We start from the raw sequence: 43883 nt of genomic DNA, 5'->3' as shown, positions 1-43883 counted from the left end.
AGTTCAGGCCGGCTCCCACACGGATCGATAGTGCTACGAGTATTTGTGGAAGCTGGCAAAGCCTTGCTTACTGGGATCGACAGCGCTGCGAGCACTTGTGGGAGCTGGCCTTGCCAGCGATGCAAGGCAAAGCCTTGCCAGTCGGGACCGCTGTGCGCTCCATCGCCGGCAAGGCCGGCTCCCACATGGATCGATAGCGCTACGAGTATTTGTGGAAACTGGCAAAGCCTTGCTCACTGGGATCGACAGCGCTGCGAGTACTTGTGGGAGCTGGCCTTGCCAGCGATGCAAGGTAAAGCCCTGCCAATCGGGACCGCTGCGCGCTCCATCGCCGGCAAGGCCGGCTCCCACATGGATCGATAGCGCTACGAATATTTGTGGAAGCTGGCAACGCTTTGCTCACTGGGATCGACAGCGCTGCGAGCACTTGTGGGAGCTGGCCTTGCCAGCGATGCAAGGCAAAGCCTTGCCAGTCGGGACCGCTGTGCGCTCCATCGCCGGCAAGGCCGGCTCCCACATGGATCGATAGCGCTACGAGTATTTGTGGAAACTGGCAACGCTTTGCTCACTGGGATCGACAGCGCTGCGAGCACTTGTGGGAGCTGGCCTTGCCAGCGATGCAAGGCAAAGCCCTGCCAGTCGGGACCGCTGTGCGCTCCATCGCCGGCAAGGCCGGCTCCCACATGGATCGATAGCGCTACGAATATTTGTGGAAGCTGGCAACGCTTTGCTCACTGGGATCGACAGCGCTGCGAGTACTTGTGGGAGCTGGCCTTGCCAGCGATGCAAGGCAAAGCCTTGCCAATCGGGACCGCTGTGCTGCATCGCCGGCAAGCTCGGTTCCCACAGAGGATCAACCTACTAGATTCTTCGGGCCAAAGCCCCCATGGCCATGAACAACGCAGCAATCGCCCGCGCTTCATGCAGCTCACCCCGCGCCACCAGCTCCGGGATCTGCGCCAGCGGCACCCGCAGGCATTCCAGCGGCTCCGGCTCATCACCCGGCAACGGGCAAGGGCTCAACTGTTCCGCCAGTACCACCCGATAGCGATGGCACAAATGCCCCGGGGCCAAGGTCAATTCCCCCAGTTCAGTCAACCGCGCCGCCTTGAAGCCAACTTCCTCGCACAACTCCCGCTGCGCCGCCTGCACATAGCTCTCATCCACCTCGGCACCGCCTTTGGGCAATCCCAAAATCGTGCTCTCCACGCCCACCGCATACTCACGCACCAGCAACACATGCTCAGGGTCAGGCATCGCCACCAGCATCACCGAGCGGTAACCCGTACCGCGCAAGCGCTCATACACCCGCTGCTGGCCGTTGCTGAACTCCAGGTGCAGGGCTTCAATCTGGAAATGGCTGCTTTCTACCAGCAGTTCGGTCTTGAGGATGGTCGGACAGCTACGCATATGCAGGCCCACGCATGATCGGAATGGGAAGACCTGCACTGTGCGCCGCGCAACTGCGCCCGCCATCGTCCGAGCGGACGAGTCAGCCCAGCGTGGCCACGCTGCGCAGGATCAAACGCACCAGCATGGTCTGGCGGGTCACCCCGGTCTTGGAGAAGGTCGAACGCAAGTGCGCCCGCGAGGTGTTGCGGCTGATACCCAGCTCCTCCGACGCCTCGTCCAGGGTCAGCCCATTGGCCAGCAACATCGCCAGCTGGGTTTCCGCCGGGGTGAAGTCGAACAGCGCCCGCACGATCTCCTGCGGTGCCGACGATTGCTGCTCCGGATCGCTGATAAAGATCACCACGGTAGGGCACTGCTTGCCCTCGCTCCACGCCGACAGCGGCACCGAACGCACGATGATGCCCAGGTCGGCACGTCCGGACGGGCGTTGCACGCGCAGGGCCTCGACCACCGAGGGGTTGCTGCTTTTCTGCGACAGCAGCGACTGCTTCACCAGCCGGCGGAACTCCTGGGTATCGCGCGCCGTACCAACCTGCAAACCATCGTTGATCAGCTTGATGCCGTCCTTTTCCTGAATCAGCCGGTCAGCCACCTGGTTGGTCTGCAGCACCTTGCCGGTTTCGTCGAGGATGATCGTGCCCACGGCCATCTGGTCGACCGCGCCGGCATACAGGTTGCGCTCGGTTTCAATGCGGTTGAGCTGCATGTGCACCTTGATCGAACGCTCCAGGTGCGGAATGAAACGGGCCAGCAGTTGCTTCTCGTCGTCGCCAAAGGCCTTGTCGCTGCGCCCGCGGCTGATGCGGATGCGGCACTGGGCGCCGTCACAGGTGTTGATGTCGGCGCCAAGAATATGGAACACGTCCGCCGGCTCGAGGAAGTTCTTGTAGAACTCCGATTGCAGCAGCTCGTCGTTGGACACGTAGCCCGCCAGGGTCACGACCTCGCGGTTGGGCAGGTCGACGAACGGGTCCATGGCAAAGAAATGCTTGTTGTACGAGGCGGTGGTTTCAGTCGAGCTGCCGGTGGTGTTGACCATCAGGCCATCGACATGGGCACTGGGCGGGCGAAGGATGAAGGTGACGTACTTGCTGCACAGGTGCAGGTTGAGCTGGTTGAGAAAGGTGACCCAAGGGATGTTTTCCAAAGGCCCCTGATAGAGTTGACCGACCAATTCACTGAATGAATCGAGGCTGAGACTCGGCAGCATAGGGATGACCACTTCTTATTATTGTTGGCGGTGGCTGAGCATAAGCGTCGCCTGCAACCACACGCAATGCCCCGCGTACCCGTCCGACAGCACGCCTGTCGGACGGGCTTCAAGCCGTCAGGCGCGTTCGCCGTCCCGTACCACAAAGCGCTTGCTCAGCAGGGTTTCAGCCGGCAGCAGTTCGACGTCGGTGTAGAACTGCTCGTACCAGCGGCGCAACTGGTAGACCGGCCCATCACCGTCGCACAGCAGCGGGTTGTCGACCCGGGTCTTGCTGTGCCAGATCGCCACGTCCTCGTAGAACGCAGCCTGCGCCTGGGCCACATAGGCCTTGGCCATGGCCTGGTTCTGCTCTTCGCTGAGCCCGGCGATCTTCTTCACCAGCACGCCATAGCGCAGGGTGAAGCTGTCGAGGTCGATCGGCACATGGCAGTTGAGCAAGATCGAATGGATCGGCTGGCCGTTCATGGCCCCGGTCATTTCGGTGATCTGGTAGGCCGGGCCGAAGTAGGTGGCCTCGGTGCTCAGTTCGCTGTCGCCGGACAGCCGCTCGCTGCGTGCGCGCATGATCTGGGTGGCCAGGTGGCCTTCGAAGATGTTGATGAACGCGCTGACCGGCGCGCCGTGAACAGTACCGAAGTGCGCCATGTCGGCGATGTTGTCGATCAGTTCGCGGCAGTTGGTCCCGATTTGCAGTTCGGCGACTTCCCAGTTGGCCCATGCGTCGCTGAAGCAGGCGTCAATGCGCGGGATGGCCTGTTCGGCGATGGGTGCGTTGCCCTCGGGGTCGTTCCACACGAACAGCAACTGGTTCTGCTCCATGATCGGCCAGCGCTTGACCTTGGCCCGTGGCGGGATGCGCTTGGCGTAGGGAATATCGTCGCAGATCCCGTCCGCGCCCCAGCTCCAGCCATGGAACGGGCAGCGGATGGAGTTGCCTTCGATGCAGCCGGTGCTCAGGTCGGCGCCCATGTGCGGGCAGTAGCCGTCCAGAATGTTCAGTTCGCCATCCTCGCCCTGGTAGGCCACCAGGCGGGTGCCGAACACGTCCAGGCGGTGGGCCTTGCCGTCACGGTACTGCGCGGCCAGCCCCAGGCAGTGCCAACCACGGGCATAACGGTCTTCCAGCAGTTTTGCTTCGATGCGGTGCAGGGTGCTCATCTTATTGTTCTCCGGCTTCTCACAGGGTGGGCGACGTCGCCTGGCGGCGCTGCGGCTCTGCTGGGATTCTGAAGCCCCTGCGCAGGGGGGCATCGTCTGAACGGACGATGGCCGCGCGCAACGCTGCGGCTCTACTGGTGCAAACAAGCCAGTGGCAGGAGCAGGCAATGAACAACGAGCAGGGGCCGGTAGCGGTCATCACCGGTGCCGCCAGCGGGATAGGCCGCGGGTTGGCCGAACAGGCGGCGCAGCAGGGCATGCGCCTGGTGCTGGCGGACGTCGATGCGCAGGGCTTGCAGGCGCTGTGCGCGCAATTGCAGGGGCAGGGAGCCGCCGTGGTGGCCTGCGTGACCGATGTCGCGGATGCCAGCCAGGTCGAGCGGTTGCGCGATGTCGCGTTGGCACGCTTCGGCGGCGTCGACCTGCTGTTCAACAACGCCGGGGTGATGCAGACCGGCTACAGCTGGGAAATCACCGGCCGGCAATGGCAGCGCATGCTCGATATCAACCTGCTGGGGGTGATCAACGGGGTGCGTATTTTCGTTCCGCTGCTGCTGGAGCAGGGGCGCCCTGGGCATGTGATCAATACCGCGTCGCTGGCCGGTTTTCTCAGCAGCCCGCTGATGGCGCCCTATAACGTCACCAAGCAGGCGGTGGTGGCCCTGTCGGAAACCCTGCACTACGAACTGGCCATGCTCGGCGCGCCAATCGGCGTTTCGCTGATCTGCCCGGGGCCGGTAGCCAGTGAAATCATGGCCTCGAACCAGGCTGGCGACGAGGCCGGCCAGTCGTTTGGCGCGCTGCTCGATAGCAGCATTCGCCAGGGCATGACGCCCCAGGCGCTGGCCCGCGAAGTGTTTGCCGCAATTGCCGAAAAACGCTTCTGGGTGCTGCCGCACAAGGACTTCAAGCCCGCGCTGGAGCAGCGTGTGCGCAGCATCCTCGATGAAACCAACCCGCAGTTCCAGATGTTCGACCTGCCAGGAGATGCCCATGCCGCTCGATAGCCAGATGGCCGCCGTGCTTGCGCCGTTCAACGCACAGCCGGAGCCCGATTACGCCCAGCTCGACGCTGCGCAATACCGCCAATACGCCGACAACATGATGCCGCCGGTGCCCGGCGAAGCCATGGCCGAGGTGCGCGACCTGCGCGTCGGCGGCGCCGAAGGGACGCTGGAAGCGCGCCTGTACCGGCCGCTGGCGCAGGATCACCTACCATTGCTGGTGTTCTTCCATGGCGGCGGGTTTGTCATGGGCACCCTGGATACCCACGACAACCTGTGCCGTACGCTGGCCAAGGAGACCGGCGCGGCGGTGGTCTCGGTGGCTTATCGGCTGGCCCCGGAAGCGCCATTCCCGGCGGCGCCGCTGGACTGCTACGCCGCCACCTGCTGGCTGGTGGACCAGGCCGCGTCGCTGAATCTCGATGGCAGCCGCCTGGCACTGGCGGGGGACAGTGCCGGGGGCAACCTGGCGATTGCCGTGAGCCGGCTGGCGCAGCAGCGCAAGGGGCCGAAGATTCGTCATCAGTGCCTGTTCTACCCGGTCACCGACGCCGGGTGCGACAGCCAGTCCTATCAGGAATTTGCCCAGGGTTATCTGCTGACGGCGGCAGCGATGGGCTGGTTCTGGCGCAGCTACCTGGCATCAGGCGAGCAGATCGACGATCCGCTGGCCTCACCGCTGCGGGCCAGCTCGCTGGCCGGCTTGCCCGCGACCACGTTGCTGAGCGCCGAGTTCGATCCGCTGCGCGATGAAGGCGAAGCGTTTGCCAAGTGCTTGCAGGAAGACGGCGTAGCGGTGCGCGTTGAGCGCTGCGCAGGCATGGTGCATGGCTTTGTCAGCCTGGCGCCGTTTGTCGAGGCGGCGGCAAGCGCGTTACGGGAGGCGGCAGCCGATATTCGCCAGGCACTCGCCTAGTCCATTTGGACGACGCGGATTGTCGCAGGCGTTTCTAGTCTGGTGCTCACACCGTCCCTCCTTCACGTGCAGTGGAATGGCCATGAAAACAACAAGAATAGTTTGCCTTGCCCTGATCGGCTGCGCCTTTGGCGCCGCCTATACCGCCTTGCTGACACGCCCGTTGCCGGTGCAGCAGACCGTCGCCTATTACTGTCAGCCGGGATTTCAGCCGTGTTACTTCCCGGTTGCCAGTGTGAGCCGGCTGATGCCTTAGTGGCGGGCCAGGATCGACCTGGCCTCGACCGTCAGGTCGAAGCTGTTGCCCGGGCTGATGCTGAGCACCCCTTCGAAGGCCAGCCGGCGAATGACTTCGCGTATCTTCTGGCTGGAAAGCTCGCTACCGACCTGGGTGCGAATCTGATCGAGGTAGACCACTTGCTGGCTGCCGGAGGCATTCAGCAGGATGTCGATCACCTTGATGCGGAACATCGTTACGCGCAGGCCGTAGTGATGAAGCAGTTCGCGAATCGACTCGATCCGGCTGCGATCAGTACGGGGGGCGCTGGTCGAGATCGGCGTTGCAAATTTGCGTGCAGTCGACACTGCAGTTCTCCTGTTCAGTAAGGTGCCTGACCGTGAAACGATCTGTGGGCTGGCGTGCCTACTATGCAAGCTGAAATGTCGAGAAAATGTCGTCAAAGATTGTAAAACGATGAATAAAACAGCCGCCGTCATCGACGATGGCGGCGGCTCATGGCAATTGACGTGCCTAACCGTCCTGGCGCTCGACCGCCTTGAGCAGCGAACGCTGCCGTGCGCTGTGCAGCATGTGCAGGGTGATCTTGCGCACTTCGGCCTTGCTCACCTCGATGTGCGCGCGCAGCAACTGGCAGGCTTCTTCGGGGCGGCGCTGCAAAATCGCCGTGAGGATGTGCCCGTGCTCTTCATAGGTAATGGCAACGCGCGGCTGCTGGGTGAAGTCCAGGCGGCGGATGATGCGGATCTTCTCCGTGACATCGCGGTGGACCCTGGCCATTTCCCGATTGCCGGTGGCCGCCACCAGGGCGCAATGGAACTGTTCATCCAGCTCCGATACCGCACGCCCTTCGGGCAGGCGCTGGTGCGCTTCAACCAGCCAGATCGCTGCCAGATCGCCAAGCAATTGCGGCAGTTGCGCCCCTGATGCGCACAGGCGCCGTACGGCCGCCAGCTCCAGCACGATGCGCAGGTCGTACAGCTCTTCGAAACGTTCGAAGTCGAAGGGCATCACCTGCCAACCACTGCGAAAATGCACCTCCAGATGCCCCTCGCGCTCCAGGCGATACAGCGCCTGGCGCACCGGGGTGCGGCTGGCCGCCAGGCGCTTGGCCACATCCCCTTCGCTGAAACGGTCGCCGGGCAGCAGGCGAAAATCGAAGATATCTTCCTTGAGTTGCAGGTAGATACGCTCGGCCAGGTTCTCCGGCCGCTCTTTCGCGGCCTTCATGGGTTGGGTCGACAGTTGCATGGGCACTCCTCAGGCGACAGGGTCGAGCAACATCAGTGCGTCACCCGGCAGTATCGCGTTGCCGGGCTGGCAGCGCACGGCGCGGACCGTACCGCTGACCGGCGCGATCACCGACAGCTCCATCTTCATGGCCTCGACCACCAGCAGCGGTGCGCCGGCTTCCACCGATTGCCCGGGCTCCACGAGGATCTTCCACACGCTGCCGCACATTTCGGCGCTGACCACATGGGCGCCACCGGTTTCTTCTATCTCGAACGGTTGCTGGACGGGGGCGCTTACCTCGTCTTCGTCATGCTGCCAGCGCCCGACTTCGGCCTGGAAGGCCAGTTTCTGGCTGGCCTGGAAGGCGGCGATATCGGCTGCATTGGCCTGCAGGAACTGCTGGTATTCAGCAAAATCGAATACCGACTCTTCGATGCGGATCTCGGCGCGCCCCTCACGGAACGCTTCGCGGAATTCATCCAGCTCCGCCTCGCTGACCGGGTAGAACTTGACCTGGTCAAAGAAGTGCAGCAGCCAGGGCTGGCCATCCTTGAACTGGGCGTTCTTCGAAAAACGGTTCCAGATCGGCAATGTACGGCCCACCAGTTGGTAGCCGCCGGGCGAGTCCATGCCATAGATGCACATGTACATGCCGCCAATGCCCACGGTGCCTTCGGCGGTGAAGGTCCGTGCCGGGCTGTACTTGGAACTGAGCAGGCGGTGACGCGGGTCCAGCGGCACGGCGCAGGGCGCATCCAGGTAGACGTCGCCCAGGCCGAGAATCAGGTAGCTGGCGTCGAACAGGATGTCGCGCACTTCTTCCCGCGTGGCCAGGCCATTGGCACGCTGGATGAAATCGACATTGTTCGGCAGCCACGGCGCCTCGCTGCGCACCGTCTCGCTGTAGCGGGTGACGGCGTTCAAGGTGGCACTGTCTTCAAACGCCATCGGCAGGTGGACGATGCGCGTCGGCACCTTGACCTGATCGACATCCGGCAGCCGTGCTTCCAGCGCCAACAGGTGCTCGATCAACGCCGACTGGTGCAGCACGCGGCTGTTGTAGCGCAGTTGCAGCGAGCGCACGCCGGGGGCGAGTTCTTCCAGGCCATGCAACGGCTCGGCCTTGAGCGCCTCCATCAGCAGGTGCACGCGCAGGCGCAGGGCCAGGTCGAGCACGTTGTCGCCATATTCCAGCAACAGGTAGGCATCGCCGGCCTGGCGGTAGGTGACATGCGGGCGTTGGCCGCTGGCGGGCAGTTCGGCCAGCACCGTTGCGGAAACGGTGGTCGTGGCCTGCAGGCTGGGGGCCGGCAAGGTCACTGCGGAGATTGCCGCCAATGCTTCGATGCTGCCCAGTTGGGCCTGCTCCAGGCTTTGCGCCTGTTTGAAACTGATGGGGTGGAAGCGCAGGGTGTCGCCGGGTTTGACCTGGCCGACTTTCCACAGCTCGGCCTTGGCGATGGTCACCGGGCAGACGAAACCGCCCAGGCTCGGGCCGTCCTTGGTCAGGATCACCGGGAAGTCGCCGGTGAAATTGATCGCGCCGATGGCGTACTCGCAATCGTGCACGTTGGACGGGTGCAGGCCGGCTTCACCGCCATCGGCACGGGCCCAGCTGGGCTTCGGCCCGCTCAGGCGCACGCCGAGCCGGTTGGAGTTGTAGTGCACCTCCCATTCGGCGGCGAAGAACTCGTCGATTGCTTCCTGGGTGAAGAAGTCCGGCGCGCCATGCGGGCCATAGAGCACGCCGATGCGCCAGGTCTGGCCGTACTGCGGAATCAGGCTGTCATCAAGGGCCTGCGGCTGGCTGACCGGCGCTGGCGTGGTGCAGGCGGCGAGGGCCGGTTGGGAGATCGCCAGCATATCGGCCGTGCGCAGCGTGCGCCCGGCATGCCCGCCGAACTGGCCGAGGGCGAAGGTCGAGCGGCTGCCCAGGTACACCGGTACATCCAGGCCATTGCGTACCGCCAGGTAGCTGCGACAGCCGGAAACGGCCCGGCCAAGCTTGAGCACCTGGCCCGTCTTGACGCTGATCGGTGCCCAATACGGCAGGCTTTCGCCGTCCAGTTCGGCCGGGCAGTCGGCGCCGGTCAGGGCAATCAGGCAGTCGCTGTGAAAGCGCAGGGTCGGGCCCTGCAAGGTGACCTCCAAGCCTGCGGCGCTTTCATGGTTGCCGACGATGCGGTTGGCCAGGCGGAAGGCCAGGTCATCCATCGGCCCGGAAGGCGGCACGCCGATGTCCCAGTAGCCGAGGCGGCCAGGGAAATCCTGCACGCTGGAGTAGGTGCCGGGCTCCAGCACCTCGATGACCTGTGGCTGGTAGTCGAACGTGTCGAGCAGTCGGGTCCACACCTGGGCGCTGTGAAAGCGCGGCTCAGCCACGACCTGGCGCAGGTAGTCGAGGTTGGTCGCAATGCCATGCAGACGGGTTGCGGCCAGGGCTGCCTGCATTTTGCCGATGGCTTGCTCGCGGTCGTCGGCGTGCACGATCAGCTTGGCGATCATCGGGTCGTAGAACGCCGACACTTCGCTGCCGGTGCTGACCCAACTGTCGACCCGCACGCCCTCGGGGAAGTGCACATCGGTCAACAGCCCCGGGCTTGGTTGGAAGTTTTTCAACGGGTCTTCGGCATACAGGCGCACCTCGATGGCCGCGCCGTGCGGCTTGCGTTGCAGGGCCGGCCAGTCCAGCGGATCGCCGGCGGCCACTTGCAGCATGCATTCGATCAGGTCCAGGCCGGTGACCATTTCGGTCACCGGGTGCTCCACCTGCAAACGGGTATTCACTTCGAGGAAGTAGAAGTCATCGCGCGCGGCATCGTAGATGAACTCGACCGTGCCGGCGCTGCGGTAGGCGACCGATTCGCCCAGTTGCACCGCCGCTGCATGCAGGCGTTCACGGGTGGCTTGCGGCAGGTTGGGGGCCGGGGTTTCCTCCAGCACTTTCTGGTTGCGCCGCTGCAACGAGCAGTCGCGCTCACCCAGCGCCACCACGCGGCCTTTGCCGTCACCGAAGATCTGCACTTCGACGTGGCGCGCCTGGTTGACGAAGCATTCGAGGAACACCCCGGCATCGCTGAAGAACTGCTCGCCCATGCGCTTGACGCTGTCATACGCCGCAGCCAGTGCCGCCGCGTCGGTGCAGCAGGTCAGGCCGATGCCGCCACCGCCGGCGGTGGTTTTCAGCATCACCGGGTAGCCGATCCGCTGCGCCGCCTGCAACGCCTCCTCGACGTTGGCCAGCAGCCCGGTGCCGGGGGCCATCGGCACCTGTGCGGCGCCGGCCAGTTCGCGGGCACGGTGCTTGAGGCCAAATTCGCGAATCTGTTCTGCGGTCGGCCCGATGAAGGCGATGCCCTGCGCCTGGCAGGCGTCGGCGAACTCGGCGCTTTCCGAGAGGAAGCCGTAGCCGGGGTAGATGGCCTGGGCACCGGTTTGCCGGGCTGCGTCGAGGATCTTGTCGATGCGCAGGTAGCTGTCGGCGGCTTTTTCGCCGCCCAGGGCGATGGCCACATCGGCGTCGCGAACATGCGCGGCATTGCGGTCAGCCTCGGAATACACCGCGACACTGCGCACGCCGAGTTTCTTCAGGGTGCGAATGGCGCGTACGGCGATCTCGCCACGGTTGGCAATCAGGACGGTATGGAACATGGGGCTCTCCTTAGGCGGGGGTGCGGCTGGCGATGAAGGCGCGCCAGCCGCCGAAGGCGGTGATGTCCACGGCGCTGTCCAGCGCCCAGGGTTCGCAGATGAAGCCCTTGACCCAGCGGCCGTCCTCCAGTTGCAGGTTGCCGATGCCCAGGGGAGGGGGAATCTCCGCGACGAATTCGCCAAAGCGCGCCAGCGGCATGTCCCACAGCTCGACGATGATCGACGCGCCCTCGGCAGCCTTGACCAGCCCTGGCTTGGGCGGCACGGAGCCGGCGAGGGCGTGCAGGCGGTAGGTCGGGGCGGTCAGGGTCTGTTCGACCAGCACCGCATCGCGGGTGGTGAGCTGGAAGTTCAGCGGCATGCCGGTGAGGTGCGCGCCGACCACGGCGACACGCACGCAGCCGGCGACTTGCCGGGCTGGCGCTGCCGGCGGCAGGCTGCGCCCGGTCGCGCCCAGCGGCAGGGCCTGCGCCGCCTGCCAACGTTTGCCCAGCGAGGCGAGGGCCGCGTCATGCCAGGCGGGGGCGATAAAGGTGATGCCGGCGGGCAGGCCGTCTTCGCGAAAACCGGCAGGTACTGCCAGCGCGCTGAGGTCGGCGAGGTTGGTGAAGTTGGTGTAGGTGCCGAACTGTGCGTTGAACAGCACCGGCTCACGCTTCATTTCAGCCTGGGTGCGCAGGGTCGGGGAGGTCGGCACCACCAGGGCATCGAAGCCGGCGAGAGCCTGGTTGATCGCGCGGCTGAGTTCTGCGCGCAGGTACTCGGCACGGTAGGCATCGCAGGCGCTGTAGCCGAGGCCGTTTTCCACGATCGCGCGGACCACCGGGTCGATGGCCTGTGGTGCCGAGGCCAGCATCTCGCTCATCGCCACGGTGCGTTCGGCAACCCATGGGCCTTGGTACAGCTGCTCGGCCAGTTGGCGGAACGGCGTGAAGTCGATGGGCACCAGTTGCGCCCCCAGTGCTTGCAGGCGCTCAAGCGACTGCTGGAAAACGGCCTGGTTGAGGCTGTCGCCAAAGAACTCCAGGGTGTCCGGGACCGCCAGCCGTGGCGCAGCGCCGATGGCGGCGGGGGCGGTGCGCGGGTTGCTGCGCGAGTAGGCGTCTGCGGGGTCAAAGCCTGCGGCCAGGTCGGCGACGAGCTCGGCATCCTCAACGGTAAGCGCAAACACCGAGATGCAATCCAGGCTGCGGCAGGCGGGGACCAGGCCTTTGTTGGAAAGGCGGCCCTTGGTGGGTTTCAGCCCGACGATATTGTTGAAACCGGCAGGCACGCGCCCGGAACCTGCGGTATCGGTGCCCAGCGAGAAGGCCACCAGCCCCCGCGCAAGGACCGAAGCCGAACCGGAGCTGGAGCCGCCACTGACGTAGTGCGCATCAAAAGTATTGGGCACCGCGCCGAAGGGCGAGCGGGTACCGACCAGCCCGGTGGCGAACTGATCGAGGTTGGTCTTGCCGACCAGCACCGCACCTGCCGCTTGCAGGCGCGCCACGACCGTCGCGTCCTCATCGGCCAGGTAGGCAAATTCGGGGCAGGCGGCACTGGTGCGCCAGCCGGCGGCATCGATGTTGTCCTTGATGGCGAACGGCACGCCGTAGAGCGGCAGTTGGCTCAGGTCGCTGTCCAGCGCGTGCAATTGTGCGGCGAGCTGGTCGAGCCGTCGTGCCAGTTGCTCGGCACTGACGAGGACGATCCAGGCGGGGTCCTGCTCCTGGAACTGCTGAATCAATTCGAAGAGCAATGCGGGTTCAATCGTGCCTTCGCGGTAGGCATGCTGCCATTCGCTGAGGGTCCATCCTACGGCTTGCAGTGAACGAGGTTGCATGGGCTTCTCCATCTTGTATCCAAGTCTGGATTTGCTCAGTGCAACGCGCGGGCCAAGTTGTTGGAAGGCTTTAAAACAGCGGTCTTGAGGGGTTTCTCGGGTAGGTGCAGGCGCTGGCAATGCTGTGTGCTGGTGCAGGGGCGCCTGTTTTTGGTGCCGGGCATTGTGCGATGTGATGCAGGTCCGGGCGGGTTCTGGCGCACTCGGCAATGGCGAACTAGGCTCAGCCAGCAGCCCTGTGTGGGTTGCGCTGGAAACGCCCAGGCAAGAGAGACGGCCCGAGAGGGTCAGGAGTGCAACGATGACCGCCAAGCCCCGTGTTTTCTGTTTGCTGTTGACCCTGGCCCTGCTGCCCGCCGCCCATGCCGAAGACCCGCCGGCTGCGGATGACACCCCGCTGGTCAACCCGCAGGTGGTCGACAAGCTGATCGACATGGGTGACTACCTGCGCAGCCTGCCGAAGTTCCAGGTGGAGGCCGATGTCTCGCGCGACACCGTTCTGGAGTCCGGGCAGAAGATCAAGACCGAGTCGGTGAACACCCTCAAGGTCCTCAACCACGAGCGCCTGTACGCCAGAAGCGAAGGCGACGTGCGTACCCGCGAGCTGTATTACAACGGCAAGCAACTGACCCAATATGCGCCGTACCTCAAGTACTACACCACGGTGGAGGCGCCGCCGAAGCTGTCCGACGCCCTGCACCGGTTCGAGGACTACTACGGCATCCAGGTGCCGCTGGAAGACCTGTTCCTGTTCGGCAGTGACCAGGCGCAGATCGATGCCCTGAAGGAAGCCGCCTATGTCGGCCCTTCACGGATCAACGGGCAGCTCTGCGACCACCTGGCTTTCCGCCAGGAGGGCACCGACTGGCAACTGTGGATCACCCGCGCCGAGAAACCGCTGCCGTGCAAGCTGGTCATCACCACGACCGACTCGCCGAGTTTTCCGGAATACATCGCCGTGTACCGCTGGAACCTGAAACCGACGCTTCAGGAGTCGATGTTCACGTTCAAGCCGGGCAAGGGTGATGTGGCGATCCCGCTGAAGAAAGTCACCGCGCAGGCAGGGCAATGACATGAACCATTCACTGACGTGGAACCTGTTGTTTTCATTCGCCACCGCTTCAGTGCTCACCTTGAGCCTGATCCCCGTGGCCGACGCCAGGCCGCAGCGGGCCCAGGGCCATGCGCGTGCGGCGGTCAACCGGCCACCGCCGCCCAGCGCGCCTCGGGCGCAACGGATGAATGCCGGGCAGCGCGCACCGGTCAACGCAGGAAATCGGGTAAATGCCGGCAACCGGGTCAATGCGGCGAACAACTCCGGCAACAACTCCGGCAACCGTGCGCGCATCAACAACAGCACGCGCAACGTCAATATCGACAACCACCGCGACGTCGACATCGATGTCGACGGGCGTGGCCGCTACGGCTACGACGATCACTACCATCCGGTGGCCACCGCAGTGGCGGTCGGCGCGACCGTGGCGGTGGTCGGCTCGATACTGACGCCGGCACAGATGCCCACCAGCTGTGTGCAGGTGATGCGCTACAACACGATGTACATGCAGTGCGGCTCGACCTGGTACCAGCCGCAATACCAGGGCAGTGACGTGACCTACATCGTGGTCAACGCACCCTGACCGAGGACGGCACCATGCAGCCACTCCCGCAAAATGGAATACTCAGCCGCAGCCTGCTGGATGTGTTCATTCGTGCCGGGCTGATCCTGGTACTGGTGATCAGTTGCTACGAAATCTTCCATCCGTTCCTCAACCTGATGATCTGGGCGCTGATCCTCGGCGTCACGCTGTACCCGCTGCACACCCGGATCAAGGAAAAACTCGGGCTGCGTGACGGCTATGTGGCCACCTTGATCATCGTCGTGGCCCTGGCCTTGCTGATGGTGCCGATCTACCTGCTGGGCATGTCGATGGCCGAGTCGGTGAAGAATGCCCTGGAGATGGTCAAGAACGGCGACCTGCGCATACCGCCACCCACCGAAAGCGTCGCCGGCTGGCCGCTGATCGGGCAATGGCTGTATGACTTCTGGCAGCAGGCTTCGGATAACCTCACGCAACTGATCCACAACATGCTGCCGCATGTGCGTGACGTCGGCCTGACCTTGCTCGGCAAGTTGGCGGGGGTCGGGGCGGGCTTCCTGACCTTCCTAGGGGCGCTGGTGATTGCCGGGGTGTTCATGGCCTACGGCGACAACGGCCATACCAGTGCAAAGCGCATCGCCACGCGCATCTCCGGCCCGGACCGTGGGCCATCGATTGCCGCGCTGTGCACGGCGACCATTCGTGCGGTGGCCCAGGGTGTGGTCGGCATCGCCTTCGTGCAGATGCTGCTGGTGGGCGTGGGCTTCGTGGTGATGGGCATACCCGGGGCCGGGCTGCTGGCATTGCTGGTGCTGCTGATCGGCATCATGCAGTTGCCGGTGCTGCTGATCACCTTGCCGGTGGTGGGCTATGTGTTTGCCACTGAAGGCGCCTCGGTGAGCACCATCGTGTTCACCATCTACAGCCTGCTGGCGGGCATGTCGGACAACGTACTCAAGCCCATGCTGCTGGGGCGCGGGGTGAATGTGCCGATGCCGGTGGTGCTGATTGGTGCACTGGGGGGGATGGTCAGCAACGGCATCATCGGGCTGTTTATCGGCCCGGTTATGCTGGCAGTGGGGTACGAGCTGTTCTGGGCCTGGGTGGACAACGCCGGGTCGAGGCCGGCAGGGGATGAGAAAACAGAGGTTTGAGCCCGGCTGGCCACGCGAATAACGTGGCCAGCTGCAATGCTTAACGGCGCAGCTTGGCGCAGTGGTCCTGCTCGGGCTGGGCGGCGGTGTACCACACGTAGTCGGCACGCTCGGCGCTGACCGTTTTACCCACCTCGGCGAGGATCAGCACGGCATTGCCGTCAGGCTTGCCCAGGTCGGCCAGGTGCAGCGGCACGCCCAGGTCCTTGCGCACATGGAAGGCACCGGCCAGCAATACCGCCGGGGTAGGCGCCGCCAACAGGCGCTCGGCCATGCGCCGGTCACGCTGCTGCTGTACCGCCAGCATGGCTGGCATCTGCGAGTCGGGCAGCATATTGCAATGCGACTCGCGAATATCTTCCAGCAAGGTGGCTTGCACCTGTTGCGTGGTCGAGGCCTTGCCTTCGAGTACCGGGCGCTGCTTGTAGATCTGCATGATCTGCGCACGGTCCAGGTTGGCCGACAGCAACGGGTATGGCTGACGCACCGCGTAGGTCACCAGCGCACCATACAATCCCCAGTCCCAGTTGGCCTGCCAGGCAAGCGCCTTGAACAGGTCGGCCGGTGGCTGGCCGGCGCGGGTGGCTGCTTGCGCGGCATCGACACCGGCCTGCTGGTTCGGGTTGAGCATTTCCAGCAGCAGGCTGCCCTGCGGCCGCTGTACGGCCAGTTCACGCAGCAGCCACAGTTGCACGGCGTGGTGGTCCGGGTTGTCGTGTTGCTCACCGACCAGCACGCGCGGCGCAACGGCAAGGCGCTCGACCAGCTGTTGCGGGGTCAGGGTGCGGCCGGTCGCCAGTTCGCGGATCACCCCGAGGTCGGCGTGATCGCGCCCTTGCGGGGCGATCGGCGCAGGCGGGGGCAACACGGTGTGGGATTGGCAGGCGGTCAACAGGCCGACCAGGCACAGCATCAGAAAGCGCATGGGAATTCCTTGTTGTTCAGATACCCCCCGCCCATAGGTGAGCAGGGGGGCGTTTTCAGCGAGCGATAATCAGCGGATGGCCACGTTCCGGGTGCTGCTGGATCAACACTTCCAGCCCATACACCGCCGCCAGCGCTTCGGCCGTCAGCACCTCTGCGGGTGGGCCGTAGGCATGCGGCAGGCCCTCCTGCAACAGCAGCAACTGGTCGCAATAGCGTGCTGCCAGGTTGAGGTCGTGGAGGATCACCATCACGGCAGCGCCGCGCTCGGCAAAGTCGCGCACCGCTTGCAGGATGGTGTGCTGGTGCAGGGGGTCGAGCATGGACGTCGGCTCGTCGAGCAACAGCGTCTGCCCCTCGGCACCCGGCCACAGCTGGGCGAGTACTCGCGCCAGGTGCACGCGCTGGCGTTCACCGCCAGACAAGGCCAGGTAGCTGCGCCCGGCCAGGTGCAAGGCATCGGCGGCGCGCAGCGCCTCGGCGACGATCTCGGCATCGCGAACGCGCCCCGTGGCATAGGGCAAACGCCCCATGCCCACCACCTCGTTGACCGAAAAGGCGAAGTTCAGGCTCGAACTCTGCGGCAGCACCGCCAGGCGTTTAGCACGGTCCTGCCCCGGCCAGTCGGCGAGGGCACGGCCTTCCAGGCTGACGCTGCCTTCGCTGACCGCCAGCTCGCCGCACAAGGCGGCGAGCAGGGTGCTCTTGCCGGCGCCGTTGGGGCCCAGCACACCGAGCACTTGCCCCGGCTGCAACTGAATGTCGATGTTCGACAACACGGTACGCGGGCCGCGCCGTACTGCCAGGTTGTTTGCCCGTAGCATCAGGAGCGCCCCCGAACCAGCAAGAAGAGGAAGAACGGCGCACCAATCAGTGCCGTGACAATACCGATGGGCAGTTCCGCCGGAGCCAGCAACAGGCGCGCGATCAGGTCTGCCAACAGCAGCAGCCCCGCACCCGCCAGCAACGAGGCCGGCAACAGCACGCGGTGATCAGGCCCGACCAGCAGGCGCATCAGGTGCGGCACGACCAGGCCGATAAAGCCGATCAAGCCGGCCGCCGCCACTGCCGCGCCAACCCCAAGGGCGGTGCATAACACCAGCTCCAGCTTGATCCGCTCGATGTCGAAGCCCAGGTGGCGGGCTTCCGACTCACCCAGCAGCATGGCATTGAGCGCCGCTGCCCGGCGTGGCAACCACAGCGCCACACCCACGGTGACGATCAGCAACGGCCACAGGCGCTGGTAACTGGCGCCATTGAGGCTGCCCAGGTTCCAGAAGGTCAGGGTGCGCAGCGTGGCGTCATCGGCCAGGTAGGTGAACAGGCCAACCCCGGCACCGGCCATTGCGGTCAAGGCGACCCCGGCCAGCAGCATGGTCGCGACATTGGTCTGGCCATTGCTGCGGCCAAAGCGGTAGACCACCGCCGTGACGATCAAGCCGCCGCTGAACGCGCACGCCGACAGCACGTACGGTTCAATGGCCGGCGCCATCCCGCCGAGCATGCTACCACCGACGATGGCGATGGCGGCGCCCAACGCGGCACCGCCCGACACGCCGACCAGCCCCGGATCAGCCAGCGGGTTGCGGAACAACCCCTGCATGGCCACACCGGAAAGGGCAAGAACGGCGCCCACGGCAATCCCGAGCAAGGTACGCGGCAGGCGGATCTGACCGAGGATCAGCTCCGCCTGCTGGGTGTTGTCACCATCAATCGACAGCCCGAGCAGGCGCAACCCGGCCAGCAGGGTTTCACGCAGTGGCAGGCTGACCGGGCCAAGGGCCAGGGACAGCCAGACAATCAATACCAACAGCAACGCCAGGGTCAGCAGCATCGGCCGCGGCCGGACAATCGCCGTCATTGCTTCGCCTCAGCCGTCAGCACCTGGCTATCCGGGTAGAAGGCCTTGGTCAGGTCGGCCAGGGCATCCGGTACACGCGGGCCAAGGCCACCGACCAGCAGGGTCGGGTCGATCACCACGATGCGCCCATCACGCCCGGCACTGGTTTGCCCCAGCACCGGGTTCTGCGTGAGCAGTGCCGCGCGCGCTTCATCACCCTGCAGGCGGCCACCGGCGAAGATGATCACCTGCGGGTCCAGCGCCAGCAGCGCCTCGTTGGACACCGGCTTGTAGCCCAGGTGCTCGACCAGGCTGTTGCCACCGGCCTGCTGGATCATCCACGCGGCCAGGGTGTCCTTGCCCGCCACTTGCAGGTTGCCACCGGAGTGGCTGAGCAGCAGCAGGGCCCGTGGCGCAGCATTGTGCTGCTGCGCCTGGCTGACCAGGTTTGCCTGGTTTTTCAGGCGCTGGCTGTAGCTGTCCATCAGGTGTTGCGCTTCAGCCGGCTTGCCGAGCAACTGGCCCAGTTGGTTCAGGTTGTGTTGCAGCGTCGGCATGTCGGCGGTGGCCGAGAGCATTTCAATGCGCACACCCGCCGCCTTGAGCTGCTCGATGACTGGTGGTGGGCCCATCTCGTTGCTGCCCAGGAGGATGTCCGGCTTCAACGTCAGGATGCCTTCGGCCGCCAGCGCCCGCTGGTAGCCGACGCCTGGGAGTTTTTGCAGGGAGCGCGGGTACTGGCTGGTGCTGTCGACACCCACCAGCTTGCTTTCGCCGCCCAGTGCCACGACCCATTCGGTAAAGGCGCCACCAGCACTCACCCAGCGTTGCGGCAAGGGTTCGCTGGCGCTGGCCAACTGGCTGAGGAGCAGGCCGGTGCAGGCCAGCAAGGTTTTCATTCGCATCAGGCTATTTCCTCAGGCGGTCATGCGGCTGGCAGTTTCTGCCAGTGCGCGCCAGTCATTGCGTTCCGGAACACCGGGTTTACGTACACCGAACAGCTGGATCACCAGCTCGCCGTCGGCATCGAACCCTTCATAGCTGGTGACGATACCGTCAACGCTTGGCTTGCGCACGCGCCACAGCTCGGTCACGCCGGTGGTCTTGAGGTGCAGGTTGAACGCCGGGTCGAGCACGTTGAACCAGGTATCCATCCAGCGCAAGTTGCTGACCGGGCCGGAGTGGATCTGGATGCAATGCTTGTTGCCCACGAACACCATGATCGGCACTTCGCGCTTGCCGGCTTCCTCGATGACATTGGTCAGCTCGACCGTGGCCAGTTGTTCGGCCCATTCGTGGCCGGCCAGGCGCAGGGCCTGGGTGCGCGCGACATCGTTGCGGCGCAGCAGGCCGAAGAAGTCGTGGGTGTCCTTGAGCTGCGACCACTCGCTGCGCAGGGTGGCGCTATCGACATCAGCGTCAGGGCGCGGCGCCTTGGCTTCTGGCTGTGGCTTGAGCTCCAGCTCGGCGGTTTGTGCTTCAGCGCGAAAACGCTCGACCAGCGGCGCCCAGGCGGCTGCTTCGCTGGTGTCAGTGAGGTAGACCTTGTGCACGGCCAGGCCCTGCTGGTCGAACACCTGAATGCTGCGCTGCGGCCCGCGTGCAGTCGCCTCATCCACGGCAAACACGCTGGCCCAGCCGCTGAGGAACAGGCGCAGGTCGATGTCTGGCGACAGCACCATGCCCATCTGGCCGCTGCCCATGATCGTCACCTCGTGGTAGACCCCTTTGCGCTCGTGTACGCAATGTTCGTTGCGGGTCAGCGCCATGATGTAGCCCAGCTCGCCGAGCGCCGGCAACAGTGCTGCCCATTCCGGGCGCAGGCGCACGGCATCGACGCCCAGGCGGCTGGCGGTCAGTTCGGCTTCGCTGACGCCGAGCTTGGCAGCGGCATCACGGGCGCGCAGGCCCGGTTGTTCCTGACGCAGCAACTGCCAGCGCTGGTAGAGGTTCGAGGCAGTGGGCTGGGCGCTGATTGGGGCGGTCATGGTTAACTCCTTCAGGTCATCGGTTCGCCGTGAGGGCGAATTCTATTGGTATTTCCACGCGGCTGGGTACGGCCCGGCCATCGACAATTTCGGGGCGAAAACGCCATTTGCCCACGGCCTCGAGCGCCGCCTCATCCAGGCTTTCGACGCCAGAAGAACGGGTCACGACGAGCTTGAGCTGCTGACCACGCTCATCAAGCGATACCTCGACGCGCACGATACCGTGTTGGTTGCGTCGGCGGGCTTGCGAGGGGTAGCGAGGCGGTTGCGGCGGGGCGGCAAAATTGGGGCGCTGGCTGACCACGGGGGTGAGCGGCTGTTGTACCGCAGCCGCCGTGGCGGCCTGGGCGATTCGTTCTGGTGTCGGGCGGCTGACAGCAGGTGCAGGCACGGCCGGGGCACTGGCAACCGGGCGGGCAGGGGGCTCGATGCGAGGCGGCGCAGGCGCCTTGGCGACGTTCGGCTTGGCCGCTTTGGCGCTCGGCGGCGGCAGCAGCGCAGCCGCCTTGGCCATGACCGGCACCTTGGGCGTGACGCTCGGCGTCGCTGGCGGCGGTGGAGCAACGGGGCGGGCAGGCGGCGTTGGCGTGCTTTGCAGCAGCGGTGCAAGGTCAACGATCTGGATCGCCGTGGGCAGTTGAGTGGCCGACGCTGCGGGCCTGGCGACCAGCCCATGCAGCAGCCATCCCGCGCAAAAATGCAGCAGGACGGACAGTGTCAGGTAGCTGGCAAGGCGGCTCATACACGGCAATTCTTATAATTAAGAATGCATATGGTAATAATTTGCATTTGTAAGTCAAGCTCGTTAGATTCGCTGACGCTGCCGACCGAGCCTTGGCTGAGCAACCCTTCACAGAAAGGGCCCAGCCGTCGGTTGATAACAAAATCAAACACATCCCGGTCATTCTTCAGCGCGACCTCAAGATGCTCTGCGCGCCTGTCGTCTGGCCTTCTGGAGTCAAGTTAGATGTCGATCCGCCCGCCCTTTGCCCAGCGCCCCTTGCTTGCGTTGCTGCTGATCTCGCCTTCTCTGGCCCTGGCCGCCGAGCCGGTGACCCAGTTCGATACCGTCAGCGTGACCGCCACGCGGACCGAGCAAACCTTGCTGGAGGTGCCGAGCACCGTATCGGTCCACAGCGAACGTGAGATCGACCAGCAGAACGCCAAGAACCTCAAGGATGTGCTGCGTTACGAGCCGGGCGTGTCGGTCAGCGGTACTGGCAGCCGTTTCGGCCTGTCGGGTGCGACCATCCGGGGTATTGGTGAAAACCGCGTACTGACCCAGGTCGATGGCGTGCGCATTGCGCAAAGCAACTTCTTCAGCCCGTTCCAGGACGTGCGCGGCACCTACGTCGACCTCGACACCATCAAGCAGGTCGAAGTGCTGCGCGGCCCGGCGTCGTCGCTGTACGGCAGCGATGCCATCGGCGGGGCGATCAGCTTCCTGACCAAGGATGCCGGCGACTACCTGGAAGACGGCGATGATCTGTATGCCCGCCTGAAGACCGGTTACGACGGCAGCGACGACAGCTGGCAGCGCAGCGCCACCTTTGCCGGTCGCAGCGGCACGCTCGACGGCCTGCTGCACCTGGGGCGTCGTGACGGGCAGTCCACCGATACCTGGGGTGGCAATGGCGGTGTCGGCAGTTCGCGCGAGAAAGCCAACCCGCTGGACTACACCACCGAGAACCTGCTGGCGAAACTGGGCTGGGACTACGCCGATGGCGACCGCGTGCAGTTCACCTACGAGCGCTACCAGGACGACGCCAACAGCAACCTGCTGAGCGACATCAACCCGCGTGCGACCTTTACCAGCCCGGCGATCCTCGATTCGCAGTCCAAGGACAGCGTTGACCGCGACCGCTTCAGCCTGGAACACACGATGGGCCTGAGCAGCCTGCTGGCCGACCAGTTGAAGTGGCAGCTCAACTACCAGGAAAGCACCAACAACCAGAAAACCCTGCAGCAGCGCCGCACCACCACCGGCATCAACCGCATCCGCTCGCGTGACTCGCAGTACGAAGAGCGCCTGTGGAGCCTGAACACCCAGCTGGACAAAAGCTTCGAACTGGCCGACACCCGTCACCACGTGATCTACGGTGCCGAAGTCAAACGCATCGAAGCCAGCAACCTGCGTAAAGGTCGCGAAGTGCGCCTGGACACCGGTGCAACGGTGCCGCCACCGGAAAACTTCCCGGTCAGCGACTTCCCCGACCCGACCAGCGATTCCCTCGGTCTGTTCGTCCAGGACACCATCGAGATGGGTCGCTGGACCTTCATGCCGGGCCTGCGCTACGACTACTTCCGCCAGACCCCGCACGTCACCAGCAGCTACCTCAATGGCCTGCCGTCGGAGACCGACCCGTCGCGCATCACCGACGACCACTTCTCGCCAAAAATGGCGGTCACCTACCAGCTGACCGAGCATGAAAGCGTCTATGGCCAGTACGCCGCCGGCTTCCGCGCGCCGAGCCCGGTCAACATGTACGGCGAGTTCAGCAACCCGCAGCAGGGCTACCAGCAGATCGGCAACCCGGACCTGAAGCCGGAAACCAGCAACAGCTTCGAGTTCGGCCTGCGCGGTCGCTACGACCTGGGCAGCTTCGGCGTGGCGCTGTTCTACAACAAGTACAAGGACTTCATCTCCACCGAGACCGTGGCCGATCCAGACGGCACCGGCCTGCTGACCTTCCAGCCGCTCAACCTGGGCAAGGTCACCATTCGTGGGGCTGAAGCCAAGGGCGACATCAAGCTGGACGCGTTCATGCCGCAAGGCACCCGCGCCCTGGGCTCGATTGCCTACGCTCGCGGCAAGAACGAAGAAACCGGCCAGCCGCTCAACAGCGTCGACCCGCTCAAGGTCGTGCTTGGCCTGGGTTACGACGCGCCAAGCGGCATCTATGGTGGCCAACTGACCTGGACCTTGGTGCAGGCCAAGGACCGTGTCGACCACAGCGGCGACGCCGACCTGCTGATCAACAGCCAGTTCGAGACCCCGGGCTATGGTGTGCTGGACCTCAGCGGCTGGTGGCAGATCACCAAGGAAGTCTCGGTCAACGGCGGCCTGTTCAACGTCACCGACCAGAAGTACTGGAACTGGGGTGATGTGCAGGGGCGTGATACCGATTCGACCAGCCTGGGTCGCCTGACCCAGCCGGGCCGCTATGCGGCGGTCAACGTGATCTGGGAAATCTGATCGGGCGATTGCCCTGCGCCAAGGTGCCCTGCAGTGCGTTCGCAATGGACACCGCAGGGCACTTGCACGCAAGCCGTTTCAGCGCCGCTGGATACGGCCTTGCGGGCGTAGATTGTGCTGTTTCATCCACTCCCGCGGGCTGCTGCCAAACCAGCGCTGGAACGCCCGGCTGAAGGCGCTCTGATCGGAATAGCCGAGGATCTCGGTGAGCTGGATCAGGTTCATGTCCGACTCCTTCAGGTAGCGCAAGGTCATCGACTGGCGCGTCTCATCCAGCAGCTTCTGGAACGAAGTGCCTTCCTCGGCCAGGCGTCGTTGCAGGGAGCGCGGGCTGGTCTTCATGAAATCGGCAATGTAGTCCACCGTCACCCGGCCACTAGGCAACAGGCTGCGCAACAGGCGCTGGACATAGCCCGGCAATTCCTCCTGACCCATCGCACTCATGCTGTCCAGGTGCTGCTGCATCAACTTGTGCAGCGCCTTGTCGGCGGCGCTCAAGGGTGTGGCCAGCAGTTTTTCGTCGAACATCCAGGCGTCGTAGGCACTGTTGAAGCGTGGCGCGACGCCCAGTAGCCGGCGATACACCGACGGGCTGGCCAGCGGGGCATGTTGGAACAGCACTGTGGTCGGCTGCCAGCGGCTACCCAGCAGCGTGCGCATCAGTTGATGGCCGACCCCCACCACCAGCTCGCTGACCTGGCGGTTGCCTGAAAGCGTCTCGGTGCGCGATGAGTAGCAGAGCAGGGCATGTTCTTCCATGCGGTGCAGCACCACTTCGGCAAAATTGTTGTGCACATGAAAGTAGCGGCTCAGGTCGAGCAAGGCTTCCCCCACGCTGCCGGCATTGCGCGCCAGGTAGAACAGCGAACCGAAGATCCCCACGCCCTGGAACAGGCCGAACTGCAGGCCGAAGGTCGGGTTGTTGCTGGCCTGGGCGCTGAGCTCGACCAACAGGGAAAAACGTTCGTAGGCGATCAGGTTGTCCGGTTGCTCCAGCACATCGGCGGGCAAGCCGGCTTCACGCAACAGCGCGGAGGGGTTGAGGTTCTGGCTGATGGCGAATTCATCGAAACGGTGCAACGCCGAGGCACGGGTCAAGTAGGTCATCGGTGGTTTTTCTTTTTATATGAATCGGGGTGCGGCTCAAGGCACGGTGAAGCAGGCAAACCTGTCATGAATTCACCAGCCGCTGGCGCACTTTATCAAGTGTAGTGCCTGTCGTCACCGCAGTATGAGGGTGCCAAGAACCCGTCCATCCGGACACCTCAACAGGAACGCTCGATGACCTCTACTGCCATGCCTGTCGGCACCCAGGGCCAAACGCCCGATATTCCGCGCTCGGTTTTCATCACCGGCGCCAGCGGTTTCATTGGCCGCGCCCTGCTGGCGCGGTACCAGGCGCTGGGCTGCGAGGTGCGTGGCATGGACCTGCAGGCCGACCCTGCAAACAACGTAATCGCCGGCAACCTGGCCTGCCCCGAGCAGTGGCAACAGCATGCCGCCGGTTGCGAGTTGTTCATCAACACCGCCGCCGTGGTGTCGCTGGCCGCCCCCTGGAAGCTCTATCGGGATATTTCGGTACGCGGCGTGCGCCATTGCCTGGACGCCGCCATCGCCGGCGGCGCCCGGCGCTTCGTGCAGTTTTCATCGATTGCCGCGCTGGGTTGGGACTACCCGGACCAGGCCGACGAGCGCTGCGATGTGGTGATCGGCACGCAGTACCGCTACGGCGTTGCCAAAGGTGCCAGCGAGCACCTGGTATTGGCCGCCCATGCAGCGGGTGAGATCGACTGCACCATCGTGCGCCCCGGCGATGTCTACGGGCCCGGCTCGCGCGCCTGGTTGAGCGAGCCGTTGAAGCTGGCCAAGTCCGGCGCATTGATCCTGCCCAGCGGCGGCACGGGCCAGTTCACCCCGGTGTATGTGGATGACCTGCTCGACGGCGTGATGCTGGCCGCTGGCCTCGCGCAGGCGCGCGGGCAGATCTTCCATATCGGCAGTGCCGACGCGGTCAGTTGCCGGGAATTTTTCTCCAATCATTGGCGCTGGGCCGGGCGCAGTGGCGCCCCACGCAGCCTGCCACTGTGGCTCGCCGTCGCGGTAACGCGGGTGGTCTGGGGCCTGAACAGATTGTTCGAGCTGCGCAACGAAGCAAGCCCCGATGCCATGTACATGTTTTCCCGCAAGGGCGGCATTTCCATCGACAAGGCCCGTCGGCTATTGGGCTACGAGCCGAAAGTCAGCCTGGAGGAAGGCTTGCGCCGCTCCGAGGCGTGGCTTCGCCAGGACGGCCAACTGGGCTGAGCGCAGCCTCGAAGACCGGTACAACAACAAGGAACCACAGCATGAAAACCCATCACCTCGGGCTCCTGGCCCTGGCGCTGCAGGCGGCCCACGCCCAGGCCGCCGACAGCACCACGCTGCCCCTGGCGCCGACGCCTTTCAAGGGGGTCATCGACACCACCTACAAGACCTCGCGCCCGGACTTTCCTGCGCAGCTCAAGGCACCCAAGGGCGCGCCCAATGTGCTGCTGGTGCTGCTGGACGATATCGGCTTTGCCGGCACCGGCACCTTTGGCGGGCAGATCGACACGCCGCAGCTCGATCAGCTGGCGCACGAAGGGTTGCGCTACAACCGCTTCCATACCACGGCGCTGTGCTCGCCAACCCGCTCGGCGCTGTTGACCGGGCGCAACCACCATGAAGTCGGCAACGGCATGATCACCGAGCTGGCGGTGGGGTATCCGGGCTACAACAGCCAATGGGCGCAAGACAGCGCAAGCATTGCCGAAGTGCTCAAGGACAACGGCTACAGTACGGCCATGTTCGGTAAGTGGCACAACACCCCGGACTGGGAAACCAGCCCGGCCGGGCCGTTCGACCGTTGGCCCACGGGCAAGGGCTTCCAGTATTTCTACGGGTTCCTCGGTGGCGAGACCAGCCAGTGGGAGCCGCAGCTGTACCAGAACACCCAGCCGGTCGAGCCGGCCACGCGACCGGAGCAGGGCTATCACCTGACCAGCGACCTGGCTGATCGGGCGATCAACTACATCCATACCCAGGCGTCGGTCGCGCCGGACAAGCCCTGGTTCATCTATTGGGCGCCGGGCGCTGCGCATGCGCCACACCACGCGCCGCAGGCCTACATCGACAAATACAAAGGCAAGTTCGATGCTGGCTGGGATGCCTATCGCGAGGCGGCGTTCGCCAAGCAGAAGGCCCTGGGGATCATCCCCGCCGACGCCCGCCTGACCCCACGCCCGGCCGAGCTGCCGGCCTGGGACTCGATGACGGCTGACCAGAAGCGGCTGTTTGCGCGGCAGATGGAGGTGTACGCAGGCTTTGTCGATCACACCGACCATGAGGCCGGGCGGCTGATGACGGCGGCGCGGCAGATGCCCAATGGCGACAACACCCTGATCATCTTCATCACCGGTGACAATGGCGGCTCGGCGGAAGGCAGCATGATCGGCACGCTGAACAACATGGCCACCCAGAACGGCATTCCCGACAGTGTCGAAGGGCAGTTGGCGGTCCTTGATGAGCTCGGCGGGCCCAAGCACGAGAACCACTTTGCGGTGCCGTGGGCCTGGGCCATCGACACCCCGTTCCAGTGGATGAAGCAGGTTGGCTCGCACCTGGGCGGGGTGCGCAACGGCATGGTGATTTCCTGGCCTGCGCACATCAAGCAGCCGGGTGGCGTGCGTAGCCAGTTCACCCATGTGGTGGATATTGCGCCGACCTTGTACGAAGCCATCGGCGTGCAGACCCCCGAGGTGGTCAACGGTGCGCAGCAAAAGCCCATCAACGGTGTCAGCCTGCTGTACAGCCTGGACGATGCCAAGGCGGCGGATCGCCACACAACCCAGTACTTCGAAATGTTCGGAAATCGCTCGATCTATCACGATGGCTGGCTGGCCGCTGCGCGCCATGGCTTGCCGTGGGAGCTGGTCAATCGCAACAAGGGCTTCGAGGAGGACCGCTGGGAACTGTATGACTTGAACACGGATTACTCGCAGTCGATCGATCTGGCAGACAAGTACCCGGAGAAGCTCAAGGAGCTGCAGGCGTTGTTTGACCAGCAGGCGCGTGAGAACCAGGTCTACCCGCTGGATGATCGCTGGGTGGAGCGCGCACTGGACCCGTTGCGTCCGTCGCTGACCCGTGGGCGTACCGAGTTCAGTTTTTACCAGGGGACGGTGCGCATTCCCGAGGGCAGTGCGCCGAATACCAAGCGTCGTTCGCACCGCATCAGCACGCGGATTGTTGTGCCGGCGGGTGGGGTTGAGGGCGTGATTGCCGCGCAAGGCGGCAGTTCGGGTGGCTGGAGCCTGTATGTGAAGGACAACCGCCTGGTCTACGTGAACAACTTCTTTGGCAAGCACAGTGACGTGTTGGCTGCTGCCGAGCCATTGCCGGTGGGTGAGGTGGAGGTGGCGTTCGAATACACCCAGCAGAGCAAGGAGTGGGGCGGGGGTGGTGTTGGACGCTTGCTGATCAATGGTGAGGAAGTGGCCAGTGGGACCTTCGCGCATGTGGTACCGGGGCGTTTTTCGGCTACCGAGACGCTGGACATAGGCGAGGAGCTGGGGTCGACGGTGAGTGCGGATTATCACGCGCCCAACCGGTTTACCAGCACCATGGCACCGGTGCGCTTCGAGTTGCGTTGAGGCTTTCTTTGCCGTTTAGTTGGCAAATTTTTGTAGCCGCTGCCGATAGGCTGCGCTGGAGCCCGCTAGGGCTCCCAAAGGCGGCGCCTGCGTTGCAGGCGAGCGCAGCCTTACGGCAGCGGCTACAAACGAACTGGCGGCCGGCATTCATATGTGCCATCCAGCGCCAATTGCGCCAGAAAATCCTCGTCATGGGAAATCACCAGCATCGCGTTGGGGTAGTCCGTGAGAACCTCCAGTACATGCTCACGCATGCGCAGGTCCAGGTTGTTGGTCAACTCATCAAGGATCAGCAACTGCGGCGGCCTTGCCGCAATGCAGGCCAGCGATAATCGCGCCTTTTCCCCCCCCGACAGCTGCGCAACTCGCGTCTGCACCGTGCTGCCCTGGCGAAACAGAAAGTCAGCCAGGTGCGAGCGCTGTTGCTCCACCGTCCATTCGGGCACGACGCTCGCCAATGCCGCCAACACCGTCAACCCAGGCGCCAGGGTGCTGTAGTGTTGATCGACATAGCCGACCTGTTCAGGCGGCGGTGTAACCCACTCGCCGAGTCGCCAGATCTGCTCATCCCCCATGATCGCCCGCGCCAGGGTCGACTTGCCGCTGCCATTGGGCCCGGCCAGTGCCAGGCGTTCGCCCTGGGCCAGGTGCAGGTCGATCCCTTCCAGTAGCGTCGCGTCGCCATAGCCGATACTGCCCTGGCTGATCTGCACCAGCGTTCGCCGGGTCTGGCTGGCGGCCGGCAGGTTGAAGCGCGGCACAATCACCTGCACCGGGCGCTGCTGCGCCAACTGGTCGGTCAGCTCGCGCTGTTGCTCGAGGATCTGCGCCTGCTTGCGCCCGGCAGTGGTGTTGCCCCGGCCGAGCTTGGTCGGCGAGCGAATGGTCGCCCATTTGCTGTTCTGGATGGCCTTGACCCCACGCTTGCGCGCACCGGCAGCGCGTTCCTGTTCCTGCATCAGGGCCTGGTGAGCGTCTTCCCGGGCACGCTTGAGGCTGCCGATCTGCTTTTCCAGCGACTCGCGCTGCAATGCCTGCTCGGCCCTGTAGTCGGCATAGGTGCCATTGAATACCTCCAGTCGGCCATGGCCGATGTGCCAGAGCGTGTCGCAGGTCTGGTTCATCAAGGTCAAATCGTGGGTCACCAGCACCAGGGTGCCGTAGAAGTTTTGCAACATGCGCGACAAGGAGCGGCGGTTGTCGATATCCAGGTGGTTGGTAGGTTCGTCCAGCAACAGCAAGTCTGGGTCGTTGGCCAGCGCCTGGCTGATCGCCTGGTTGACCCGTTGCCCACCGCTGAGCGGTGAGTCGCCATCCAGCACCTGGGCGACGTAGCCAATGCGCAGCCCAGCATTGAACTGGACCTCGCCTTCACTGGGCGCAAGGCTGCCGTGCAACAACCGCAGCAATGACGACTTGCCGTTGCCGTTGTCGCCAACAATGGCGATCCGCTGCCCCCATTCGATACGGGCATCGACCCCACTGAAACAGGTCTTCTGGCCGAAGGTCAGGCCGACCCCACGCAGTTCGATCATGGCCATGGGTGGGTTTCCCTCCTGAAGACGTGGCTACCCACCAGCGTTTGCAAGATGTGCTGCTGGATGGCCTGTGCCCTTGGGCGAATAAAGAAATGGTCCCCGTCATACCAGTGCACCTCGCAGCCGAGGTGGGTTTGCTCGGACCAGCCGAGCAGGTCGTCGGGGCGTACATGCGGGTCGTCGCGGCCGGCAAGAACGCTAATCGCCACCGCCAGGGCGGGTTGCGGCTGATGGACGTAGTGCCCGATCAACGAGAAATCGGCGCGCAATGTCGGCAGGACCAAACCAAGTAGTTCCTGGTTGGCCAACAGCGCTTTCGGGGTGCCGTTGTAGGTTTGCAGATGGGCCAGCAATTCACTGTCGCTCAACAGGTGCAAGGCCGGCTCCAGGCGACAGGTAGACGGCGCACTGCAGCCCGAGGCGAAAAGGTGGATGGGTAAGCGCATGCCGCGTTCGCGCAGCAGCCGGGTCACTTCGAATGCCAGCAAGGCCCCCAGGCTATGGCCGAAAAATGCGTAAGGCAGGCCGTCATCACTGCTCGCTATTGCCTCGGCAAGGCCCGCAAGCACGGCAGGCATCTCAGCCAGTGCGGGCTCGGCCATGCGCGAGCCACGCCCAGGTAGTTGCAGGGCACACAGCTCGATGGCCGGCGCCAGGCTCGGGTGCCACGGCAGGTAGTCCGTGGCGCTGCCACCGGCATGGCTGAAGCAGAACAGGCGAACCCTGGCGTCAGGCGCCGGGCGTCGAACCAGCCAAGGGGAGGGCGCAGCCATGGGGATCATCCTTGCCAACGGCGTTGAGAGTCAGCCTGACGCAAGTCGGCCAGGGCGATATTGATGGGCGGCAATGCCGGGGCAAATGCATGCCGGGTGGTCTTGTAGGGCAACAGCCGGCCGGTGCCCAGCATGCCTTGAAGCAAACCAGGGTCGAAGGCCAGGCCGTTGTGCCAGTGCTGCACGCTGACCCGTGGGTCGTCATAGCTGAGCAGCACGCATGGCAGGTGGCTCAAGCCGAGCAAGCGTGCAGCGAACAGGCGGTGGTTGCCGTCCATGATCAGCCCCGTGCCGCACTCGATGGGCAGCGGAATGCGCCAGGCCTGCTGGGCACTGATATTGCGCGCCAGTTGGCGAGCGTGCTTTTCGTCGATTTCTTCACTGGCCTGCAGCTGGTCGATGGCCGTCAGTTCGATACGGTAGGGTGGGTGCATCCATTCACCTCTCATGCTGGACGAAACTCCAGCAGGGTCATGCCCGTGCTGAGTTGCCGTGTGCCGAGCAAGCGCAACTCCGCCCGCTCGGCCAATGCCACATAACCGGCCTGGCTGCGTTCGCGGCCACCGCAGAGCAGCAGGCTGTTGAGGTCCATCCAGCGCCCTGGATCGAAACCCGGTTGCTCATGCAGCATCAACTCGATGACCAGCAGGCGGCTGTCCGGGTGCATCACCTGGCGGCACCGGGTCAGCGCGGCAATCGCCGGGGCATCGTCGAGGCGGTGCAGGCGGTGGCTCAACACATAGGTATCGGCATTGGCCACCCATTCGCCATTCGGCTCATCGACCTCGACCCAGCCATCGAACGCACAACCGTCATAGGCTGCCTGAACGGCCACAGTGCGCAGTGCCTCGTCGCGGGCCTGGTAGTCGCGATACACCCCGGGCACCTTGGCCCGATGCGCAAGATAGTCGTAGTAATCGAGGCCATGACGTTGCTGGAAAACCGCCTCGCCGCTGCCTATTGCCTGCCACAGGTCACCCCAGGCGCCGTAGTGTTCGGCGCCATAGACCGAGGCGGCCAGAAACTGCGAGTGCGGGTGATCGCGGCGCAGCAATCGCGACATGGACGTATGGACAAACCCCTCCGGGGTTTCTGCAAACAACCCGATACCCGCCAACGCCCGCAGCAAGCGCAGCAGGGCGTCGTGGTTGCAACCAGCGCGGTCTGCCAGCGCGGCCACCGTGAGGGCGTGCTCTTCGAGTAGATCGGCCAGCCCCAGGCGTGCCGCCACATGGATGGCCTGGGAAATCTGAAAGCCGAAGATCCACAAGCGCAACTGCGCACTGTCCTGCATGGGCCGAGCTCCTGTCAGGTTCGAGATGTTGCCGGTTGCAGTACCTGAGGCCACTCCCGGGTACGACTGTAGAAGCGCCGAAGCATCAGCACGGCGCCCAGGGTGAAGGTGATCAGCAGGCCCGCGTTGATGCCCCATTGGCCCTGGTCAAAGACAAACGCCAGGACGTAGCACAATGGCAAGCCGAACACCCACAGCAACGCCATGTTCAGCCACATCGGCAACCAGATGTCCGGCAGGCCTCGCAGTGCTGCCAGCATCAGGTTGCGCAAGGCGTCGAACCCCTGGCTGAAGGCGACGATCGCCAGCATGCTGGTGGCCAGGGTGAGCAAGTGCGGGTAGTCGGGCATGTCGGGTGTCAGGTAGGCATCGATGATCGTGCGCGGCAGCAGCAGGTAGACCAGCGCGATGGCCAACATGATGGCGCTGACCAACGCCGTGGCGGCCAGGCCGATCTGGCGTATGGCCGCCCAGTCGCTGCGACCGACCGCGCGGCTGATCAGCAGCGTACTGGCCTGGCCGGCGCCCATGGGCACCATCAGCGCGACAGTGGCGCACTGAATGATGATCTGCTGAACACTCAGGGCGCCGACCCCCAGCCAGCCGACCATGATGTTGACTGCGCTGAAGGCCAGTAGCTCGCTGGCGAATTGCACGGTGATCGGGATGCCCAGGGTGAAGAAGGCTTTCAAGCGCTGCGGTACCCACAGCTGGCTGCGGGCAAACAGCCGATAGGGCCAGAGGTCACGGGCGGCCAGCAAGTAACTGAGGGTCAGCAGCAGCACCAGCCAGTTCATGAACGACACCGCATAGGCCCAGCCGCGCATGCCCAATTGCGGGAAGCCCCACAGCCCGTGAATCAGCCCATAGCCCAGCAGCAATACGCCCAGCAGGTTGAACAGGCTGAACAGCAACACCACACGGCCCTTGCCGATGGGGAACAGCAGTTGGTGGCAGCAGGCGCTACACAGGAACGGCACGGTGCCCCAGGCCATGGCCCGGAAATATTCGGCGGTGAGCGGTTGTAGCGATTCCGGCTCGCCCAGCAGGGGCATCAGCAGGGGCAACAGCACAAAGGCCAGCGCGGCCAACAGCCCGATCACCACGCTCATCAGCAGGCCTTGGCGCAGGTCTACGCCCACTGCGGCTTTTTCACCCTGGCCGAGCAGGCGGCTGATGCAGATACCCGTGGCCAGCAGGGGTGAAAGGGCGATCACCTGGATGCTGTTGCTCAGCACCGTGACCAGCGCGCCGGCGGCCACTTCGGCTTGACCGAGGCGGGCGATGAACAGCATGCCAATCACGTTCACGGCAATATGCAGTACGCGCACACCGAGAATCGGCGTGGCCAGCTTGATGATTTCACGGCAATAGAAACCGAGGGTGTCCAACGTCATGGGAAATCCCGTTGCAGAATGGAAAAGCGCCCCGCGACCAGCAGGCTAACAAGCCCGGGGCGGGTGGGGCAGGTGCAATAGCTCATGGTTTTTCGCTTGAGTCCCCGCCTGGGATATTGACCCGTACCAGGGTCAGGCCATGGCGTGTATGCACACTTACTGCATGGCCCAGCACCACGCACAGGCGCATGACAATCGCCAGCCCCAGGCCGACGCCCTGGTCAGCGGCCGGGCAAGCGCGGGTGGCTTGGTAGTAGGCATCGAAGATCCGCTGGCGGTCTTCTTCGGCAATGCCCGGACCGTTGTCCCAGACTTCCAGGGCAATTCCGCTGCCACAGGGGCGTGCTGCAACCAGTACACGGCTGCGGGCAAACTTGCAGGCATTGGCCAGCAGGTTTTCGAGGATGCGCTGCAAGAGCTTGTGATCACTGGCCAGGTGCAGCGCCGACGCCCGAAAACGCAGGTCAATGTGGCGCTCCAGGGCGATGTCCTCGTAGCCGAGCTCTAGCTCCTGGAACAGCTGCTGCACCTCCAGAGGCCGGCACTTGACGGGCTGGTTGTCGACTTTGAGCCGCGCCAGTTCAAGGAAGTCGCGCACATAGCTTTGCAGGTTCAGCACCACGTAAAGCGACTTGGCCACCAGTTGCCGGCCTTCGCGCGGGTCGCTTTTCTGCAAGGTGTGCAGCAGCAGTTGCATGGCGTGCAGGCGCTGGCGAAAGTCGTGCGAGGCCTCCTGGAAGAAGCGGCAATCGCGGTCAGCCTGGCTGACCAGCTGGCGGCGCTGGGTGATTAACGTGGCATTGTTCTGCTGCAACTGCTGCATCTCACGGTCAACCCGGAAAAACAGGCGTTGGGCCATCCACCAGACCAGTAGCCATACCGCCAGGCAGATCAGGGGCAGGGCGCCAAGCAGTTGCCAGCGCAAACGCTCGAACGGCTGCAAGACAATCGCCCGTGGTACTGGCTCGTGGGCAGACAACTGATCGCCTTCGGCCTGTGCATCGGCTTGCCGGCTTTCGCGTGAGCGGCGCGGTGCAGTCAGGCGTGAGTACGCGGCCTGGGTCTGGGGTTGCAGCTCAGGTTCGGATGTCTCCAACAGGTTGGACTTGAACAGGTGCAGGGCCAGGCTGCCGAGCACCAGCAAGAGCAGCGCCACCACCAGTGTCACGTGGGTGGCTACCCGCCGGGGCAGTACCCGCATGCCCGCGTCGGGCATGGCGAGCACCTCAGTGCCAGACGGCGCGCGGGCTGTTGTAGTCATGCAGGTACCCCAGGTCCATGGCGCGTGAAACTGCGTGGGTGCGATTGGTGACATCCAGCACGCGCATCAGGCCGGTGACATGGTTGTTTACCGTGCCCAGGCTCAAGCCCAGCTCGGCGGCGATCTCCTTGGATGCCAGGCCGCGATGCAGCAGTTGCAGGATTTCCTGCTGGCGACGGGTCAGGCGCACCGGCTTGACCACCTGGTTGCACTCGTTGATCGGAAATGTCTTACGTCCTTGCAAAATGTGCTGCATCGCCTGGGTGAAGTCCTCCAGGTTAGCCGCCTTGACCACATACCCCAGCAAACCCAGGGCGCTGACCTCCTGGCTCCACTGTTGATTATTGAACGCGGTAACCACCGCACACTTGTCGGCCATGCCGAAGCGATGGAAAGTTCGTACTAACGATAAACCCCGGGCGTTTGGAACATTGATGTCCAGCAATATCCGGTACCAATCCTTATTATGTTGAAACGTTTCAATTGCATGGGTGGCTGTATCGCAAATGTATATGTCCAGTGATCTGTCCATTTTTACCAACAGCGCGCGCGTGGCATCGGCAACCAGCGGGTGATCTTCGACCAACAGGATTTTTTTTCCTGTCTGGGTCTGCATGAAGTGCATCCTTGGAGGCCGCGGTCGCGCCTCTTTTTACCTATGGCCGGGTTGCGAAAGCTACGGTGGGCAAGGCCTTGGCGCAGTTTTCGCAAACACTGGGCGGCGTGTTCATGGATGGCTAAGGCACACGCAAAGGGATAGCGAACTGCAAAGTTCGACACTCATATAAACAGCAGGTAAACACAAGGGCGTGGTCATGGAGGGTATCATCCTTAATTAGTGCATGAACGGTTCGCGACCTTGCCAACCGATTGGCAGTCTAGTCCAGGTTTGCCGGCATTTGAATATTGGCGTGCATAAAAGTGATTGACGGTAGTGTATGGCCAATCGCCGCAAAGTTGAATGCGAGATGGCTTGAAAAGTTCAATTCCTTATGGATATTTCATGCTTTTTCACTCTCGTCAGCACTGACCTTGTCAACACCGGTCGACAAGGTCGGTCGCCACGGATCTCAATCGACCCAGCTGCCGTTCACGAAACCCCGATAGTCTTGTGGCACGAACCACAGAAACAGGATGCCCAGTCGTCCCTCCACCAATTGCTCACGCCAGTGCGGCATCTGCGGGTCGATCAGGTGGCCATCGCCGGACTGCAACAAGGCCTTGTGCACCTGCGTCGGGGTTTCCACATAGATCGGCCAGGCCTGCTCCTTGCGTGCTTCCGGACGCGCTTCGATGGGCAGCGACATCACCCAGGAAAACGCCAGCACGTCGTCACGGTGACGCGGCAAGGTGGCGCCATTGCCATAGATGGTCAGCGCGTTGTGCCCTGGTTTCACCGGTCTATCCAGTACCTGGTTGAGCAGGGCGCAGACCTGGCCTTGCAGGTAGAAGGTGAACTCGTCGCGGTGGCACCAGAAGCGCTCTTGCGTCTTGCCGTTGACCCGGTCCAGCAGCAGGTACTTGCCCTCCATCATGAACCGCAGGTATTTGCGGCCGATCGCCAGCTCGATGGGTGACAACACGCTTTCGAAGGTCATGCAGCCATCGCTGTCCAGGCGTTCGCCCAATGCAGACAGGCGTTGCTGCCAGGCGTCGCGGCGGGCGGGCAACTCACGTGGGTCATGGAGAATGCCGCTGTAGACGAACAGGCGCAGGGTGTGTGGGTCGAGTTGGCGGACCTGGCGGCTGCCGGCCTGCAACTCGGCCAGCAACCGGGCCTGGACATCGTCGAGCCAGTACATGGAGACAATCCCCTTGACCGGGTCTTCGACCCACAGGGTCGGTGCACAGGCACGCGCCCAGCCGAGGTTGGGAATCTGCCGGCGCACTGCGGCGGGGGCATTGTCCAGGGTGTGGTGGATGCCTGGGTTGAGTACATAGTGTGGCGCGAGGTCGTCGACAGCTGGCAAGTGCGCCCGGTAGTAGTCCGGCAATTCGTCTACCAGCGCCTGAGATAGCACGCAGTGCTCGGCAAAAAAGCGCTCGCGGTTGGGCAACCGCTCCGGTGGCGTTACCAGGCCATGCTTGCGCAGGCGTCGCCGAACCGACCCGGACAGCGCCCGGTAACCGCTGTCGTCCAGGCCTTGGCCAACAATCTGCAAGACCTTGTCGGCATAGTTCGGGAACCAGGCAGGAAGAATCACGCTTTCCTTCAGGTACTCGTCCTGCCCCTGGGCATAGAAGGCCATGAACACCAAAGAAGTGACGTAGTAGTTGCGCCCGCGCCAGGGAATGCGCCGCCAGCGTCCGCTGTCCAGTACTCGCCCCAGGCGTTTGCACTGCCCACGCCAGCCCAGCGTGTCGAGCGGGGCGAGGAAGCCGTATTCGAGCAGTTGTTCAAACAGCTGTGCCGGATAGCGCGCCGCTTCGTCCGCATCCACCCGCCCCTGGGACAAGCGCACCAGCAGGCGGCACATTTGTGGCTGCTCGATCACCGCGAACGACACATACTTGGAGCGTGTGGCGTGGGTGCTGTAGTTGCGAAACCCGACGATGACCTTGCACAGGTCGTTGACCGCCCACTCTGGGCGGACCTCATTGGCGTGCATGCTTGCTCCTCCTTTTCAGGCCGGTCGACTCGACCAGCAGACGTGCGCCTCCGAGCGCGTGACGAATCAGATGCACCCGCCATTTCCAGGCTCGGCGCCGATGGACAGCGCCGCACAGGTGCTGCTCGGCGCTGTCGAGCAGGTCGCCGAGCAGCGCGTCGTGCACCCAGCGCACCATCAGGTGCCACATCAGGCGGTGGTAGGGGCTCAGGTGCAGGCAGGTGAAGTGCACCAGGCAACTGCGCCCGTCCTCCAATTGATGCACCTGGAAACCATGGATACCCTGGTAGCCGTGCGGGCTGATAAAGCGGAACAGCGCCTCGCGCCCCGGCTGGTAGCGCTCCAGGCGATAGCGCGTGGCGCCGTGCCCGCCAACGGCGCCAATCTGCATCGGGCCGTCGAAGGTGTCCCGCGGCCAGCGCTGATAGGGCCACAAGGGTGAACAGGGGGCATCGAACTGATCCAGCAGCTCGCCGACGGGCTGCGCTGCGCAGGCCAATTGGCGATGGTGGATGCTGATGACGTTGGCCTGCTCCAGCGCCGCCAGGTGGCGCAAGGACTGCGCGATCATTGGCGACCTCCGGTCCTGTGCACCAGCGCCGCCATCAAGGCGTCGGCGCTTGCCTTCATTTGCGTCTGGCCCGGAAGCTGTCGCGCGCAATCCAGCAAATCACGCAGTGGCCCACAATCGTCGATGTCATCCAGGCGCCACTGCATGCGCTCCAGCCACAGCAGCATCAGGCAATGCAACTCACGGGCGATGATCGCGAAGTTGATGAAGCCGCCCTGAACGCTTTTCAGCCCGCGCGATTGCAGGGTCACCGCGTGGATGCGGGTCTGCTCGTCGTCCTTGTGCACCAGCAGTTGCAGCGGGCGACGCAGGGCGTGGCCGGCCACCGTCACGCTGTATTGCCCGCTCGGCACATAGCCGCCACCGCTGTGCGCCGCCCCGGGCAACCAGTAGACCGCCACCTGCCGCTCATTGAAGAACGCGATCTCGCGGCCCCGGTAGCGGGCGAAATCTGCGCAACTGAAGTGCGTCAGCAGAAAGCCGCGTTGCCCTGGATGCGGGGTGACCGTGTCCAGTGGCTGCGGGTCGAGCTGGTACATGCGCTCGAACAGCAGGTACAACGGGTCGGCACGCCAGGCCAGCCAACGGAAACGAAACTGGCGCAGATGATGGCGGGTCATGTCGAACATGGACGCTCCCGGGCCTGGATCAGGCGTTCAAGGTGACGGATGCTCGGCTCGCGATAGAAGTCCTGCAGGCGGACCTTCAGGCCATAGGCCTGCTCGACGCCGCTGAGCATTTCAATGACTTTCAACGACTGCCCACCCAGCAGGAAGAAGTCCTGGTCGATACCGAAGTCGTCCCTGTGCAGGGTTTGCTGCCAAAGCTGCAGCAGTCGCTGCTGGGTCGAACTGGTGGCACCGGCCATGGCTTGCTGGGCAGGTTGCGGGGTGCCTTGCAGCAGGCGGGTGTCGAGCTTGCCGTTTTCGGTGAGCGGCAATGTGCCGAGCAGTACCAGCTCGTCCGGTAGCATGTAGGCCGGCAAGCGTTCGCTCAGGTAGTGGCGCAGTGTTGCAGGGTCACACGCTGCGGGCGGGTCGTCGGCCGATGCGTTCAAGCCGCTGTGCGCAACCCAGATGGAGGGGTCGTAATACACCGCCAGGTTGTTTTGCAGGTCGACCTGCACGCTTTGCAGGGTGTCGTCGAGCTGCCAGGCCCCAGGGCGATCAAAGTGCACACCGCTCCAGTCCTGCCATTGCGCCACGGTGCCTTCGATTCTCTGCGAGTGTGTTGCTACCCCCAGTTCCCGGGCCCCGAGGCGCAAATGGGTGCGCAGCCAGAAATCCAGCGGCTCACCGTGCTCGTCGCGCAACTGGGCCCAGCGCTCGACGCTGGTGCCCTCGCTCATCCCCACCGGCCGGACCGGTCCAAGGAAGTGCTCAAGGCCCTGCTGCCGGGCCAGGGCACGGAAGCCGCGAACCAGCGTGCTGGACAGGCCTTGTCCCTGGCAATGCTCGGCGACGATGCCGGCCAGGCCCAGTACCGTGTTCGGCGCGATCCCTTGTGCGTGCTGGTGCAGCGCCAACTCCAGGCCGGCATCCCAACCCGAGGGAACACTCCCCTTGTGGCCATCCCAATAAAGCGGAATGCCATTGGCGACGCAGGCGACCGTGTCGGCAGTGTCCACCAGGCAGAACTGGTACTGCGGGAACAGGCGATAGAGGTCTTCCCAATGGCGCATCAACACCTGGCTACCGGCAAAATAGCGCGGCCAGGTGCCATGGTGAATCAGGTTCATGTGCGCCCGCAGCGCTGGCCGTTGCGCCACGCTGAACTGGCGCAGCACCTGCCTGCGTGCCTCGATCTGCTGCACATGGCTGTCGCGCAACTCGACAAATGCGCGCAGGCGTCCACCCTGATCGTCCTCCTGCCAAAGCACGGCGGCCTTGGCGACTGCAGGGTGCTCGCCCAGGGCGGTTTCAATATCGCCCAGCTCGACCCGGTTGCCACGGACCTTGACCTGATTGTCCAGCCGACCGATGTAGTGCACCCGGCCCTGCGCATCAAGGCGAGCGATGTCGCCGCTGCGGTACAAACGCTGCACCGGCTCGTCGGGCGCCAATGCCTTGTCGAAGAACGCCTGCTGTGTTTGCTCCGGGGCCTGCCAGTAACCCGGGCTCAGCCCCGTAGAAGCCAGGCACAGCTGCCCCGGTACGCCAACGGGCAGCAACTGGTCGTGGCGATCGAGAACATACGCTTGTACATGGGGCAACGGCCGGCCAATCGGCACCCGGTCGCCGCTGCTCGTTTCAGCGCAGTCGAACCACAAGGCGTCGACGGTCGCTTCGGTCGGCCCGTAGTGATTGACCAGTTGGCAACCAAACACCGTTGCCACCCGATTGGCCAGGCTGCGGCTCAGCACCGCGGCCCCGCAGATGATCAGGCGCAGGGCCGAGGGCTTGCGTGCGCTGCGCTGCGCGGCGGTCACCAGGGCATCCAGCATGGCCGGTACGGTTTGCAGCACCCCGATGCGCTCGCGCTCAAGCAGCTCCAGCACGTTCTCCGGGGTGCGGGCGAGCCCCGCTGGCCACGGCACGACCTGGGCACCCGCGCTGAGCGGCCAGAGCATGTCCAGCAGCGACGCGTCGAAGGTACAGGCCGTCCAGAACAACAGGCGCTCGCCCGCTTGCAACTGATAACGGGCCTGGGTCGCCGACAGCAGTGCGTGCAGGCCGGCATGGGCAATGGGTATGCCTTTGGGTTGGCCAGTAGAGCCGGAGGTGAACAACAGGTAGGCCAACTGCTCGCCACGCGCCCGGCTGGCGAGCCTTGGCAGGCCTGGGGCCAGGGGCAACAGGTGATCAAGCAACAAGGTCCGCGGGCACAGCGCACGTGCCTGCTCGGCCAATGCACGACAACCGAGCATCAGCTTGAAGCCAACTTGGCGTGCCACCGCTTCGCGGCGTGCTTGCGGCCAGTCTTCATGCAGGGGCACATGCACCGCGCCCAGGCGCAGGATGGCCAGCAGGGTAATAACCGAATGTGCGCCGGCTTCCAGCAACACGCCTACCCGGTCACCCGGCACGACACCCAGGTCCACCAGTGCACGGGCAAGGCGATCAACTTCGTGTGCCAGTTCGGCATAGCTCAGGATGCCTTGCGGTGTGGACAGGGCGCAGGCGCGGGGATGGCGCTGACACTGGGCATCGATCAGGTCCAATGCCGTCGAGGATGGGTCAGTGATCGGCAACGGCGGGTTGAAATCCTTCAGCACCTGCCTGGCCGCTTCCCGGGACAGTAATGGGTAGCTCGGCAGAGGCTGGCCGGGGTCGTCTATCACGGCCTCGATCAGAGTTTCCAGGCTGTCGAGCATCCGCTCAACGCTGTCGGCGTCAAACAGGTCGCTGTTGTAGGTGCAGAAAAACTTGATGTCGCTGCCCACCGGGTCCAGGCCAATTGCCAAGTCGAAGCGCGCACCGTGGTTTTCTGCGGCATAGACCTCCTTGGCATACAACTCGCCGTCGCCCAGGTCGATGCTGACGAATTCCGACTTGTTGTTCTGCACCCCGGCCATGACCGAGAACAGCTTGGGCCGGGACAGGTCTTTCTGGTGGCTGAGTTGTTCGATCATGTTCACGCAGGGGTAGCGGTAATGCTCGAAGGCCTCAAGCACCGTACTGCCGACCTGGCTCAACAAGGCCGAGAAACTCATGTCGGCGCTGATTCGCGTGCGAATCGGCATGGGCACCGCAAAGCACCCCAACAGGGGCTGGTCGCTGGCGTCGCGGCCAGCCAGCGGGCAGCCAAGAATGATGTCGTCCTGGGTGCAGGTGCGGTAGAAGTACAGGTTCAGGGTGGCCAGCAGCAACATGAACAGCGTGCTGTTGTGACGGGCACAGAAACTCGTCATGTCCCGCGCCATGGCCCTCGGCAGCCAGGTTTTCAGCGTGTTGCCGTTGTAGGTCTGCACCACCGGGCGTGGCCGGTCGGTGGGCAGTTGCAGCGCTGCGGGCAGGTTGGCGAACTGGCGCAGCCAATAGTCGCGGTGCACCTCCAGTTCACCGGAGCGCAGGGCTGCGTTGGTGCGCTGGGCATAGCCGAGAAAGCTCGATTTCAGCGCGGGCAGGGCAATATCGCGGCCCTGGCACAGCCCGCTGTACAGCGTGGCAAACTCGCGAATCAGGTTGAGGGTACTGGTCTCGTCCCAGATGATGTGGTGCACGGTGAAGATCAGTTGATGCTCGCCATCCGGGTAGGCCACCAGGTGCAGGCGGTACAGGTGCTCCTGCTCGAAGTCGAAAGGTTGCAGGGCGAAGTCGCGGGCCAGGCGCTCCTGTTCGGCCGCCACCTGATCCTCGGCCAGGGTGGTGCGCTCGATGAACAGGCGTGCGGGGTCGAGCACCTGGCGTTCCCCCAGGTATTGCTTGGGGCGGCCCTGGGCGTAGGCCATTCGCAGTCGGAACACGTCATGCCGGTCAAGCAACTGCTGCCAGGCGTTGTGGAATGCCGCCCGGTCAACCCGGCTCATGAAGAAATGGTTGAAGCTGATGTTGTACACCGCGCTGTCGGGGGCCAACTGATAGGCGAACCATTCCGGGATCTGGCTTGGGGCCAAATCATGCAATTCAGGCGGGGTCATATTGCCTCCTGCTGGGTCGCGCAACAGCACTCGACCAGTTCGGCGATGGTCGGGTACTCGAACAACTGGGCCACATTCAGCTGTGGGCCAAGCACGTCGCGGCACAGGCTGGTCAACTCGACGGCTAGCAACGAGTGCCCGCCCAGCTGGAAGAAGCTGTCGTCGATGCCGATGCGCTCAACGCCCAGCAACGGCGCCCAAATCGCGGCAAGGCGGGTTTCCAGCGCGTTGCGCGGAGCACGGTAGGGCACATCGCTGCCCAGGTCGAAGCTCGCCATGGGCGGCAGTGCCCCACGATCGACCTTGCCATTGGCCAGCAACGGGAAGCTATCGAGCAGGCAGATGGCCGCAGGTACCATGTAGTCGGGCAGATGCTGGCGACAGTAAGTGCGCAGGCTCGTCGCCGAGGGCGCGGGTCGTTGCGGTGCAATGACATAGGCGACCAGTTGTGCCTGCTCGCTGGCGTCCTTGTCCCCCAGTACCAGTGCCTGTTCGACCGCCGGGTGTGTACGCAGCACGGCTTCGACTTCCCCGGCTTCAATGCGACAACCGCGAATCTTTAGCTGGAAATCGCAACGTCCGAGCATTTGCAGGCTGCCATCGGCGAGGTAGCGGCCGAGGTCGCCGGTCTTGTACAGGCGCGCACCGGGGCGGCTGTCGAAGGGGTCGTCGATGAATCGCTCGGCGCTGCGCTGCGGGTCGTGGAAATAGCCTTGGCCGACGCACAGCCCGCCGATGTGGATCTCCCCGGTGACGCCAATCGGCACCCGTTGCAGCTGTGCATCCAAAACATGAATGCGCGCATTGCCGATGGGCTGGCCGATGGACAGGTACGGCTGGGTGGAAGCTGGGGCCGCTTTTAGGCACAGGTGAGTCACATCGTCCGAACACTCGCTGGGCCCGTAGGCGTTCATCAGATGAATGTCCGGACAGGCCGCGAACCAGCGTGTCGCCAAGGCCGTGGCCAGCGGCTCGCCGTTGCTGATCATCCAGCGCAGGCCCGGCAAGGGGTAGCGTTGCGGCTGAGCGGCAAGCTCGTCCAGCAGCAACTCCAGGTGCGAGGGGACGGTTTCGACAATGCTGACACCGTTGTCCTGCAGCTGTGTCAGCAATTGGCTCGGCTCCCAGGCCTCGGTGCCGGTGATTACGCGGGTGCGCGCGCCGACCAGCAGGGCCACGAAGAACTGCCAGACGGCCACATCGAATGTCTGCACCGCGATCTGCGCGATGCAATCGGTGCTGCTCAATTGCAGGTCTGCAGCCTTGGCCAGCAGATGGTTGAGCATGCCGCGATGGCTGACCATGGCGGCTTTCGGCTCACCGGTGGAACCCGAGGTGAAGATCATGTAGGCGGTGTCGTCGAGGCGCCCGGCGTGGCTGTCCGTCCAGGTGTCGGCAAACGATGCGAGGTAGTGGTTGTCGAGCTGCAGGTACGCCGCCGACAGCGGCAATTGCGCCAGTGCTTCGGCTGCTGGCGGATCAGCCAGGATCAATGCCGGCAGGCTGTGCTCGAGCATGCGTGTCGTGCGCTCGGCGCGCTGCTGTGGGTCGAAAGGAACGAACAGTGCGCCCAGCTTGAAGGTGGCCAGCATGGACGCCAAATAGAGGCTGCCGCGCGCCATGTACAGCGCCACGCGGGCACCACGGCCAACATTGGCAGCCTTCAGGGCGTGGGCAATGCGGTTGCTCAGGCGATCAAGCTCCAGATAGCTCAACCGTTGCCTGCCATGCTCCAGTGCCGTGGCATCAGGCCGGGCGGCGACTGTGTCGGCGAGGTAGGTCAGCAGGTGTTTGTCGGGCAGCGGGTCGTGGCTGGGTGCGCCCCAGCGGCGCAGAGTGG

The 43883-nt window shown here is 64.1% G+C and carries 35 protein-coding genes (1 of these 35 only partly in view); 9 read left to right on the top strand and 26 right to left on the bottom strand.

What is annotated here, in order from left to right; all coding sequences use genetic code 11:
* Positions 1-861: 861 nt before the first annotated feature.
* The 3 genes from nudE to M5G11_RS21275 form a co-directional block, all read right to left on the bottom strand.
* The gene (nudE, locus tag M5G11_RS21285; protein WP_273908897.1) at positions 862-1410 is read right to left on the bottom strand and encodes an ADP compounds hydrolase NudE; all 549 of its coding nucleotides are present in this window, start codon (positions 1408-1410) and stop codon (positions 862-864) included.
* An 82-nt stretch (positions 1411-1492) separates the two neighbouring features.
* Positions 1493-2623, bottom strand: a complete 1131-nt coding sequence (locus tag M5G11_RS21280; protein WP_273908896.1) for a helix-turn-helix transcriptional regulator — start codon at positions 2621-2623, stop codon at positions 1493-1495.
* A gap of 117 nt (positions 2624-2740) precedes the next feature.
* On the bottom strand, positions 2741-3784 hold the full coding sequence (locus tag M5G11_RS21275; protein ID WP_273908895.1) for a 3-ketosteroid-9-alpha-monooxygenase, oxygenase component: 1044 nt from the start codon (positions 3782-3784) through the stop codon (positions 2741-2743).
* A 167-nt stretch (positions 3785-3951) separates the two neighbouring features.
* On the opposite strand from M5G11_RS21275, the gene M5G11_RS21270 reads away from it, so the two are divergent.
* From M5G11_RS21270 to M5G11_RS21260, 3 genes are all read left to right on the top strand, one after another.
* Entirely contained in the window at positions 3952-4791 is an 840-nt protein-coding gene (locus tag M5G11_RS21270) for an SDR family NAD(P)-dependent oxidoreductase (protein ID WP_273908894.1), read from the top strand.
* Complete coding sequence (locus M5G11_RS21265) at positions 4778-5704, top strand: alpha/beta hydrolase (RefSeq protein WP_273908893.1); 927 nt, start codon at positions 4778-4780, stop codon at positions 5702-5704. The genes M5G11_RS21270 and M5G11_RS21265 overlap by 14 nt, the downstream gene beginning before the upstream one ends.
* Positions 5705-5780: 76 nt before the next feature.
* On the top strand, positions 5781-5960 hold the full coding sequence (locus M5G11_RS21260) for a hypothetical protein (RefSeq protein WP_273925349.1): 180 nt from the start codon (positions 5781-5783) through the stop codon (positions 5958-5960).
* On the opposite strand, the gene M5G11_RS21255 is transcribed toward M5G11_RS21260, so the two are convergent.
* The 4 genes from M5G11_RS21255 to atzF form a co-directional block, all read right to left on the bottom strand.
* Positions 5957-6289 carry a fe2+ zn2+ uptake regulation protein gene (locus M5G11_RS21255; protein ID WP_273908892.1) on the bottom strand — a complete coding sequence of 111 codons (333 nt, stop codon included), beginning with the start codon at positions 6287-6289 and terminating at the stop codon, positions 5957-5959. The two genes, M5G11_RS21260 and M5G11_RS21255, sit on opposite strands and share 4 nt — an antisense overlap.
* Before the next feature lie 166 nt (positions 6290-6455).
* Entirely contained in the window at positions 6456-7193 is a 738-nt protein-coding gene (locus M5G11_RS21250; RefSeq protein ID WP_273908891.1) for a GntR family transcriptional regulator, read from the bottom strand.
* 9 nt (positions 7194-7202) lie between these two features.
* Positions 7203-10826 (bottom strand): urea carboxylase, encoded by a 3624-nt coding sequence (gene uca, locus M5G11_RS21245; protein WP_273908890.1) that lies wholly within the window; start codon positions 10824-10826, stop codon positions 7203-7205.
* 10 nt (positions 10827-10836) lie between these two features.
* Positions 10837-12651 (bottom strand): allophanate hydrolase, encoded by a 1815-nt coding sequence (gene atzF, locus M5G11_RS21240; RefSeq protein WP_273908889.1) that lies wholly within the window; start codon positions 12649-12651, stop codon positions 10837-10839.
* A 301-nt stretch (positions 12652-12952) separates the two neighbouring features.
* On the opposite strand from atzF, the gene M5G11_RS21235 reads away from it, so the two are divergent.
* The 3 genes from M5G11_RS21235 to M5G11_RS21225 are packed head-to-tail and all read left to right on the top strand — an operon-like array spanning position 12953 to position 15403.
* Entirely contained in the window at positions 12953-13723 is a 771-nt protein-coding gene (locus M5G11_RS21235) for a DUF2092 domain-containing protein (protein WP_273908888.1), read from the top strand.
* A gap of 1 nt (position 13724) precedes the next feature.
* Entirely contained in the window at positions 13725-14288 is a 564-nt protein-coding gene (locus M5G11_RS21230; RefSeq protein ID WP_273908887.1) for a hypothetical protein, read from the top strand.
* Positions 14289-14302: 14 nt separating this feature from the next.
* Complete coding sequence (locus M5G11_RS21225) at positions 14303-15403, top strand: AI-2E family transporter (RefSeq protein WP_273908886.1); 1101 nt, start codon at positions 14303-14305, stop codon at positions 15401-15403.
* Positions 15404-15443: 40 nt separating this feature from the next.
* On the opposite strand, the gene M5G11_RS21220 is transcribed toward M5G11_RS21225, so the two are convergent.
* From M5G11_RS21220 to M5G11_RS21195, 6 genes are read right to left on the bottom strand one after another with little or no spacing between them, the layout of a single operon-like run.
* Positions 15444-16328 carry a ChaN family lipoprotein gene (locus M5G11_RS21220; protein WP_273908885.1) on the bottom strand — a complete coding sequence of 295 codons (885 nt, stop codon included), beginning with the start codon at positions 16326-16328 and terminating at the stop codon, positions 15444-15446.
* 55 nt (positions 16329-16383) lie between these two features.
* Positions 16384-17151, bottom strand: a complete 768-nt coding sequence (locus M5G11_RS21215; protein WP_273908884.1) for a heme ABC transporter ATP-binding protein — start codon at positions 17149-17151, stop codon at positions 16384-16386.
* The gene (locus M5G11_RS21210) at positions 17151-18188 is read right to left on the bottom strand and encodes a FecCD family ABC transporter permease (RefSeq protein WP_273908883.1); all 1038 of its coding nucleotides are present in this window, start codon (positions 18186-18188) and stop codon (positions 17151-17153) included. The genes M5G11_RS21215 and M5G11_RS21210 overlap by 1 nt, the downstream gene beginning before the upstream one ends.
* Positions 18185-19072 (bottom strand): heme/hemin ABC transporter substrate-binding protein, encoded by an 888-nt coding sequence (locus tag M5G11_RS21205; protein ID WP_273908882.1) that lies wholly within the window; start codon positions 19070-19072, stop codon positions 18185-18187. Before M5G11_RS21205 ends, M5G11_RS21210 begins: the two co-directional genes overlap by 4 nt.
* A 12-nt stretch (positions 19073-19084) precedes the next feature.
* Positions 19085-20155, bottom strand: a complete 1071-nt coding sequence (locus M5G11_RS21200) for a hemin-degrading factor (protein ID WP_273908881.1) — start codon at positions 20153-20155, stop codon at positions 19085-19087.
* Between the two features lie 16 nt (positions 20156-20171).
* Positions 20172-20897: an energy transducer TonB gene (locus M5G11_RS21195; RefSeq protein ID WP_273908880.1), complete on the bottom strand. Its 726-nt coding sequence runs from the start codon at positions 20895-20897 to the stop codon at positions 20172-20174.
* Between the two features lie 225 nt (positions 20898-21122).
* On the opposite strand from M5G11_RS21195, the gene M5G11_RS21190 reads away from it, so the two are divergent.
* A complete protein-coding gene (locus M5G11_RS21190) occupies positions 21123-23351 on the top strand; it encodes a TonB-dependent hemoglobin/transferrin/lactoferrin family receptor (protein ID WP_273908879.1) in 2229 nt (742 codons plus the stop codon).
* Positions 23352-23429: 78 nt separating this feature from the next.
* Here the strand turns inward: M5G11_RS21190 and M5G11_RS21185 are convergent, their stop codons facing one another.
* On the bottom strand, positions 23430-24458 hold the full coding sequence (locus M5G11_RS21185; RefSeq protein ID WP_273908878.1) for an AraC family transcriptional regulator: 1029 nt from the start codon (positions 24456-24458) through the stop codon (positions 23430-23432).
* Between the two features lie 174 nt (positions 24459-24632).
* Between M5G11_RS21185 and M5G11_RS21180 the strand changes: the two genes are divergently transcribed.
* Together M5G11_RS21180 and M5G11_RS21175 are read left to right on the top strand one after the other, a co-directional pair.
* Positions 24633-25655, top strand: a complete 1023-nt coding sequence (locus tag M5G11_RS21180) for an NAD-dependent epimerase/dehydratase family protein (RefSeq protein WP_273908877.1) — start codon at positions 24633-24635, stop codon at positions 25653-25655.
* A gap of 41 nt (positions 25656-25696) precedes the next feature.
* The gene (locus M5G11_RS21175) at positions 25697-28021 is read left to right on the top strand and encodes an arylsulfatase (RefSeq protein ID WP_273908876.1); all 2325 of its coding nucleotides are present in this window, start codon (positions 25697-25699) and stop codon (positions 28019-28021) included.
* Between the two features lie 122 nt (positions 28022-28143).
* On the opposite strand, the gene M5G11_RS21170 is transcribed toward M5G11_RS21175, so the two are convergent.
* From M5G11_RS21170 to M5G11_RS21115, 12 genes are all read right to left on the bottom strand, one after another.
* Complete coding sequence (locus M5G11_RS21170) at positions 28144-29562, bottom strand: ABC-F family ATP-binding cassette domain-containing protein (protein ID WP_273908875.1); 1419 nt, start codon at positions 29560-29562, stop codon at positions 28144-28146.
* The gene (locus M5G11_RS21165; RefSeq protein ID WP_273908874.1) at positions 29553-30332 is read right to left on the bottom strand and encodes a thioesterase II family protein; all 780 of its coding nucleotides are present in this window, start codon (positions 30330-30332) and stop codon (positions 29553-29555) included. Before M5G11_RS21165 ends, M5G11_RS21170 begins: the two co-directional genes overlap by 10 nt.
* 5 nt (positions 30333-30337) lie before the next feature.
* Positions 30338-30781, bottom strand: a complete 444-nt coding sequence (locus tag M5G11_RS21160) for a ParB N-terminal domain-containing protein (protein WP_273925347.1) — start codon at positions 30779-30781, stop codon at positions 30338-30340.
* A complete protein-coding gene (locus M5G11_RS21155; protein ID WP_273908872.1) occupies positions 30778-31626 on the bottom strand; it encodes a methyltransferase family protein in 849 nt (282 codons plus the stop codon). The genes M5G11_RS21160 and M5G11_RS21155 overlap by 4 nt, the downstream gene beginning before the upstream one ends.
* A gap of 14 nt (positions 31627-31640) precedes the next feature.
* Complete coding sequence (locus M5G11_RS21150) at positions 31641-33023, bottom strand: MATE family efflux transporter (protein WP_273908871.1); 1383 nt, start codon at positions 33021-33023, stop codon at positions 31641-31643.
* A gap of 82 nt (positions 33024-33105) precedes the next feature.
* A complete protein-coding gene (locus tag M5G11_RS21145; protein WP_273908870.1) occupies positions 33106-34284 on the bottom strand; it encodes a sensor histidine kinase in 1179 nt (392 codons plus the stop codon).
* Entirely contained in the window at positions 34250-34900 is a 651-nt protein-coding gene (locus M5G11_RS21140; protein WP_273908869.1) for a response regulator transcription factor, read from the bottom strand. Before M5G11_RS21140 ends, M5G11_RS21145 begins: the two co-directional genes overlap by 35 nt.
* 454 nt (positions 34901-35354) lie before the next feature.
* The gene (locus tag M5G11_RS21135) at positions 35355-36893 is read right to left on the bottom strand and encodes a hypothetical protein (protein WP_273908868.1); all 1539 of its coding nucleotides are present in this window, start codon (positions 36891-36893) and stop codon (positions 35355-35357) included.
* Entirely contained in the window at positions 36880-37464 is a 585-nt protein-coding gene (locus tag M5G11_RS21130; RefSeq protein ID WP_273908867.1) for an SRPBCC family protein, read from the bottom strand. Before M5G11_RS21130 ends, M5G11_RS21135 begins: the two co-directional genes overlap by 14 nt.
* On the bottom strand, positions 37461-38093 hold the full coding sequence (locus M5G11_RS21125) for a hypothetical protein (protein WP_273908866.1): 633 nt from the start codon (positions 38091-38093) through the stop codon (positions 37461-37463). The genes M5G11_RS21130 and M5G11_RS21125 overlap by 4 nt, the downstream gene beginning before the upstream one ends.
* On the bottom strand, positions 38081-42043 hold the full coding sequence (locus tag M5G11_RS21120; RefSeq protein ID WP_273908865.1) for an amino acid adenylation domain-containing protein: 3963 nt from the start codon (positions 42041-42043) through the stop codon (positions 38081-38083). The genes M5G11_RS21125 and M5G11_RS21120 overlap by 13 nt, the downstream gene beginning before the upstream one ends.
* Positions 42040-43883: the 3' portion of a non-ribosomal peptide synthetase gene (locus M5G11_RS21115; protein ID WP_273908864.1), read on the bottom strand. It continues 1411 nt past the right edge of the window; the window shows 1844 of its 3255 coding nt (coding positions 1412-3255); its start codon lies beyond the right edge, outside the window; its stop codon occupies positions 42040-42042. Before M5G11_RS21115 ends, M5G11_RS21120 begins: the two co-directional genes overlap by 4 nt.

Source organism: Pseudomonas fontis, from assembly GCF_028656955.1.
Lineage (GTDB): Bacteria > Pseudomonadota > Gammaproteobacteria > Pseudomonadales > Pseudomonadaceae > Aquipseudomonas > Aquipseudomonas fontis.
The sequence above is the reverse complement of the archived record's forward strand: the minus strand, read 5'-3'. Positions and strand labels throughout refer to the sequence as shown.

Coding starts and splice junctions, on each gene's coding strand:
- M5G11_RS21195 (WP_273908880.1), bottom strand. CDS start 20,897: ATGAGCCGCCTTGCCAGCTACCTGACACTGTCCGTCCTGCTGCATTTT.
- M5G11_RS21280 (WP_273908896.1), bottom strand. CDS start 2,623: ATGCTGCCGAGTCTCAGCCTCGATTCATTCAGTGAATTGGTCGGTCAA.
- M5G11_RS21215 (WP_273908884.1), bottom strand. CDS start 17,151: ATGCTACGGGCAAACAACCTGGCAGTACGGCGCGGCCCGCGTACCGTG.
- M5G11_RS21210 (WP_273908883.1), bottom strand. CDS start 18,188: ATGACGGCGATTGTCCGGCCGCGGCCGATGCTGCTGACCCTGGCGTTG.
- M5G11_RS21175 (WP_273908876.1), top strand. CDS start 25,697: ATGAAAACCCATCACCTCGGGCTCCTGGCCCTGGCGCTGCAGGCGGCC.
- M5G11_RS21265 (WP_273908893.1), top strand. CDS start 4,778: ATGCCGCTCGATAGCCAGATGGCCGCCGTGCTTGCGCCGTTCAACGCA.
- M5G11_RS21190 (WP_273908879.1), top strand. CDS start 21,123: ATGTCGATCCGCCCGCCCTTTGCCCAGCGCCCCTTGCTTGCGTTGCTG.
- M5G11_RS21160 (WP_273925347.1), bottom strand. CDS start 30,781: ATGAGAGGTGAATGGATGCACCCACCCTACCGTATCGAACTGACGGCC.
- M5G11_RS21270 (WP_273908894.1), top strand. CDS start 3,952: ATGAACAACGAGCAGGGGCCGGTAGCGGTCATCACCGGTGCCGCCAGC.
- M5G11_RS21170 (WP_273908875.1), bottom strand. CDS start 29,562: ATGGCCATGATCGAACTGCGTGGGGTCGGCCTGACCTTCGGCCAGAAG.
- M5G11_RS21120 (WP_273908865.1), bottom strand. CDS start 42,043: ATGACCCCGCCTGAATTGCATGATTTGGCCCCAAGCCAGATCCCGGAA.
- uca (WP_273908890.1), bottom strand. CDS start 10,826: ATGTTCCATACCGTCCTGATTGCCAACCGTGGCGAGATCGCCGTACGC.
- M5G11_RS21165 (WP_273908874.1), bottom strand. CDS start 30,332: ATGGCTGCGCCCTCCCCTTGGCTGGTTCGACGCCCGGCGCCTGACGCC.
- atzF (WP_273908889.1), bottom strand. CDS start 12,651: ATGCAACCTCGTTCACTGCAAGCCGTAGGATGGACCCTCAGCGAATGG.
- M5G11_RS21205 (WP_273908882.1), bottom strand. CDS start 19,072: ATGCGAATGAAAACCTTGCTGGCCTGCACCGGCCTGCTCCTCAGCCAG.
- M5G11_RS21275 (WP_273908895.1), bottom strand. CDS start 3,784: ATGAGCACCCTGCACCGCATCGAAGCAAAACTGCTGGAAGACCGTTAT.
- M5G11_RS21235 (WP_273908888.1), top strand. CDS start 12,953: ATGACCGCCAAGCCCCGTGTTTTCTGTTTGCTGTTGACCCTGGCCCTG.
- nudE (WP_273908897.1), bottom strand. CDS start 1,410: ATGCGTAGCTGTCCGACCATCCTCAAGACCGAACTGCTGGTAGAAAGC.
- M5G11_RS21225 (WP_273908886.1), top strand. CDS start 14,303: ATGCAGCCACTCCCGCAAAATGGAATACTCAGCCGCAGCCTGCTGGAT.
- M5G11_RS21220 (WP_273908885.1), bottom strand. CDS start 16,328: ATGCGCTTTCTGATGCTGTGCCTGGTCGGCCTGTTGACCGCCTGCCAA.
- M5G11_RS21145 (WP_273908870.1), bottom strand. CDS start 34,284: ATGACTACAACAGCCCGCGCGCCGTCTGGCACTGAGGTGCTCGCCATG.
- M5G11_RS21180 (WP_273908877.1), top strand. CDS start 24,633: ATGACCTCTACTGCCATGCCTGTCGGCACCCAGGGCCAAACGCCCGAT.
- M5G11_RS21140 (WP_273908869.1), bottom strand. CDS start 34,900: ATGCAGACCCAGACAGGAAAAAAAATCCTGTTGGTCGAAGATCACCCG.
- M5G11_RS21125 (WP_273908866.1), bottom strand. CDS start 38,093: ATGTTCGACATGACCCGCCATCATCTGCGCCAGTTTCGTTTCCGTTGG.
- M5G11_RS21185 (WP_273908878.1), bottom strand. CDS start 24,458: ATGACCTACTTGACCCGTGCCTCGGCGTTGCACCGTTTCGATGAATTC.
- M5G11_RS21155 (WP_273908872.1), bottom strand. CDS start 31,626: ATGCAGGACAGTGCGCAGTTGCGCTTGTGGATCTTCGGCTTTCAGATT.
- M5G11_RS21200 (WP_273908881.1), bottom strand. CDS start 20,155: ATGACCGCCCCAATCAGCGCCCAGCCCACTGCCTCGAACCTCTACCAG.
- M5G11_RS21260 (WP_273925349.1), top strand. CDS start 5,781: ATGGCCATGAAAACAACAAGAATAGTTTGCCTTGCCCTGATCGGCTGC.
- M5G11_RS21230 (WP_273908887.1), top strand. CDS start 13,725: ATGAACCATTCACTGACGTGGAACCTGTTGTTTTCATTCGCCACCGCT.
- M5G11_RS21135 (WP_273908868.1), bottom strand. CDS start 36,893: ATGCACGCCAATGAGGTCCGCCCAGAGTGGGCGGTCAACGACCTGTGC.
- M5G11_RS21130 (WP_273908867.1), bottom strand. CDS start 37,464: ATGATCGCGCAGTCCTTGCGCCACCTGGCGGCGCTGGAGCAGGCCAAC.
- M5G11_RS21250 (WP_273908891.1), bottom strand. CDS start 7,193: ATGCAACTGTCGACCCAACCCATGAAGGCCGCGAAAGAGCGGCCGGAG.
- M5G11_RS21150 (WP_273908871.1), bottom strand. CDS start 33,023: ATGACGTTGGACACCCTCGGTTTCTATTGCCGTGAAATCATCAAGCTG.